This window comes from Pseudoalteromonas piscicida (assembly GCF_000238315.3).
Lineage (GTDB): Bacteria > Pseudomonadota > Gammaproteobacteria > Enterobacterales > Alteromonadaceae > Pseudoalteromonas > Pseudoalteromonas piscicida.
This window is the reverse complement of sequence record NZ_CP011925.1, coordinates 1-57,671: the sequence shown is the minus strand read 5'-3', so window position 1 is coordinate 57,671 and position 57,671 is coordinate 1. Positions and strand designations below refer to the sequence as shown.

The 57,671-nt window shown below is 43.0% G+C and carries 51 protein-coding genes; 17 read left to right on the top strand and 34 right to left on the bottom strand.

All coding sequences use genetic code 11. The features are described 5' to 3' along the window. The first annotated feature begins 327 nt into the window (after positions 1-327). Positions 328-819: a GNAT family N-acetyltransferase gene (locus PPIS_RS19705; protein ID WP_010376116.1), complete on the top strand. Its 492-nt coding sequence runs from the start codon at positions 328-330 to the stop codon at positions 817-819. A gap of 64 nt (positions 820-883) precedes the next feature. Here PPIS_RS19705 and PPIS_RS19700 read toward each other — a convergent pair whose 3' ends face one another. After that, positions 884-1,639 (bottom strand): DeoR/GlpR family DNA-binding transcription regulator, encoded by a 756-nt coding sequence (locus PPIS_RS19700; protein WP_010376118.1) that lies wholly within the window; start codon positions 1,637-1,639, stop codon positions 884-886. 144 nt (positions 1,640-1,783) lie between these two features. Here PPIS_RS19700 and PPIS_RS19695 point away from each other — a divergent pair, with 144 nt between their 5' ends. After that, positions 1,784-2,431 (top strand): HAD-IA family hydrolase, encoded by a 648-nt coding sequence (locus PPIS_RS19695; protein WP_010376120.1) that lies wholly within the window; start codon positions 1,784-1,786, stop codon positions 2,429-2,431. Continuing rightward, positions 2,428-2,715 carry a hypothetical protein gene (locus PPIS_RS19690; RefSeq protein WP_010376123.1) on the top strand — a complete coding sequence of 96 codons (288 nt, stop codon included), beginning with the start codon at positions 2,428-2,430 and terminating at the stop codon, positions 2,713-2,715. Before PPIS_RS19695 ends, PPIS_RS19690 begins: the two co-directional genes overlap by 4 nt. Positions 2,716-2,931: 216 nt before the next feature. On the opposite strand, the gene PPIS_RS19685 is transcribed toward PPIS_RS19690, so the two are convergent. The 6 genes from PPIS_RS19685 to PPIS_RS19660 all read right to left on the bottom strand — a co-directional run bounded on the left by PPIS_RS19685 (position 2,932) and on the right by PPIS_RS19660 (position 9,466). Next, positions 2,932-3,402, bottom strand: coding sequence for an RES family NAD+ phosphorylase (locus PPIS_RS19685; RefSeq protein WP_010376125.1), 471 nt, complete (start codon positions 3,400-3,402; stop codon positions 2,932-2,934). Then, the gene (gene parS / locus PPIS_RS19680) at positions 3,402-3,854 is read right to left on the bottom strand and encodes a type II RES/Xre toxin-antitoxin system antitoxin (protein WP_010376128.1); all 453 of its coding nucleotides are present in this window, start codon (positions 3,852-3,854) and stop codon (positions 3,402-3,404) included. Before parS ends, PPIS_RS19685 begins: the two co-directional genes overlap by 1 nt. A 389-nt stretch (positions 3,855-4,243) precedes the next feature. Then, entirely contained in the window at positions 4,244-7,405 is a 3,162-nt protein-coding gene (locus PPIS_RS19675; RefSeq protein WP_010376130.1) for an EAL domain-containing protein, read from the bottom strand. After that, entirely contained in the window at positions 7,402-8,352 is a 951-nt protein-coding gene (locus tag PPIS_RS19670) for a cytochrome-c peroxidase (RefSeq protein WP_010376133.1), read from the bottom strand. Before PPIS_RS19670 ends, PPIS_RS19675 begins: the two co-directional genes overlap by 4 nt. Before the next feature lie 102 nt (positions 8,353-8,454). Further along, the gene (locus PPIS_RS19665) at positions 8,455-9,027 is read right to left on the bottom strand and encodes an NAD(P)H-dependent oxidoreductase (RefSeq protein ID WP_010376134.1); all 573 of its coding nucleotides are present in this window, start codon (positions 9,025-9,027) and stop codon (positions 8,455-8,457) included. Between the two features lie 79 nt (positions 9,028-9,106). Continuing rightward, complete coding sequence (locus tag PPIS_RS19660) at positions 9,107-9,466, bottom strand: MerR family transcriptional regulator (RefSeq protein WP_010376136.1); 360 nt, start codon at positions 9,464-9,466, stop codon at positions 9,107-9,109. 116 nt (positions 9,467-9,582) lie between these two features. Between PPIS_RS19660 and PPIS_RS19655 the strand changes: the two genes are divergently transcribed. The 3 genes from PPIS_RS19655 (at position 9,583) to PPIS_RS19645 (ending at position 11,331) form a co-directional block, all read left to right on the top strand. Next, on the top strand, positions 9,583-10,218 hold the full coding sequence (locus PPIS_RS19655; protein ID WP_010376138.1) for a glutathione S-transferase family protein: 636 nt from the start codon (positions 9,583-9,585) through the stop codon (positions 10,216-10,218). Positions 10,219-10,242: 24 nt separating this feature from the next. Beyond that, positions 10,243-10,611 (top strand): nuclear transport factor 2 family protein, encoded by a 369-nt coding sequence (locus PPIS_RS19650; RefSeq protein ID WP_010376139.1) that lies wholly within the window; start codon positions 10,243-10,245, stop codon positions 10,609-10,611. Positions 10,612-10,956: 345 nt separating this feature from the next. Then, positions 10,957-11,331, top strand: a complete 375-nt coding sequence (locus PPIS_RS19645; RefSeq protein ID WP_010376140.1) for a PH domain-containing protein — start codon at positions 10,957-10,959, stop codon at positions 11,329-11,331. 93 nt (positions 11,332-11,424) lie between these two features. On the opposite strand, the gene PPIS_RS19640 is transcribed toward PPIS_RS19645, so the two are convergent. The 3 genes from PPIS_RS19640 to PPIS_RS19635 are packed head-to-tail and all read right to left on the bottom strand — an operon-like array spanning position 11,425 to position 12,525. Then, positions 11,425-11,784: a nuclear transport factor 2 family protein gene (locus PPIS_RS19640; RefSeq protein ID WP_010376142.1), complete on the bottom strand. Its 360-nt coding sequence runs from the start codon at positions 11,782-11,784 to the stop codon at positions 11,425-11,427. A 46-nt stretch (positions 11,785-11,830) separates the two neighbouring features. Continuing rightward, a complete protein-coding gene (locus tag PPIS_RS25650) occupies positions 11,831-11,953 on the bottom strand; it encodes a hypothetical protein (RefSeq protein WP_017216907.1) in 123 nt (40 codons plus the stop codon). A gap of 11 nt (positions 11,954-11,964) precedes the next feature. Further along, positions 11,965-12,525 (bottom strand): glycine-rich domain-containing protein, encoded by a 561-nt coding sequence (locus PPIS_RS19635; RefSeq protein ID WP_010376143.1) that lies wholly within the window; start codon positions 12,523-12,525, stop codon positions 11,965-11,967. Positions 12,526-12,818: 293 nt separating this feature from the next. On the opposite strand from PPIS_RS19635, the gene PPIS_RS19630 reads away from it, so the two are divergent. Beyond that, on the top strand, positions 12,819-14,651 hold the full coding sequence (locus tag PPIS_RS19630) for a S41 family peptidase (protein WP_010376145.1): 1,833 nt from the start codon (positions 12,819-12,821) through the stop codon (positions 14,649-14,651). A gap of 117 nt (positions 14,652-14,768) precedes the next feature. On the opposite strand, the gene PPIS_RS19625 is transcribed toward PPIS_RS19630, so the two are convergent. Both PPIS_RS19625 and PPIS_RS19620 read right to left on the bottom strand, forming a co-directional pair. Further along, on the bottom strand, positions 14,769-14,996 hold the full coding sequence (locus PPIS_RS19625) for a hypothetical protein (protein ID WP_010376146.1): 228 nt from the start codon (positions 14,994-14,996) through the stop codon (positions 14,769-14,771). A gap of 13 nt (positions 14,997-15,009) precedes the next feature. Continuing rightward, positions 15,010-17,145 (bottom strand): winged helix-turn-helix domain-containing protein, encoded by a 2,136-nt coding sequence (locus tag PPIS_RS19620; RefSeq protein ID WP_010376147.1) that lies wholly within the window; start codon positions 17,143-17,145, stop codon positions 15,010-15,012. Between the two features lie 246 nt (positions 17,146-17,391). Here PPIS_RS19620 and PPIS_RS19615 point away from each other — a divergent pair, with 246 nt between their 5' ends. From PPIS_RS19615 to PPIS_RS19595, 5 genes are all read left to right on the top strand, one after another. Continuing rightward, positions 17,392-18,228, top strand: coding sequence for an alpha/beta hydrolase (locus PPIS_RS19615; protein ID WP_010376148.1), 837 nt, complete (start codon positions 17,392-17,394; stop codon positions 18,226-18,228). Then, positions 18,225-19,118, top strand: coding sequence for a TolB-like translocation protein (locus tag PPIS_RS19610; RefSeq protein WP_010376149.1), 894 nt, complete (start codon positions 18,225-18,227; stop codon positions 19,116-19,118). The genes PPIS_RS19615 and PPIS_RS19610 overlap by 4 nt, the downstream gene beginning before the upstream one ends. Positions 19,119-19,347: 229 nt before the next feature. Then, positions 19,348-19,956 carry a hypothetical protein gene (locus tag PPIS_RS19605; protein ID WP_010376152.1) on the top strand — a complete coding sequence of 203 codons (609 nt, stop codon included), beginning with the start codon at positions 19,348-19,350 and terminating at the stop codon, positions 19,954-19,956. A 38-nt stretch (positions 19,957-19,994) separates the two neighbouring features. Next, positions 19,995-20,750, top strand: coding sequence for a DUF3307 domain-containing protein (locus PPIS_RS19600; RefSeq protein WP_010376155.1), 756 nt, complete (start codon positions 19,995-19,997; stop codon positions 20,748-20,750). A 301-nt stretch (positions 20,751-21,051) separates the two neighbouring features. Continuing rightward, the gene (locus PPIS_RS19595) at positions 21,052-22,584 is read left to right on the top strand and encodes an ATP-binding cassette domain-containing protein (protein ID WP_010376157.1); all 1,533 of its coding nucleotides are present in this window, start codon (positions 21,052-21,054) and stop codon (positions 22,582-22,584) included. 129 nt (positions 22,585-22,713) lie between these two features. Here the strand turns inward: PPIS_RS19595 and PPIS_RS19590 are convergent, their stop codons facing one another. Genes PPIS_RS19590 through PPIS_RS19580 form a run of 3 tightly spaced genes read right to left on the bottom strand, consistent with a single transcriptional unit; the run spans position 22,714 to position 26,629 of the window. Next, entirely contained in the window at positions 22,714-23,541 is an 828-nt protein-coding gene (locus PPIS_RS19590) for a DUF4198 domain-containing protein (protein ID WP_010376159.1), read from the bottom strand. Positions 23,542-23,543: 2 nt separating this feature from the next. Further along, complete coding sequence (locus tag PPIS_RS19585) at positions 23,544-24,635, bottom strand: PepSY-associated TM helix domain-containing protein (RefSeq protein ID WP_010376160.1); 1,092 nt, start codon at positions 24,633-24,635, stop codon at positions 23,544-23,546. Further along, complete coding sequence (locus PPIS_RS19580) at positions 24,635-26,629, bottom strand: ligand-gated channel protein (RefSeq protein WP_010376162.1); 1,995 nt, start codon at positions 26,627-26,629, stop codon at positions 24,635-24,637. The genes PPIS_RS19585 and PPIS_RS19580 overlap by 1 nt, the downstream gene beginning before the upstream one ends. A 122-nt stretch (positions 26,630-26,751) precedes the next feature. On the opposite strand from PPIS_RS19580, the gene PPIS_RS19575 reads away from it, so the two are divergent. Continuing rightward, positions 26,752-27,687, top strand: a complete 936-nt coding sequence (locus tag PPIS_RS19575; RefSeq protein ID WP_010376165.1) for a LysR family transcriptional regulator — start codon at positions 26,752-26,754, stop codon at positions 27,685-27,687. 61 nt (positions 27,688-27,748) lie between these two features. On the opposite strand, the gene PPIS_RS19570 is transcribed toward PPIS_RS19575, so the two are convergent. The 11 genes from PPIS_RS19570 to PPIS_RS19520 all read right to left on the bottom strand — a co-directional run bounded on the left by PPIS_RS19570 (position 27,749) and on the right by PPIS_RS19520 (position 37,963). After that, entirely contained in the window at positions 27,749-28,057 is a 309-nt protein-coding gene (locus PPIS_RS19570) for a cupin domain-containing protein (protein ID WP_010376168.1), read from the bottom strand. 297 nt (positions 28,058-28,354) lie between these two features. Continuing rightward, on the bottom strand, positions 28,355-28,738 hold the full coding sequence (locus PPIS_RS19565; RefSeq protein WP_010376170.1) for a VOC family protein: 384 nt from the start codon (positions 28,736-28,738) through the stop codon (positions 28,355-28,357). 100 nt (positions 28,739-28,838) lie between these two features. Then, the gene (locus PPIS_RS19560) at positions 28,839-29,540 is read right to left on the bottom strand and encodes a TorF family putative porin (protein ID WP_010376172.1); all 702 of its coding nucleotides are present in this window, start codon (positions 29,538-29,540) and stop codon (positions 28,839-28,841) included. Positions 29,541-29,552: 12 nt separating this feature from the next. Further along, entirely contained in the window at positions 29,553-30,770 is a 1,218-nt protein-coding gene (locus tag PPIS_RS19555) for a choline transporter (RefSeq protein ID WP_010376175.1), read from the bottom strand. A gap of 151 nt (positions 30,771-30,921) precedes the next feature. Continuing rightward, the gene (gene betA, locus PPIS_RS19550; RefSeq protein WP_026345601.1) at positions 30,922-32,589 is read right to left on the bottom strand and encodes a choline dehydrogenase; all 1,668 of its coding nucleotides are present in this window, start codon (positions 32,587-32,589) and stop codon (positions 30,922-30,924) included. Positions 32,590-32,598: 9 nt separating this feature from the next. Further along, a complete protein-coding gene (gene betB, locus PPIS_RS19545; protein WP_010376179.1) occupies positions 32,599-34,062 on the bottom strand; it encodes a betaine-aldehyde dehydrogenase in 1,464 nt (487 codons plus the stop codon). A gap of 1 nt (position 34,063) precedes the next feature. Then, positions 34,064-34,654: a transcriptional regulator BetI gene (gene betI / locus PPIS_RS19540; protein ID WP_017216888.1), complete on the bottom strand. Its 591-nt coding sequence runs from the start codon at positions 34,652-34,654 to the stop codon at positions 34,064-34,066. A gap of 301 nt (positions 34,655-34,955) precedes the next feature. Beyond that, positions 34,956-35,807: a substrate-binding periplasmic protein gene (locus tag PPIS_RS19535; RefSeq protein WP_010376183.1), complete on the bottom strand. Its 852-nt coding sequence runs from the start codon at positions 35,805-35,807 to the stop codon at positions 34,956-34,958. Between the two features lie 234 nt (positions 35,808-36,041). Further along, complete coding sequence (locus PPIS_RS19530) at positions 36,042-36,254, bottom strand: helix-turn-helix transcriptional regulator (protein ID WP_010376185.1); 213 nt, start codon at positions 36,252-36,254, stop codon at positions 36,042-36,044. Further along, positions 36,247-36,747 (bottom strand): hypothetical protein, encoded by a 501-nt coding sequence (locus PPIS_RS19525; RefSeq protein ID WP_010376186.1) that lies wholly within the window; start codon positions 36,745-36,747, stop codon positions 36,247-36,249. Before PPIS_RS19525 ends, PPIS_RS19530 begins: the two co-directional genes overlap by 8 nt. Positions 36,748-37,051: 304 nt before the next feature. Beyond that, a complete protein-coding gene (locus PPIS_RS19520; RefSeq protein WP_010376188.1) occupies positions 37,052-37,963 on the bottom strand; it encodes a GlxA family transcriptional regulator in 912 nt (303 codons plus the stop codon). A 102-nt stretch (positions 37,964-38,065) separates the two neighbouring features. Here PPIS_RS19520 and PPIS_RS19515 point away from each other — a divergent pair, with 102 nt between their 5' ends. Next, positions 38,066-38,581, top strand: a complete 516-nt coding sequence (locus PPIS_RS19515) for a cysteine hydrolase family protein (protein WP_010376190.1) — start codon at positions 38,066-38,068, stop codon at positions 38,579-38,581. A gap of 350 nt (positions 38,582-38,931) precedes the next feature. Here the strand turns inward: PPIS_RS19515 and PPIS_RS19510 are convergent, their stop codons facing one another. Next, positions 38,932-41,109, bottom strand: coding sequence for a malate synthase G (locus tag PPIS_RS19510; RefSeq protein ID WP_010376192.1), 2,178 nt, complete (start codon positions 41,107-41,109; stop codon positions 38,932-38,934). 247 nt (positions 41,110-41,356) lie between these two features. Between PPIS_RS19510 and PPIS_RS19505 the strand changes: the two genes are divergently transcribed. Both PPIS_RS19505 and PPIS_RS19500 read left to right on the top strand, forming a co-directional pair. Further along, positions 41,357-42,961 (top strand): isocitrate lyase, encoded by a 1,605-nt coding sequence (locus PPIS_RS19505; protein WP_010376194.1) that lies wholly within the window; start codon positions 41,357-41,359, stop codon positions 42,959-42,961. A gap of 488 nt (positions 42,962-43,449) precedes the next feature. Beyond that, a complete protein-coding gene (locus tag PPIS_RS19500; RefSeq protein WP_010376196.1) occupies positions 43,450-45,498 on the top strand; it encodes an ATP-binding protein in 2,049 nt (682 codons plus the stop codon). Between the two features lie 84 nt (positions 45,499-45,582). On the opposite strand, the gene PPIS_RS19495 is transcribed toward PPIS_RS19500, so the two are convergent. Further along, positions 45,583-48,126 (bottom strand): TonB-dependent receptor plug domain-containing protein, encoded by a 2,544-nt coding sequence (locus PPIS_RS19495; protein ID WP_010376198.1) that lies wholly within the window; start codon positions 48,124-48,126, stop codon positions 45,583-45,585. 358 nt (positions 48,127-48,484) lie between these two features. Between PPIS_RS19495 and PPIS_RS19490 the strand changes: the two genes are divergently transcribed. After that, positions 48,485-48,970 (top strand): hypothetical protein, encoded by a 486-nt coding sequence (locus PPIS_RS19490; RefSeq protein ID WP_010376200.1) that lies wholly within the window; start codon positions 48,485-48,487, stop codon positions 48,968-48,970. Between the two features lie 75 nt (positions 48,971-49,045). Here the strand turns inward: PPIS_RS19490 and PPIS_RS19485 are convergent, their stop codons facing one another. From PPIS_RS19485 to PPIS_RS19455, 6 genes are all read right to left on the bottom strand, one after another. Further along, on the bottom strand, positions 49,046-50,527 hold the full coding sequence (locus PPIS_RS19485) for a DNA recombination protein RmuC (RefSeq protein ID WP_010376201.1): 1,482 nt from the start codon (positions 50,525-50,527) through the stop codon (positions 49,046-49,048). A gap of 62 nt (positions 50,528-50,589) precedes the next feature. Then, on the bottom strand, positions 50,590-51,276 hold the full coding sequence (locus tag PPIS_RS19480) for a response regulator (RefSeq protein WP_010376202.1): 687 nt from the start codon (positions 51,274-51,276) through the stop codon (positions 50,590-50,592). Positions 51,277-51,281: 5 nt separating this feature from the next. After that, on the bottom strand, positions 51,282-51,485 hold the full coding sequence (locus PPIS_RS19475; protein ID WP_010376203.1) for a hypothetical protein: 204 nt from the start codon (positions 51,483-51,485) through the stop codon (positions 51,282-51,284). 554 nt (positions 51,486-52,039) lie between these two features. Next, a complete protein-coding gene (locus PPIS_RS19465) occupies positions 52,040-55,132 on the bottom strand; it encodes a DEAD/DEAH box helicase (protein ID WP_010376205.1) in 3,093 nt (1,030 codons plus the stop codon). A gap of 170 nt (positions 55,133-55,302) precedes the next feature. Beyond that, positions 55,303-56,265, bottom strand: coding sequence for a ParB N-terminal domain-containing protein (locus tag PPIS_RS19460; protein ID WP_010376206.1), 963 nt, complete (start codon positions 56,263-56,265; stop codon positions 55,303-55,305). Between the two features lie 13 nt (positions 56,266-56,278). After that, positions 56,279-57,511, bottom strand: coding sequence for an AAA family ATPase (locus PPIS_RS19455; RefSeq protein WP_010376208.1), 1,233 nt, complete (start codon positions 57,509-57,511; stop codon positions 56,279-56,281). Between the last annotated feature and the right edge of the window lie 160 nt (positions 57,512-57,671).

Below are 57,671 nucleotides of genomic sequence, written 5' to 3'. Positions count from 1 at the left end.
TCTCTTAATTAGGGCAAAAAAAGTAAAAACAATATAGGTAACCTGAACTTAGATATTTTAGTAACTTAACTAACTTCTTATCCCGAGTTAAGGTTAGGTAATCTCAATGGAAGAATTTGCGGTGCAAGGTTTAAAGTTAGCATTGTAGATTCCTCGTCCATAAAGTAATTAACCTTATTTAATGCAATCAGAATACGCAAAATAAAATCCGATGACGACAATCAACCCCAGCTTGCTTTTCTCTGCACAAAGCACGCATTGTACACCTCGAGAGGGAATGGTAACTTATTGATGAATTTACGTTTAAATTTATTGAAAGGGAGTCTAATGTTCAAGCTAAGACCGTTCCAAGCCAATGATGTTGACAACATGGTCGTGATTTTGAACGATCCCGATGTCGTTCGGTATTTATCAACAAAAATTCCGCAACCTTACACTGAGCAAGATGCTATGTGGTGGGTAAATGAAGGCAGTAAACACGGATATGTCCGAGCGATTTGCGATGGTCAGCAGCTTATCGGCTGTATAGGTATTACCCCTGGCGAGTTTGAATATCAGCGCTCTGGTGAAATAGGCTATTGGCTCGCAAAAAGCCATTGGCGTAAAGGGATTACTCATAAAGCCATTTTACACATTACCTCAGAGGTATTTAACGCGACCAGTATTGAACGGGTCTTTGCCGCCGTATTTGACGACAATCGTGCATCAATGAAGCTACTAGAGAAGTCAGGTTTTGAGCAAGAGGCGGTGTTAAAACGCGCTATATTCAAAAATGAGCGTTTCTACAACAATCACATTTTTGCCTTATTAAAGCCTTAAATGAGCGGTTGCTTAGTACAACCGTAAGTAGGCTACTCAAGCAATCAAGTGGCTCCGTATTAACCTAGACCAAAGTCAGCGCTATCTCTAGCGACTCAATCTGCTTTTTTAAGCTTGGATTAATTTCTTCATCGGTAATAATTGTGTCAATTTCGTTAGCTGTAACAATCTGATAAGTAGCGACTTTATCTAGTTTATGACTCGGTCCCATAATCACAGTGTGATCGCTTTGACGAATAGTCGCAGAGAGGATCTCCGCTTCTTCGACATAGCTTGCACTAAAACCGTGGTGAATATGGAACGAGCAAATCCCCATAAAAACAATATCAAAACGGATCCGTTTCACCATTTCGATCGCCGTCATGCCTACCACCCGCATTGCAGGTTTAAACATAGGGCCGTCTAACACAATCACATCCACTAATGAATGGTAGGCCAGCTCTTTGGCGATCAGTGGACAACCAGTAACTACCGTCAGCGGCATATTTTTAGGTAAGTGCTGAGCCAAATAACGGCACGTCTCGCCAGAATCAATCACTATCGTTTGTCCAGGCACGAGCATCGCCAAAGCAGGTTCAATATAACGAATTTTACTGGTATCGGGCTTATCTAAACGCTCGATATAGTCAGGAGTATTATCCTGCAGCGCTAAAGCGCCACCATGAACACGCCGCAGGAGCTTAAGCTCAGCCAGTTTGTTTAAATCCCGACGGATTGTATCTTCGCTCACATCAAGTGTTTGCGCCAAGGACACTGAGGTGATCCGCCCTTGTAAATTAAGCTGATCGAGAATGAATTGATGACGTTCTGCCAATAGCATTGCATGTTCCTGCATGTTTTTGCGTAATTTTACTTGAAAAAGATCGAGATACAAGCGTATTATTTGCACACACATGCACGATAAAGCCGATTTAATATCAACAAACGCCTGTTTATGCATGAAATATTATCATAAGGAGTAAAAATGGCACTTAATTCACTCAACCTGAACCATTATCAGGGATTGATATTCGATATGGATGGTACACTTGTTGATTCTGAAGTTGCAGTACGACAGGCCGTCGCGCCTTGGTGTGAGAAACATCATGTCGATTTAGAAATGGTATTAACTATGGGCAGAGGTGCACGTTTCAAAGACTTTATAGAACAATTTACTCCGCATTTAGATTGCCAGCATGAAGTCGAGCTGTTGGAACAAGCAGAAGCCGACCTTGCCCATACCGTAACTGCCATTCCTGGAGCTAAATCGTTTTTAAGCGAAATAAAAGCACAGCAACGCAAATGGGCCATTGCAACTTCTGCAAATCGCCACAATGCAATTGCACGACTCACCACAGCAGGTTTACCTATTCCTAAAATATTAATTACCGCAGATGATGTTGGGCAAGGTAAGCCTCACCCTGAGCCATTTTTATTGGTGGCCAAACGATTGGGAGTGGCAGCCTCTAAATGTCTTGCATTTGAAGACTCAGATCAAGGGGTAAGATCCGCACTTAGCGCAGGCTGTGACGTAGTCGTGGTTAACCGTTTTTGCACAATTCACCACGACCATATTGTTGCCCGTATCAATCACTATCAGGATATCTACTTATCAGAGGAAGTAAGCGAATGAAAACATGGCTGACAGGCTTTTATCAAACGAAAGATACCTACTGGGATTTCGCCGGTGTATTCTTCGGCGGTATCGGTTTTATCGCATTATTCGGCCAGCTACTCAGCAAACTTGAGCGCCAAGGCCCAACCAACTTGTCCTTTACGTTTTTAATCGGGTATGTGTTGGTGTTTAGTTTTTGGCTGATGTATGGGCTGAGATTTCAGCGAATGGCAATCATTGTTACCAATGTACTTTGCCTACTTTTACAGATCTTAATTTTACTAACTGCAATTTTGCGTTGAAGTAGTTGGCAAAGGAGAGAACCTTTCAATAAAAAAGGGGGGGTGGGTGAGTGCCTACCCAAGAAATCACCGATAAAATGTTTAAAAATGGTGAATAAGAAATATAGGATACATTTTGATATCAGCGACTGAGGGCTAGATTACCTTATTACCTCACAAAGCTAGCTTATTAATACTTGTATTGACTAAACGATTCTTTTGGCAAGTTTTACGTGACTATTTAAAAATTCGAGGATCAAACCCAAACTCAAGTTTCTCATGGTTTTTAAAACTTGCTTTCATTGCAGGGTGATTCGGGTTAACAACATAGTTTTTATCTCTTGGTGAAATGGTTGATGGAACCTGTAGGGCAGCGTATTGAGGCTTTACTGCATTTAGAAACTCATCACCAATTTCCTGTGTTTCTTCACCTGCAGGAATGCTTCTCCAAGTTTTAGGTAAATCCTCTTCGTCAAGCTTTACAATAAGTTCATCAGGCACCTCTATACAGTAAAGATCGTATTGATCTACTATCTTTGGATCATTATTTACATGCACAAATACTTCTAGAGAGCACAGCGACTCTGATTCAGCGAAATACAAAACTTCTGTTCCCTTAGAGTTCCATCTACCGCCATATAGCTTCGCACCTTCGGGACTAAAAGGCGTGTCCGCAAACTTTTTTTGAGTTAAACGGTAAAGCTTCATTATGAGAAAACCCCGTGTTTAATTCTTCCTATAAGGTCCTTTACAATCTCAAAGTCCACCGTAGTTGACACCATATCGAGCGGTCTCTTGCCACTCAATCCATAGACATTTTCACGAATCCATTCTAATGCTCTTTTCTCATCATTGAATAACTCGGTAGCTAACTTGATTAACATAGCCAACCTATAAATCGCGTCGCTTTCTTGGGTGCTAAAGCGTTCTTCATTTTTTAATCGGCGCTTGATAGTGCTAACAGGTATATGAGTTACGGTGTGAAATTCATTTTGAGAAAGCTTTGTCATTTCTATAATATTGCGATACACCTTTGGCTTGAACCCCTGATGTACCGCTTCTGTCCGCGCTATATTTGCGTCTTCAATTCCAAGACTAATCCAAAAGTTTGTTTTGCTACTACGCTTGGGCTTGAAGCTTTTTAATTGGGCTGTAGCCATCCTACCTCTCTCATTTTTTCGGCTCATATGACCTAATCATATTGGCTCAAATGAGCTGCATATGCAAACGATAAATTACACCGAACTGTATTAAGTAATCCAAAGTGATGTATGAGATATCGTATCTGATAGCTTATATGGTGCGAGCAAAGAGCATAATTGCTATGAGTTAAAAATAGGCATAGGCGACGTTGTTTGCTTCATTCTCTATGTAGGTTCAAAAGAATGGACGAGAAGTGGATAAATAAAACAGAGGTAGATTATTTATTGCTAGACTTCCGATATAAGGAGAAAAGTCCTGAATGATATGTCTGTAATAACTGAGCAAAAGCTAGCATGTAAGATCAGACACCACGAACCCTCACCAAATACAACCCAAGCCACACACTTCAATCCAACCACAGTTTGGGAGGTATTCGCTCCGATGCAATGGCAAATTGCTCAACCCAGTCGATTAATCCTTCAATCGCCATTGGTTTGGCATAAAAGTACCCTTGTACATACTGACAACCAAGGTCTTTTAAGCAATCTAGTTGTCCTTGTTGTTCTACGCCTTCAGCTATCACTTTGAGCGATAAACTCTCCGCCATCGACAAAATCGCGTTGACCAAAACGGCAGCATCTTGGTTTTGATCTATATCTTGAATAAAACCTCGGTCGATCTTTAATATATTGATGGGGAAGCGCTTAAGATAGCTAAGAGAAGAGTAGCCAGTGCCAAAATCGTCGATTGCTAAGTTGACTCCCGTTGCCCGTAGGCTTTGAAGCCAAGCAGTTACGGCTTTATCATCTTCAAGTAAGATGCTTTCTGTGATTTCAAGCGTTAGGTTCTCTGGAAGAAAGCCTGATTGCTGCATGATTTGCTTAATGGTAGTGGCGTTAAAGCCAAGTCGATATTGCTGACTCGAGACATTTACCGTCAAATAACAATTCATGCCAAGTGCTTTATTTAATCTGCGAATATCATTACATGCCTTAGCAAGTAACCACTCACCAAGAGGAGCAATAAGACCGCTTTCTTCAGCGACAGGAATAAATTCAGCAGGAGAAATATACTGGCCGAAATCAGTTGGCCAGCGCATGAGCGCCTCGACACCATATAATTTACCCGACACCGTATCGACAATAGGTTGGTAATGTACGGTTAAGCGCTGATGTTCAAGCGCAGCTCGGAGCAGCTGCTCCAGCTCAACTCGACGATTCACCTGTTGCTGCATTTCTTGCGCAAAAAAGTGATACTGATTGCGCCCCGCCTCTTTTGCTTTATACATGGCTAAATCGGCAAGTCGTAATAACTCTTTTTGATCTTTTGCATCACTTGGTAAAATCGCGATCCCGATGCTTGCCCCCGTAAATACCTCAAAGCCGTTGATCACAAATGGTTCGCTCAGTGCTTTGACAATTTTATCGGCTACTTGAGCAGCATGATCCGGATGCGCAATTTGGCTCAATAACAATACAAATTCATCTCCCCCAAAGCGGCTCAAGGTATCGCTTTTACGCAGCAGGCCGTTTAAGCGCTTAGCTACGGAGATAAGTAAGGCATCTCCGGCCTCGTGACCCATGGTGTCATTGACACGCTTAAACCTATCTAAATCAATAAATAACACTGCACTTTGATGATGAGTACGGCTCATGCGTTTAATATCTTGCTCAATGCGCTCAAGTAATAGCGTTCTATTCGGCAGTCCGGTCAACACATCGTAATAGGCTTGATATTCAATCTGCTCTTCTTGCGCTTTGCGCTCGGTCATATCAGACAATATAGCAACGTATTGCTGCACCAGCCCTTTGTCATCATGCACGACACTGATTGCTAGCCACTCTGGATATAAAGTACCGTCTTTACGCTTGTTCCAGATCTCACTTGCCCACTGTCCGTGCGAGTTGAGGGTGCTCCACATCTGCTCATAAAAATGTTTGTCATGCTTACCTGAACTTAAAATATTAGGTCGTTGACCGAGCACTTCATGTTCTTCGTATCCAGTAATTTTGGTGAAAGCTGGATTGACCGCGGTGATCTCAAGTTTTGCGTTGGTGGTCATGATCCCTTCTTGCGTTGCATTAAATACCGCCGCTGCGGTTTTAAGCTGTGCACTTGCGCTTTTTTGTGCAGTGATATCTTCTTTGATCGCAATAAAGTTAATGATTTCCCCTTGCTGGTTTTTAATCGGGGAAATAGACGCGTACTCCCAATAGTAATCTCCAGACTTACGGCGATTGTAAAACTCACCACGCCAGACTTTGCCTTGTTTGATAGTTTGCCACAGCGTTTTGTAGTCGGTAAATCCTTGTTTGGAGCCTAGTACTTTGGGTGTTTGTCCTTTCACATCCTCAAGTGAATACCCAGTAACTTGTTCAAACTTAGGGTTAACGTATTCAATGCGAGCACGAGGATCGGTGATCACAATAGAAGAGGGGCTTTGCTCAATGGCATGGCCCCACTTGCGAAGCTCTTCTTCCGCTTGTTTAAAAAGGGAAACATTAACACTCACAAACACTTGGCCATTGTTGTGTGTATTCGTTTGTTTTACCTGTAACCAAGCGCCAGATTCGGTTTGATGCAAATTGGCGTCGGAGTTAAAAATTTCTCCAAACTGCTGCTGCCACTCTTCTAACTTGCGTGGCATTTTTTCGCTATCGGCAATTGCAAAATGATTACGCCAAGCACTGTTACAGAGCAGCAAATTGCCACTGCGACTAAAAAGAGCAAAGCCTTCGGTTAAACGCGCAACGGCATCAGACAAAGTTTGGCTGGTGCTCAGAATTTTATTTTTGGCCACATAAAGCCGATTTGCAAACACAATCAAGAGCAAAAATAGCACAATGGTCAGCAGTAAAAGCAATTCACTTTGATGCTTGGTTTTTTCTATGGTTTCACTGTGATGCTGGCTATATGCCGCGTAAAGGGCTGAAAAAGCTTGATCACTCGGCAAAGACAAAAAGCGTTGTTTTGCCTTTTTTAATTCTGCACTGTTAGCAAGCGCGACGTTAAAATGCTGATAGATAAGCTGCTCTAAGCCACTTTCAGAGTTGATGGTCATTAAAGGCTCTGCGACAAATTCATAGAGCTGACCCAACATTAAATTAGCAAGCATTCTATTGGCGTGGGTTGCCAGTTCGGGCTCACTCTGCTCCAGCTCGATTAGCAACTCGGGGAGATAAAGCAGGCTGTTTTTAATATTTGCTGCCGCTGTTTTAATGGATTCGACTTGCAGTACTTTATTGCTGAGTAGCTGACGATAGGCATCAAATTGCTGTCGAATGTCGGGCGTGGCTTCTGCAAATAATGCATCCTGCTCTGGTGTATTCAAAGCGTCGATTGCATGTGCTAATCGCGCTAATTCATCATATTGATTGAGCTGTGCACTAAGCATTTGTAACACCGCGGCATCCAGTTTGGCATCAATACTCTTGGCTTCAAAGAGCAGGGTAACTCGTGCTTGGTGTGTTTGACTGCTGAGCTCTTGTTGCGAGTAAAAATACGCAAACAGCGCAATTGGCGCGCACAGCAGTAACGCTTGCACACCAATGAAGGCCTTATTCTTCATTCGTGGTTTTCCAAATCCATTTCGTGGTGATGTCCTGCTAGGCTGTCAATAAAGGCAACTAGCTTGTTTATATCGGAGTCTGAGATATTGCGACCAAGTTGGTATTTGGCCATGGTCGCAACGGCGGATTCTAGGCTGCTATGACTAGCATCGTGAAAAAAGTATGCTTGTTTGCTAGCAAGTCGCAAGCTCGGTACTTTGAACACAAAGCGATCTTGCTCATTGCCAGTGACGTTCAAACGGCCATAATCTGCTTTTTGAATTGGTGTATTTCTATCGCCAAAATAATCACCAAAGGTGCCCATTTTGGCAAACATATTGCCACCAACATTGCGCCCTTGATGACAGCTAATGCAACCATACCGTTTAAATAACTCATAACCGGCAATAGCCGACTTAGGTAATCCTATGCTGTTATCCTTAAGCCATAAATCAAACGGTGCATTAAGCGTGATTAACGACCCTTCAAAAGTCGCTATTGCGTCTTTTACCGTGTGTTTCGTTACGCCCTGCGAGTACACTTTAGTAAATTGCGCGACCAGCGTTTTATCTTGATTTAACTTAGCAACGACTTCTGGCCACGTCATATCATGCTCTTTTGGGTTTAAGATGGGTGAGTCGATTTGATCATACAGCGATTGCGCCCGGCCATCCCACGCTTGACGAATATTTAAAGCCGCATTGTAAACAGTTGGAGTTTTTAGCTCACCTAGTGCGCCTTTAACACCACTGGAAAGGGGCTTTACATCCGCGCCATGAGTGAGTAATTGGTGACATGACGCACAGCTGACTTGGTTTCCTCGGGAAAGCCGCTTATCAAAAAAAAGTGATCTGCCCAAGCTAACTTTATCGGCATCAAGTCCTATTGCAGGCTCAAGTGGCAGAATTGGCTCATTTGCTGCTCCCAATAATGGAAACGCAAAAAGAAATAAACTCCAAATTCGCATACACTCCGCCCAAGTTGCCATCTTGGTGTAAAAGATAGCAACATTCGGCATTGCAAATTTTGATTTAAAATAAGCTTAGCAATAGAAGTTATGTGTTTTTATTCACTCACCCCGCACGGCTAGGCTTGTCACTTCACTCAGCCAGTTATCAATTACCTCAGGCGTTGCTAAGTGCGCAGGGCCAAATAGCGTATGTTGAGTTGGCTCTATACCACAAAATCCCAATGTCCCATGTTCTAGCTGAGCCATAAGCCCAGCAGCAACTTCTTGCAAATAAGTTTGCGGCGTGTCTGAGGTGAGAATGACTCTCGCGGTTTTATGCGGTAGAAGCTTTTCAATTTCAGTGCCGGCCTCACTGTATTTAAAAGCAAAGCCTGGAAGTAATGCTCTATCTATTAGCCCTTTGAGCTTGGCTGGTAACGCCAACCACCAAATTGGGCTTACTATCACAATGTGCTGCGCCCACAGTAAGTTCTCTTGGAATTGCTTGAGGCATGGCTCTAATGGTTGGCTCGCTTCATAACCATACATCAAATTGATTTCAAAGTGCATTTCACTAAGATCCATTCTGCGTACTTGATGTTGGGTGCTTGCAGCTCGTTCATAACTTGTGGTGATAGCGTGGCACAAGCTTTTGGTTTTGGGGTTACCGTTTAGTAGCAGTATTTTTTTCATCGTCGTTTCCTTATCACATGACAGAGAAACGAGTGTACTGTCTCCCCTTAACGGGAGAGTCAAGTTACTCTACCTGAGACTAGGATAGTTTTATTTGTGGACATTCATCAAGCGATGCGATGCAGTGTTCAATTCGGTGTATTTTTTGCTGAAGCTGCGCAACTTGCTCTATGCAGGATGCTTTGAGTTCAACTAAAAATGTGTTGATTTCGACCCAGTTAACTTGCCGCCCTTTAATTTCAATCACCTGCTGTAATTGCTTAATCGACACGCCGAGCGATTTTGCTTCTTTTATTGATAACAGCAGATCGACATCTACTTGAGAATAGACGCGATACTTACCAACACGCTCCGGGGTAGGAATAAGCCCTTTCTCTTCATAAAAGCGAATGGTCTTGACTGACAGCCCAGTTTGCTTTGACAGCTTGCCAATATACATTTTTGATTCTCCCTACTAAAAGCAAAATAGCGGTTTACAGCCTCCGAAAAAGTTGTAACTATCAACAGTAAACCAGCCACACGCTAACAAAAAGTATCGTCAAGGAATAGCAAAAGATGTATCAGTTATTTTACTACCCCCGAAATGCCAGTTGGGCACCGCATCTCGTACTCGAGCACCTACAACTAGAAAAAGAACTGCTCTTGGTCGATAGAAAAACACAACAACAAAAGTCTGCGACCTATTTAGAACTCAATCCAACAGGACGGATCCCGACATTGGTCGACGGTGACCAAATCATCTTCGAGAGTGCAGCTATTTGTTTGCATTTATGCGAAAAGCACCCTGAAGGACAGCTTATCCCAGCGCCAGCAACCCCACAGAGAGCCACGTTTTATCAGTGGCTTTTTTATTTAACCACGACGGTTCAGCCAGAACTCATGCTGTATTTCTATCCTGAAAAATATCAGCTGTCACCAGTGAACAGCAAGACCATGTCTCAAGCCGCGGAGCAACGAGTCGGCGACATGTTTGCACTCATCGACAAGCAGTTGGCAACACACACCTACTTAGTTGATGAACAGCTCACGCTTTGTGATTATTATTTATTTATGCTGGCTCATTGGGCAAGTGGGTTTAATACTGCGCCAAAAGACTATACGCATTTGGGCCGATTTATGCGAATGATGGCACAGCAAAAAGTGGTAAAAAGAGTGTGTGAAATTGAACAAACCGATCTAAGTTTTTATTAGCATCCATTACACCAAGGAGGAAAAATGGAAACCTTAGTGAAAAACTATATCTCTGCCTACAATCACTTTGATATTCCGGGTATGCTAGCTCAGCTTACTGATGATGTCGTGTTTGAAAATCTCGCCAATGGTGAAATTACAACGCGTACAACCAGTAAAATGGAATTTGCAGAATTAGCAAATCAGTCTGCTAAGTTATTTTCCGAACGCAATCAATCTTTAACCGCCACCACGCAAGACAATGATCTGTTTATTGTTCATGTGACCTACAAAGCGAAATTAGCTCAAGACTTGGCCAATGGCATGAAAGCTGGGCAAAGCATCTCCTTGCAAGGCCGCTCAGAGTTTGCATTTCGCGATGGTAAAATTTGTTTGATAAGAGATATAAGCTAACTCCTTACTCCAAACTCGGGTTATTTAACCTGAGGTTTGGATAAGGAATGGGCTAATTCATTGTTTTAAACTCACCTTAAATAACTTTCTTATCTAGCCAGAGAGTTTTAGGGATAACTAGGCGAATTTACGCACTAATAGCAGGCTATTGGAAGTGAATTCAACACAGTTAGCACTAAAACTGGCTGCTAGAAAGGCATTAATTATCCAAACTCGGGTTATTTATTTGGCAAAATCAGCGCGCTTTTCTATGCTGGTTTTGTCACTTTCATCATTAATTCATTTCGACCTAAGCACTATCTTGCGATCAGCCTAAGACGAATTGAAATAAAACGGAGAATAACAATGGGACTATTGAGTGGTTTACTCGGTAATGCAAGTGAAGTAGACAGTAGCGAAGTAGATAAGTTATTAGCAGATACGCTAATTCCAGGGGAAGAAGTTGCACAAGCTTACAAGGTGATCCGCGACTTGTTTATTTTTACCAATAAACGCCTAATTTTAATCGACAAGCAAGGCATGACGGGCAGCAAAGTAGAAATGCTCAGCATTCCGTATAGCAAAATCACAAAATACAGCAAAGAATCTGCGGGTCACTTCGACCTCGATGCGGAACTAAAAATATGGATTGGCTCAGATCCAACACCAATTAGTAAAGAATTTAAAGCGGGCGACAATATCAACCAAGTGTATCAGATCATTTCACAATATTGTTTATAGCCGCACGCAGTTAACTTTGAATACGCACGCAGGACGCGTGCTTCTTCCACACATATTCGTCCACTCTTTTATCAATAGAGTGCAGGCTTGGCGCTATAACAAATTTGCAGAGTGACCTATCAAGCGCCATTTATCATCGCTACATAAATACCAAATAGACTGCCTTAGTGCGTCATATGACCTCTCACCCAAGGTATTTTCCAGTGCGGAGACGTACTCAATCACAACCTTATTGGGAAACTGCTCAACTAACTTATAATCCTCGCTAATTATTTTATGCTCACTGAGATCTTCACTCTTCAAGCCTTCAATAATGTCATCCTTTGTCATACCATCACAAAATAGTCCACTTTCTGAAAACTCATCATGGATGTAGTCCGAGATCAGATTAATATTTTTTCGTAGCTCTGGCGAATGTAACGCTCGCTCTAAAGCTTCAATTTTATCCAGCATACTCTTTCCAAAAAGCCAGCATAAACCGGCTTTGCTTCTGGGCTACTTATTTTCGAGGCCAAACACCTGCTAGGCATACATCTACAAACTTTTTAGGTTTCGTCAGCTCAATCTCAACTTGTGAATGGGCAGCTTCATTACGCTTAGCACGATTTTTTAAATATGACATGACTATCTCCTTTACTCTTGAATTATAAAGTTATGTACACCTAACTTAGGTAATACAGATTGAAAAAACTTGATGTCGAATAAGACGGCGTGTTTTTCAGGCAATATTGAATCGACTTTAAATAGGTAGGGAACTTGATTCGTGGTTAGCGGATCGAGATCTGATGTCTGACAAGCTAGACAGTATGTTCTTATTATGGATTGGTAATGATCATTATATTCAATCTTTTCTAGTGGAGTTTCATTCCCGAGAACCACTTTTTTTCTAATTGGATAATGATGTATAAACTGCCCAACACCTTTGCAAAATACTTGGTATAGTTCTGTATGCAAAATAAATGCATGGAATAACTCATCAACTAATTTGCTTGCTGCAGCAACTGCTTTTGGTGAAATAACCACAAATATTAGATAGTCTTTTAGACCCTCAACGACCACCTGGATCTCATCATCAGATAATTTATATTCAAAGTGCGTTTCTATATACCAGTCAAACCACTCCAGCACAGCTTCGTCAAACTTATAGTTTTCAATGAAATCGACCGCATTTTCCTTACCCTCAATTGCTTTCATTAAATCCCGTCTCCATCTCAGCAACAGCCTTAAGGTATACGTCTCACTTTAATTAGTCAAAGTGATTCTGCCCCTAATTGATTACTCGCATGAAACAATAAACATGCTCCTGCTACCAAATTTCAACTGGCTTTAATGAATTTAAACACTGAAAATGAATTGTATTAATAAAAGTAAAATAGGCAATGTAGTTACACGTTTGCCAATTCAAACTTACCCATTTGCTCCTTAAAAGTTTACAGCTGCTCAAATAACAGCTAACTTGTACCTAAAAAATTCATAAGGATATAAAAATGATAAAGCAACTTACTAGCATAATTTTATGTTTTGTACTGACGGCATGTGGCAGTGACACAAATAATACAACTCCAACAGATGTGACCTCTAACAAGCCTCCAACAAATACGCCTTTACCATCATCACCTAAACCCCTTCCTGATGTGAGCTTCGACCAAAGCTTTATCGATGATGTCTCTGAGTTTGTTAAATTAGCGCATGCTGTTCAGTATTTTTATCCATCGGCCGAGGTAAGAGGCTCGGATTGGTCACTTTTCATTGCGGAAAGCATTGTCGAATTAAACCAAACACCAAGTAAAGAGCGTAAAGAAAAGGGGATTGAACTCATAAGGCAAATTGCACCTTACTTGGTTACACAACAAAACCATATCCCAAAATTGCTCCCTGATACGCAAACATATACTTGGATACAAAATGCGTCTGCGCATTTCAGCGTCTATACACGGTTGCTAGTATCAGCTACGTTAGCTGAAATTCAAGAGGAGAAATACGCCCCCAGCAAGCAATTTGTAACTCTTAACTTTTATCAAAGTCCCCTCTACTTACCACTCTACCTGCCCGTTAAAACTGAACTCTCTGGTGGTACATTCACTCAATTAGGCCGTTGGCAGGTTGAGTCTAACTTCGCGCGTACCGAAGCTTGTATGGCTACCGTGTCGGGAATGTGGGCCAATATTCAACATTTCTGGCCTTACTTTGAGCAGATTGATATTGACTGGTCAGCAAGTCTTATCCCGTTACTAACCGCTTGCAAAACTGAAGAGCCAGAGCGAAGGTTACAGCTAATTAAAACCGAGCTCACTAAATTGAATGACAACCACATTATAGTTAAGACTCCTGATATGTTTACGGTTAGCGACGCGTACTATGGTACTTTTTTTTACGAGATCGTAGAGGGAAAAGCCATTGTAACGAGAGTTCAACAAGATGAGCAAACTGGTATCGAAATTGGAGATGAAGTACTTACTATTAATGGTGAAGATATAATAGAACACCTATCAAAGAAAGCGCTTTACTCGCTTAAAAATACACTACATAGGTTGAGCCACACTGCAAGACAAGGAGTTTATTTTAAAGATAAGACCCCTGTTAACTTTACCGTTAAAAAACCGGCGGGGGAGATTTTTCAGGTAAATATAACACCGCTAGAGCAGAGTGAAGTAAAACCTTTGATCGGATTACCTTACACCCCCCATTCAACGTCAAAAATTGAAGATTTAGGCGACAATATATATAAAATCAATATTTATAACGTTATACCAGATGACTTGAATGCGATAAAAGAAGCGTTAAAAAATGCTCATGGCGTTGTAATCGACTTTCGCCATTACCCACAAAGCTGGGACGGATGGCGAAGCGTATTAAGCTGGTTTATCAAACAAGATGCGACCAATGATACTTTGGCACTATTATGGCAAGGAGCACCAAATCAAACAGATAAAAAGCTCTACCCCGTTCAGCAAATAATTCATCGAGATGCCAACCCACTTTCAATTCCATCCATAGTACTTTCTTCTAGAAGAAGTATCAGTCAGAATGAACATGCTTTGGTATTTGCACGTAGTGGTGGCCTAGCAATCTTAGGAGAGCACACTTCAGGGATTAATGGTAACGTTTTTTGGGTTCCGTTTTTTGGCGGTTTAAAAGAGGGCAATCTAGGTGCTGAGTTCCAATACACAGGTATGCTCGCGAACCGACATAATGGTGACCCTTTGATAAACGCAGGTATTGCGCCAGATTATTTAGTGCCAAGAACCAGAGAAAGCATTATCAATGGTACTGACAATCAAGTAGAGCGTGCCATTGATATTCTAAAATCAGAATTTTAGTCTTATAACAGCTCACTTAATTGAATGGTCCGCTTAAAAGCTATGACAACAGGTAATTAGCTTTTAAGTGGACCCAAACTTTATGAACTAACTTCAGAACGAGGAGTTAGCGCCACATCAACTTACCGTACGCTCTGAGCGCAGATAAAAAACCGCAGAAAAGAGCAAGGAAACAAACACTTGATTCCAAAAGTTAGAGACAAAGGGATCAGCAACAAACTGAGATGCAATATGCCAAATACTCAGATTTAGCAAAAAACCGAGTACAAACCCATAGCCTTTGTATTGTGCGAGCAATTGCCCCAGTTCTTGCCTAAAACGCTGATATTGAGCTAATTGGCTCATGTTTATACTCCAGTTATTGATTAGCAACCGTAAGCTCTACCACTTCCTTCTTGGCCGATATTCGATTTATCAACAGTACATCGTTGTCGTTAATATCGGTGAGATAGTCGACACTGGTAGGCACTTCGCCGAGTATGGTAAACGACATCTTGTCCAGATCATAGGACCAAAGTTGATTATCTTCATTGACGCCATATATCCCATTGCCGCGCATTACAAAAGATTTTCCTCTGCCGCCTTGATTGTCTAGTGCATTGATCCGCTGAGGCTCAACAGCGCCTATTTGCCAAAACTGATCAAGTCTATCCTTATACACAACTTTACCGTGTTCACTTTCAAGCGCCCACAGCACAGGTTGCTGCGTCAATATTTGAAACGATTGTTGAGCAAAATCATAAGCAGCTAACTTCATTTCTCCTTGTACCCTAATCTGTGTTAGTGCACGTTGTGTTGCACTTTTCCATTGATATAAGCGTAAAACAGGGTAGGCATGCGGGTAAGATGTCAAGCTGCCATCTAAAGCAATTTGTGTCAGTACACCACTGGCACTGACCAATATGCTTTGGCCATCCTCAGCCCAGTGGATCCCGCGAATAAAAGTATCTAACGGGAAGTTAGTCAGTTGTCGCGTGTTATTGCCATCGCTTAGCCACACCTGTTCAGTACCTGAACGCTCCGACCAAAATGCCACTAAGTTTCCACCTGGCTGAAAAACAGCCTGATCTTCACCAAGGTTGGTTCGCGCAAAGCTGGTATATGTTTGAGCGCCTTGTGCTAACTGTGTCAGTGGTAATTTGACGATGTCACCGTCGTAAGGCCCTTTGATCATCAGTACACTTTTGCCATCAGGACGAAATTCAGGTTGCCTCATTCGATCTGAAAACGGCAATTGAATTTTACTCACAAGCCCTTCATAAGTCAGACTAAATAGCTGACGTCCGGTACTGAAAATCAATTGCTGGTTGAGTGGGTCAAAACTTGGGTAGATATCGTGAAACTTAGTAATTTCCGGCGGTCGCTGGATCTGATGGCTAGAGATCAACTCACCGTCGGGTTTTAACATATCAATATAATGTAAGCCATCGGCATGAATACTACTGACCGCGATTAAATCATCTTGAGGAGAATAGGCGTAATCAATCAACGTCCCGTCTTCTACGGTATAAAGATCGACACCGCTGTCGTCATCAATGGAGTAATTAATCAGCTTCCAGCGCTCGCCTTGTTTTTGCTTCAATACCACATTGCCATCGTTCAGCCAGATAGGCTTATCAACCACTGAATTTTTACACTGGAGAATAACTTTTGGCAGCTGGGGGCTTTTCAATGCTTTAGTAAAATCGAGTGTTACAAGGTCGTAGCAGCGCTTTTGTGTAACGGGCTCGCTACAAGCGTCGGTGGCCAAAAACAGTAACTGCTCACCATCTTTTGAGAAACTATGCCTGCCGTATGCTCCAAAGCGCTCGGTGAGCAGGATCTCTTGCTGGGTATCCGCCTTTTTTGCCCATATCTTATTATCGCAAAACTTATCTAAATAGCGGTGAAAAACAATGTACTGACCATCTGGGGAATAGCTTGCATCAAATTCTTTGTCGTCAGTTGCGGTCAATGAGCGCAAAGTATCAAAGAACAGTGGTGAAGGTTTTTTGATGGAAAAATATTGATAACCGATAACCCCAAGCAAAATAGTAAAGGCAAGTAAAACAAACACATAAAGACCAAGCTTGTTTTTATTCTGACCTTGATTGAGGTGTTTATCTTGTTGTATTTCAGGTTCAGGGGCTGGCATCACCTCGAGTTGCGGCTCGGCATTCGTCAGCTCGCTAGTTTGCCCTCCCCAACGTACTTCACACTCTAAGCTATACCCTTTTTTAGCATGCGTTTGGATATAACCTTGCACCTTACCATCATCCCCAAGCGCCTTTCTCAATTGCGCAATACTACGCTGCAAAGTATTAGGAGAGACCACCGAATCTGGCCATACTGTATCGAGCAAGGTATCAAGGCTCATCACTTTGCCTTGGTTCTGAGCCAAGCAAGTGAGTACCGCCAGGGCCTTTGGTGCAAGTGTTTGACATTCACCTTGGTGTGAAATCTGGTTACGTGATAAATCTACAAAAAAATCACCAACCCAATATTGTTCTACCATAAATCCCCAATGTGCCTAGCGCACGCGCTAACCACGCCAATTATTATAATTATCAGTATAAGGATAAACTTGAAGCAATCGAAACTCAACAGCATAACCACTTGATAGAAATAGTTTTTTATTTAAAAGTCACAATTCAGCATAACATCATGTAAACGTCATGTATTTTTATTCTCAGCTGCTAAGTTGCCAGTACGAGATACTTATTCACTAGTCTAAAAATAACATGAAAGAAGGAAATGTGTGATGAAACGTTTGCTGTTTATGCTGATATTACTCCTATTCTGTAGCTTGCTACATGCCAGTGAAGTACCGCAATATGCGATGCCCGGAACGCGAGTTGTGCCACTCAAAGATATCACAACCGGCCATCAATATGAGCTTTATATCAAGCTGCCCGAAGAATACTCAAAAGATAAAAGCTACCCTGTACTCTACTTTACCGATGCGGTATGGCATATCGAAGCATTGTCTTCTGCAACCTTCTTTTTGTTCGATGAAGTGATCCTCGTTGGTATCTCGTGGCGGAAAAATATCAACACCACACTGCTTCAAGAAGAAGGCCCTTTTGTTAGCCGTTACGCTGATTATTCTTTTACAAAGTCAAAAAACAGTGAACATCAGCACAAGTACCAATTTGGCCAAGCCAATGCCCACGCGGCCTTTATTCGCAATCAAGTTATTAATTATATTGAAAGCAATTACTCGGTAAAGTCCAATAGTCGCAGTTATTTTGGCTATTCTCTCGGTGGACTATTTGGCGCCTATATACTGCTCACCCAGCCAAATACCTTTGACAACTATATGCTAGGCAGTCCATCTGTTAGACAACTGGATGCGCTAAAAACACTCTCTAGCTCCGAACAACCACTCAAAGGGAAAGTGTTTATCTCTGTTGGTACAGACGAACATAAGTTAGCACCGCAAATCGACGCATTTATCGACTATCTAAAAAGCAAGCAAAGTGACAGCTTATCACTTCACAAGACAATGCCCGATGGCACACATCAAACCGCTTTCCCTGAAACCGTAATCCGTAGTATCAATTGGTTAAAGTCTATTTATGGGAGTAGTCAACAATGAAGTTAGCACCGATGTTTCTTTTACTAACGATTGTTGCTTCTCTCAGTCATCGGACTTCAGCACAAGACGAATTCCCTATACTGAAAGGTCCTTTAATGGGACAAAAACCTCCTGGATTAAAAGCAGAACCTTTCGCACCTGGAATTATCTCTAAGTCGGGATGGGAGCTAGAAGGCGTATTTGCTCCAAACATGAAAGAGTTCTATTTCACCTTAGACCGTGGTGTATACACCACTGAAAATAAAACTGGATTTCGTCCAACTGTCATTGGTTTTCGGCTAATCAATAATAAGTGGGTGAAATACACTGAGTTTCCTCGTGCCGGAGAGGTAAGCTTTTCACCAGATGGTAAACGCATGCACATGGCAAAAAAATACAAAGACAGAGCAGGTAATAATTGGTCTGAACTTACCAGCTTGGGAGTCATGTTTGACCGCCCTGAATGGGGGATAATGCGATTGTCCGCTTCCGCAACTGGAACCTATGTATTTGATAATTTTAAGCAAATGAATACGGTTAGAATTTCAACAGTAAAAGATGGTATGCGCCAAGAGCCAGTACTCTTGAGCAGTGAAATTAACTCAGGGAAAAAATCAGCACACCCTTTCATAGCGCCAGACGAAAGCTATTTAATTTGGGATAGTGAACGTGAGGATGGTTTTGGTGACTCCGATCTGTATATCAGCTTTAAGCAACCTGATGGAATATGGGGACCTGCAATAAATATGGGGGAAAACGTTAATTCAGATAAGTGGGATGCTTATGCAACGGTCACCTCAGATGGCAAATACCTGCTGTTCAACCGTGCTGTTGATAAAGCAAATAACAACGTCGACATCTATTGGGTGGACGCTAAAATCATTGATGAGATTAGAAACAAAAATCAATAAAAACAAAACCTTAAACATTTCAGCAATGTAATCCTTAGCGTATGTGATAAACGCCTATTTCTCACATATACGGAAGCTTTGTCTGCCTCCATACCTGCGTTCGTTTTGGTAAAATACTGCCAAAGCGAACAAACCTTACCGACAGCTTGCTTTTTATCCAGCTTCAGACCAAAATAAATGTAACCAATATTAGTTACTTACTTAAATGTAACCAAATTAAGTTACCTTTATGACATCAATACCTCAAGGTGCGGTGATCACAGCAGACATTGTCGGCTCACAGTCGCTGTCACAACTACAACTTACAAGGCTGCAAAGCGAGTTAAAGGATTACTTAGCTGAAATAGCGACTGCGGAGCAGGGCTATTATAGTTTTTACCGCGGCGACGGCTTTCAGCTTGTGTTGCCAGATGCTACGAAACTGTTCAATGTGGCATTACAGCTACGGTTGTTTTTAATTAGCCGACATAGCGATGCCAGACTCAGCCTTGCGGTCGGTGAAGTTAATATCACAACAGCAGATTTATCAACCGCGACAGGTGCTGCGCTGGTACTTGCGGGCCGAGGATTGGACGCAATTGGACAAGCAAGACTCAGGTATAACAATGACAGTAATGCCCACTTTGCACTAAATCTGGCATTTGTGGATTTATTACTTTCGAACTTAACCCAAAAACAAGCAGAGGCCGCTTTTATTCATATTTCACACCCTAAGTTGAGCCATGCCGATATTGCAAAACAACTCAACACCAGTCGGGTGAACGTAACTAAATTACTCAATAGCGCACACTACGCTTTATTAGATCAATTTTTAGCAATTGCACGCTCACACCAATAGTCGAATGCTCAACGCTTAAATATCACGAGGTGGACTTAATGAACGAATGGCAAGTATTGTTATTGTGGTTAGTAATAGGCCACACAATCACTGACTTTTACCTCCAACCTATGAGCTGGGTGCATGACAGAAATACCCGTCACTATAAGTCCATCAAGTTGTTGTGGCATAGTGTCGCGCATGGCGGGGCAGCACTTGCAATCATCCTACTTTGGCAGTCGACTTTGTTTTGGGGAGCACAATGGAATGCGCTGCTCTTTGCGCTAGCGGTAGGTATTAGCCACTATTGTATCGACTTAGCTAAATCCTATTCTAGCAAAGGCGTTATTCCTTTTGTGCTAGACCAATGTGCACATATTGCCATATTAGTGGCCGTCACTTGGCACATTGCTGAGCCTGAGATTGCCCTCAGTGCCTTTGCAAAGCCTTTTGCTAATGTCCAGCTGCTAATATTGGTTGTGGGCTATTTAATGGTATTGCATCCTGCATCGATATTCACCAGCATGCTGCTTGAGCGTTGGCAACTCAATAATTCAGCTCTTGATAGCCTGCCGCAAGCAGGAAGTTTAATTGGTCAACTTGAACGTGTATTACTACTGAGCTGCGTGTTACTAGATAGCTGGGCTGCTATCGGCTTTATTCTCGCCGCTAAATCGGTATTTCGCTTTGGCGATCTAACCCAAAGCCAAGATAGAAAGCTCACCGAATACGTGATGTTGGGCACGCTTGTCAGTGTGTTGCTGGCCCTTGTGGTCGGTGTCTTAATCAAACCATTTATGCCCATTCAATTGTAATTTAATCAATTCCGCGCCTTGACATTTAATCTAGTGCCTGCAAAATAAACGTAGGCACGATCTATCGCTAATTATTTGCCTCTATTCGTTTTATTTACTCATTAGGAGTTGCCATCACAATGAATAACTAAGCCCTTTGTAACTGACGAACTTATTATTAATTTCCAGTGCAAAGCTTATGGTTATCGTTGAGGCTTCTCAGACCAATCTATAAACTCTCATTTTCTATTTTACTGTTTATGGCTTTTACGAGTCTTTGTGCCTTTAGCCTTTTGCACTGCTGCGACTAGGAGCAGTTATTATGCCTTGGATACAGGTAAAGCAAGCAAGCTTGACGCTTGCAAATGGTCAATGTTTATTTTGCGATGTCGACCTAACAATAGAGCGACAATTTATTGCGATAACAGGCCCAAATGGGGCAGGAAAATCACACTTACTCAAAGCCCTATCCGGTGAACAGCCTCTAACTTCGGGCGAGCGCCAAAGTCATGGGAAATGCCTTTATCTCCCACAAGATGCGACTAACCGCTTTACCACCGTTTCTGAACTACTCGGGCTTGAAGAGAAGCTAGCGGCACTGCATCGAGCCCATCAGGGGGTCGCCTCTGAGCACGATTTTGACTTAATCTCAGATGACTGGCAGTTAGAATCAACTTGGCAAGCAACACTTGCACCGCTAGCACTCACTTTGGAAACCCCCTTTACAAGGCTTAGTCCAGGAGAGCGAATGCGTGTTTATATTGAGATACTACAATCTCAGCCTGCAATCCTATTAATGGATGAGCCGAGTAATCACATGGACAGCGTCAATAAGCACTGGCTAGCTGAGCAGCTAAAGCACCACAAACATGGTGTGGTTGCCGTCACACACGATCCTATTTTATTGGATGCAGCCGACCATATACTGCACATAAAACAGGGGGAGCTAACTCATCACTCGCTTGGATTTGACGCCTTCAGAGAGACACACCTTCAAACTCAAGCTCGACAAAAACAACAACATTTGGCAAATCGCGCAGCACAAAAAGCACTTAAACAAGCCATGATTGCAGCGGATCTGCAACATCAACGGCAGGCCAATAAAGGAAAAGCACAAGTGCGCGCTGGTAGCCAAAGTAAACTGGTTACTGACTTTAAGTCAGACAGAGGGAGTAAGCGTCATGCCGGACAAACCCATAAAATTCAGCAAGCTCAAGATAGGGTTAAGAAAAATGCAGTTTACTATCGAGAAGACAAACAGCAGTTTCATTTTAATTCAGCTTTTCGAGCAAAAGAAAAGCTCCGCTTATGCGAAGCCGAATTGTGCTTTGGACCAGAAAAGACAGTGAACCTTTTTGCGGATACAACACAAAAGCTCAGGATAATTGGAGAAAATGGCATCGGAAAATCGACCTTGCTTAAAACCCTTGCAGGTAAGCTAGAGTTAAAGCGCGGAGAAATCCAGCGCCCTACAACATCTGTTTACTTAGATCAGCACTGCGCTTGGCTTGAACAGGGCCCTTGCGTTTTAGACATTGCCGAGCGCTTACTTGACACGCCACATCAAAATATAATCACCAGTTTTGCAAGCGTTGGTCTGAGTCTAGATAAGATTTCAGGACCTATCACGAGTCTCAGTGGTGGCGAGAGAATGAAAGCGGCCATCGTGCTGGCCGTGCAACTGCAAGGCTTTTTACTGCTTGACGAGCCGGATAATCACCTCGACCTCGAAGCACAAGAAGAGCTTGCTGCCATGCTTAATCAGCTTCCTTGTGGATTTATACTGGTCTCTCACAATGAGTATTTTTGCACTCAGCTTACCAACATAAAAGTTCTACCGCTGCGTGATCAATAGTCATAGAAGGAAGAAAAGGGGGAGGAAGGAACGCCTCCCCCTTTGGGCACTTAGTGGCGTCTCTGTTATGACCACTAAATTAAATGGGCTGAGACGACTGCACGTCTCAAACCACATGGGGACGATGGATTAAAGCGGTAATACCTCGAGGGTGGTGACATAGCTGCCGGCACGCTTTGTGGCGGGTGCTTGTGCTTTGTCGTCGTCATATTCCACTTCAAACCAATACATGCCTGGCTCAGATAGCGTTAGCGTCACTTCACCTTTGGCATTCGTTGTATATTTGCTTGGTTGACTGTTATCACGGTACTTTTCATCTTGGCGTACCACTATCACTTCTGCACCCTTTGCAGGTTCACCATCCATCGTATACTGCAAGGTAATTGGTTCACCGGTGTACAAATCATTAGGGTGAGTAACTGGGTTTAGTTCTAGCCCTTTGCCGGTTGGCTTAAGCGCGGTGTTATTTGGTGCGCCCAAAGTTACAAATACTTCTAATCGTCTTGCAACGTCGGTCACACTTAAATCTTTTGCCGTTTTTGGTACTTCTTTGTTAAAGGCCTCTACTGAGCCAATTTTTCCGCGTCCTGGCCAATAATGCTTTTCACCGTTTTCATCAGTCCAGCGCGCCACCAGCGAGCGACTTTGATTAAACACTTTGTAAGTGCCTTGCTGATTGAGCTCAATGTCAAACACACTACGACACTTAAGTTTTGCGGCGTTCTTAAGCTCAACCTTGCTACCAGAAGGAGACAGTGCAGATAGACGCTCTAGTGGATAAGCATAATGATCTGGGTTAAAGATCCCATTGGCGATGGCAGCATCAAACGTGATCCATTCGCTGTCACCAGACACCACGGTGGTACTTGGCTTTATCCATACTCGGTGTGCTTCACTTAACAGGCTATATGCAGCTAAGGCAACTAAGACACCAGAAACTAACGTTGAAATTTTCACGATTAAGGCTCCATTGTTAAAATTGTTGTAGCGAGTTCAGATTTACCTTCTGCAATCACAGTGACAGGCGCAGCGATAGGTAAGGTCACTGGCAGTTTCAATACTTCACGACCTCCAAGCTCACGAGCAGCCTCTACAAACAGCGTGTATTCACCCGCAGGTAAAGCTTTAAACTCGTCGCGCCAAGGGGTTAAATCAATCTTTGCTGTACCTGGACGTCTTGTCGCACCAGTCACGCCATCTACAGGCATGGATAGGCTACGGCCGCTTCTACGCCACCAAAGGCGTAAGTCTTTTAGCCACTTTTCACCTTCTTTATCCGTCATATTAACGTCATACCAAACGGCAATATCGGCAACTCGCTGTTGTTTGCTGTCCGCCAGCCATACTGCTACATAAGGTGGGTGATATTCCGCAACGTTTAAGCGCGGGATCGTGATTTCAACTTCATCAGCCTTAGCGTGCGCGGGTACCATCAGCACTAAAACAGGCAATACAAAGCCTGCTGCGACGAGCGGCCAAGTCGACTTTCTTCCTCGAGAATGCTTGTATAAAAGCCATAACCCTGTGAGTGAAAACACTACACAAGCTACTGAAAACACGTCAATAAACATACGCCATGCAAATCCTGTATTACGTCCTTTGTGAAGATCGTTAAGGTATGATACCCAACCGCGATCCGTGATCTCTTGATAAAACTCACCGCTATCAAGGGCAATGCTAAACCAGCCATCGCCACCAGCTCTTGGCAGCGCAACATACAATTCGTACTCGCTCCACTGCACTTGCTGTAGTGCAGGTAACGCCGCACCTGTGTGTGACTGATACCAAGATTGAAAGCTGTGTGGCAGCGCAGTTTGCTCTGCCGCTGCGTTAAGCTGGGTCAACAGAGCACTTGGCAGCACCGCTTCTTTAGCATATGTAGTAGGCGTAGATTCTATCTGGCTTGCGTGATTTAAGGTGATCCCAGTCACGGCAAACAGCAGCATTCCCACCAAACACACGGCAGAACTCATCCAATGCCAAGTGCGCCAATCAAACAGCTTTTTAAGTCGCCGATTCGACGACTTAGCCGCTGAGCGAGCTCGTGTCATTAAAAGCTCCACGCCAATGAAGCCCAATAGCGACGACCATCTTCAAAGTAGCCGTATTCTGCTTCAGTAATTTCTTCATCGAAGAGGTTGTAAATCCCAAATCCAAGCTTGATCGCTTCGTTCAGCTGATAATTTGCACCTAAATCAGTTAGGTTATACGAAGGTGCGACTAAGCTACTTTGCGAAGGTCCTGTTACAGGCTGGCTTTCTTCACCACGATAATGGAAGCGTAACCATGTGCTCAGCTCATCAGAATACTGATAATTAAGCGACGTTTGGAACAGATGTTTAGGTAACTGGTTTAACGGGCTACCAGCATACACTCCGGTTTTTTGCTCCGAATCTGTGTAGGTATAGTTTGCGCTAAGCTTTAGTTTTTCCGTCAATTGACCCGAGAAGCTAATTTCACCACCTTGGGTTACGGCTTCATCAACGTTGACATAGGTTGTCGGTAACGAGCCAAATTCATTAGGGCCGTCCGTGCATTGAGTTAGTGGGCACGAAACCCGTGAAATTTTATCGTCGAATTCGTTATAGAATACCGTTGCAGAGGTACTGATCCCTTTAGCCAGTTCAACGTAAACGCCTACCTCGTAATTAATTGAGGTTTCAGGGCTTAACTCTGGATTTCCATAAATATTGCCACCACGACTCACTTGGCCCCACGCCGCAGTACTTTGACGCAAGTTCGGCGCTCTAAAGCCGGTTGAGATCCCACCTTTAACCGTCACCGCCTCTGATGCAGTATAAACACCGTATAAGCGCGGGCTAACGTGGCCGCCAAAGTTACCGTCTTTGTCGTAGCGTAGGCCCATAGTCAGGGCAAATGGCTCAACGATGCGCCACTCATCCTCAGCAAATACCGACCACTGATCGTTGTCGACTTGCTGCAAATCACTAATGCGGTTACTGGTTTTGTCGGTCAAATCTTCATTAAGATAGGCAACACCGATTGAGCTAGTATGAGACTCGCCAAGCGGTAACGTCCAAAGAGACTGGAAGTCTACGTTTTTGACCGTCATCTCGCGGGATTTATTATCAAACTCTTCATGTTTTAGGTAACTACGAGAGCTACCAAATGACCAATAACCGTTATGCGTCAAAGAGATTGACTCACTATCGTATTCGGTTGTAGTGGACTCAGGACAACCACGGCGGCCACACGGCTCACCTGGCGCAAGCGGTGCTACCGTTTTACCGAGCGTTGCATCAAGCGTCTGTGAAGCAATACCATAATCCAATAACCATTCGTGTTCATCTGATGGTGTATAGGCCAGTTTTACCTTCAGCGTATCTGCATCGCGACCTCTAAAGCCAGACACGATTTCGTCTTCATCTCTGTGCGTAGTTTGGCCGTAAATTTGTACCCCTAAGGTATCTTTGATCAGCGAGCCTGCAGCAAAGAAATTTGTCTGATAAATATCACCTGAGCGACTGTTTTCTTGGCTGGTTGCGTCAACTCTAACTTCTCCATGCCACTCGTCAGGCGTTTTTTTAGTGATAATGTTAATTACGCCGCCAATTGCATCAGAGCCATACAACGAGGACATAGGCCCGCGCACAACTTCGATACGTTCGATGGCAGCAACAGGAGGCGTCCATGCACCTTCAACACCAGGACCGTCACTATTTGGCCGAGTCTCACGCGAACTTTGTCTTTGCCCGTCGACTAAGATAAGCGTGTACTGACTGCCCATGCCGCGAAGGCTAATATCTTCCCTGTCTCCGCCTCCAGTTACTACAACTCCGGGAACATCTGTCATGGCATCGGTAAGATCTCGATAAAAGCGCTGCTGTAGCGCTTCTTGATTGATAACGCTAACAGACGCCGGGGCATTTTTTAGCAGTTGCTCAAATCCAGAAGCGGATACGACGATCACTTCCATCTCTTCTTTTATTTCTGATTTTGCATCACTTTGTGCAAGTGAGGAAAAAGGCAGGGCAGCTGCAACAGCTAAAGAGAGTGGCGCCAAACTACGACAGGCCATCAACATCGAGAAACCTCCATGATAGAATACAAGATAAATAACAATTATTTTCATTTGTAATGGTATGATGATTGCGTATTTTGGAGCAATGCGGTTTTTCTTAAAGGTATTTTAAGCAGGTCTTAACAATGAATCAGAAATTGACTCGCGGACTTAAAGTGTTCGCAAAAACAGTAGAAGCTGGCAGTATGAGTAAAGCCGCTGACTTATTGCATATGACCACCTCGGCCGTCAGCCAGCAGATCAGCAAATTAGAGCAAGACATAGGCCTAAGTTTATTTAATCGAAATACTCGTAACCTCACGCTCACCGAAGCGGGCTCTATCTATTACAAATCCGCGATACAAATACTGCAAACCGCAGAGCAAGCGGAGCATGAACTTGAGTTATTACAACATACGCCTTCTGGCATATTGAAGATCTCTGCCCCCATCGGGTTTGGAGGCGGGCTACTCAGCAAGCCTCTGCGCTACTTGAGTGAGCAGTTTCCACAAATAAAAGTCGATTTAATCCTAACCGATGAGCCCATTGACATCATTACTGAAGGTGTCGACTTGGCTATCTGTATAGGCCCTTTACAGGACTCAAACCTTATTGCCCGTCACCTTGCTGACTGGCAACTGATCCCCTGTGTCAGTTGCCATCATCCACTAGCACAACTCAATTTATCGCATCCTGACAGCTTAGCGCCTCACGCCTTGATTGGTCATTCGAGTAGTAAACAAAACCCTTACCATTTGAGCCACCAACAAACTCATCAACAAGTGGCGCTGCCAACAGCGCGTTTTATGGTGAATAATATGCAGGCTTGTATTCAGCTCACTCTAGATGGCATTGGCTATGGGGTATTACCTGAACCCGAAATTAGACATCATCTCTCATCAGGGAGGCTAAAACGACTATGTTCAGAGTGGTCATTACAAAAATATAGCGTTTACGCCGTGACGCCGCATCGCGATACCGTTGCGGCAAAAACAACCGCTGCAATTGAAAGCCTAAAAGAGTGGTTTACCCAAGTTTCCAACGACAACCAAGTGTTTGTTGGCGACTTTAGTTTTATCTAAGCTTCGCTCAGTTGAACTTTGGTAGTTAATTGAACTTTGGTAGTTAATTGAACTTTGGTAGTTAATAAAAGATGGCGAGCCATATAGTTGGCTCAGAAGTGTCTGTATAACTTACTTTATGCTTTTGATGTGCGGGAATATTAAGACTATCGCCCGCCTTTAAGGTTACTATTTTACCGTCATCAAAAGTCAACTCACCACAGCCCTTTAATACCAGCACCCATTCATTTTCATCTTGGTCGTAGTATCCAGAGCTTGGCGAGGTATGACCATTTGATACTATCCGTTCAATACGAATATTTGGATGAGACAGCACCGTTTCAGAAATTTCTTCGGTTACATCAGCTGGAATATCTTTTAGAAAGTTCATAAGCTTGAAACTAGGGCCTAGCAATTAGTCAAGGATAGAGAAATAATTTGCCGCAACAGCACATCCGTTTATCTGGTAACGGCAAATTGGGAGAATGGTACAACTTGATCTGTAGAAATGTTCAATACGTCGTTCTCAATCTTTCAAAACAATCCATCAGGCGATTGGTGAAAAATCCCCTAACTTAAGCGACTCCACTCGGACTTCTTACCCAGTTGTACAGTCACCATTAAAGTTACACAATTTAACAATGTTTGTAAAACAAAATTTAACATTAAATAAACAAGAATGAACTTACTAAAATCCTTTAAGTTCTACACGCCAAGGAGGATCTAGTCGATTCTCACCAGCCCAGTATAATTTGATCTTGTTCCCTGCAGGGTCAAACAGTATGGCTTCTCGCCACAGATAGCGCTGCTCTGTCGGTAGTTGCTCAAATACGATACCCCGGGCCTCAAGCTCAGTGACCCACTCATCTAACTGTTCATGTTCAAAGTAAATAACTGCACCATTATTGATGGGAGGCATTTCTAACGATAACGAGAAGGTTGCATTACCTTCAGGGCATTCAAATCGAGCATAGTGAGGTGTATCAACAATTTGAGTGAAACCTAGCGTTCGATAGAATTGACAAGCTGCATCCATATCATCAACGGGCAGGGTAACTTGGTTAAGATCCATAATCATCATCCTTATAACAATACTGAATCATTGTGCCTTGTAGGCAAAAAAATACCAGCCTAGGTTAGGCTGGTATTACAGTCATCACATCTAATGTGAGTTACAAATCAAATGTTCTCGACACAGAAAGTACGATACGTTCATCAGCCGTATCCCAATCTAAGCTCGTATTTTCAGCCGCCACTTCAATATCAAAGCCTTTAAATGCCGTTTGATAAGCAAGGCGATAGTGATTGTAAGACTTATCGTTACCATCCCATGTATATTTATCGCCATCCAATGAATTGGAGATATCAAAGCTTGCTCGTAATGCATGACCTTCTGCAATTTCAAAAGTATGTGCTACCATCGCAATAGTGTGACCCGCTTCGGTTCCGAAATAATCCCAACTGTACCAAAAATTAAACTCAGTTTGGCCAAACTCACTCGCGTAACCAAACTTAGTATATATCTCTGGATAGTTACCATCGCTTGAGTTGTCACCACCATGATAAGAGTAGTAAGCAATACCATAGTCAAGGCTCCAACTTTGGTCTAGCTCGATAAAGCGACCAACGTAAAAGTCCCACTCTAGGTCAGTGTCATCACCAAAATCGACGTTAGACGCCCAGCTTCCAGCATACACGCCATTAGCAAAGGCTTTATCGATGCTGCCTTGTAGGGCTGGGTCATTTTGCGTTTGACTCACACCGTTAAAGGTATAGTCAGATGCACCTGTAAGCGTTGCAGACCAGTCTGCCGCCGCATAGTTAGAGGCGAGTATAAGTGGGAGTGCACAAAGTGTTTTCTTTAAAGTTGTCATGTAGTTGTATCCCTAGTTTACTGATTCAATTTTTCTAAAGTCGATAAGGTTGTCTTTTGGCGAGCTATCAATCTTGCTCACAGTTTTGTATTTGCTATATGCAATGTAACCAAAACATGAGAAGAACAAGCCTATAACTAACGCACCAACCCATTGGATCTGTAAAAAGTTTAGTTTAAATAACAGCGTAAGCAGTGATAACGCCACGATATTAAATAAAATATAGTTTCTTTTTCCTAAACGGCTAACCGTGAGGTTAAGGTTGTCTGTATATAGGCGGATCAAAGAGTCGAGTGAGTTAATTACAAACACCACGCCAACAAAGACCATTGCAAAGTTTTTAATACCCGCAGTTGGGATCCCAGCCTCATGGTAGTGATAAAGCACACTAAACCACGCTGCGATTGGAATAGAAGGGAAAATCAACATCGCCGCTAGCACTTGATAGGTTTTCAAACCACCGACAAAACGCGATGTAAATTGCCCAATCATGATACTCCACGCAAACCACCAGAATAGATAGAACTCGTGATAGTCATTCAGTGGCAGCACAAACTGATCTAAATTAGTAAAATAGCCACCGATCAGCGCCAAGTTGTTGGTATAACTCGACATTGCACTGTCACCAAAGACAAATGCTGACGCCCACATAAAGGCAATTAAACCGATAAAGACCCAAGTTGTCGTAATGCTTAAAAAGCGCACGTACTTCAGGCTGGTGCTTGAATAAACCGCAAAAGCAATCGCCGCAAACACTATCAAATAGAAACTAGGAATAACCGACTCACCGTCGCCTAAACTGGGTAAATACCAAGGCAAATTAGACAACAATAAGAATGCGGTAAACGCACAAGTACCGATAATAACTAGGTTATTAATGAATTTAACCCAAGGAATTTCAAAGAATTTCACCTTGGGCTCTATTACGCAGAAATAAAAGCACGTAAGAAAGTAGAACCCCCATATTAAAAATCCCCAAAAACCAAATTCTATGGCCAGCGGATTAGTAAATGCATACTCTGGGCTTGCTTTTATGTCTGCGTAACCCGCAAACTCCGTAAGCGGAAACATGATCAGGCCAACATCTAGGCCAGAAGTAAATAAGATTGCAATAAAAGTGAACGTTTTAACCGGTGTAACACCAACGCACTGTAAATTCCCCCACTTCAATAAAATAAAGGCAATTGCCAATAGGGTGAAAATGATGCCTGCACTAAGCCATACTGTCATTGTCACCCTCCCAAAATTGATAGAAGTAACTCATTTTTTCTCCGTTGTTTTTATTTACATTATTCCCGCATTAATGCAGTGCAAACGATTTGCACTGCATGCCACTGCAGGTCTCATATGGGGCACGAACTTTCCCATACGAGTGGCGAAACTAGATCTCCGAACTACGTTGAACCTGTTGCCAGTTTTGTGTCATAGCAACGTTTGCTCCCTCAGCGGCAAGTGGCGAATTACCTAAAATCATATCCGCTGCTTTTTCCGCGACCATAATAGTCGGCGCATTGAGGTTACCGTTTGGAATGGTCGGGAAAATAGATGAATCCACAACGCGTAGCCCCTTTACACCGTGCACACGGGTTTGCGAGTCTACAACCGCCATTTCATCCTCACCCATTTTGCATGAACAAGAAGGGTGATAAGCACTTTCTACCGCTTGACGCACGAAAGCATCAATTTCTTCATCGGTTTGGATATGCTCACCTGGTTGGATCTCGCTCTGTCTAAAGTCATCAAACGCACTTTGCTCAATGATTTCACGAGTCAACCTGACACAAGCTCTAAAGCCTTCAATGTCTTCTTGTTCTGCCAGATAATTAAACTGTATTTTAGGCGCAACCGTTGGATCTGCTGATTTAATCGTTACTTCACCACGGTTCTTTGGTTTATTGTGGCCGACATGAACTTGGAACCCATGACCATCAAAGGCACTTTTACCATCGTAGCGAATGGCCGCAGGTAAAAAGTGGTACTGAAGATCTGGCCACTCAACGCCCGCTTTCGAACGAATAAAGGCACAAGATTCAAAGTGATTGGTCGCGCCAAGACCTGACTTATCAAGCAACCATCTTGCACCGATCAAACCTTTAGAAATTAACCCCAACTTGCCATTCAAGGTGATGGGCTGCTTACACTTGTATTGGAAATAAAACTCCAAGTGATCTTGAAGGTTTTTGCCAACCCCAGGTAAATGGTGTTTTACTTCAACGCCTGCGGCAGTCAACGCTTCTTTATCACCAATGCCAGATAATTGTAATAAGTGCGGTGAACCGATTGAACCTGCACTTAGGATCACTTCCTTCGCTGCATTCGCTTTTTTCAGGTTTCCTTTCACACTGTATTCAACGCCTGTAGCGGTTTTGCCATCTAACAGTACTTGTTGTACCAAAGCCCCCGTGACTATGGTGAGGTTACTGCGATGTTTAATTGGGTCTAAATAGGCTCGGCTAGACGAGCAACGTTTACCACCTTTTACGGTCATATACATTGGCCCAAAACCTTCTTGCTGCTCACCGTTATAGTCTTTGGTAAACGCATAACCCGCTTGCTCACCAGCGCTAATAAACGCACGATAGAGCGGGTTTGCCATTTCATTACCATTATTAGTGCCAAGCGGACCTTGCTCACCACGGTACTCATCGCCACCTAAATACCAAGATTCAGCGCGCTTGAAGTAAGGTAAACAAGACTGATAATCCCAACCTTGTGCACCACTGTCTTGCCACTCATCAAAGTCTTTAGCATGACCTCGAACGTACACCATGCCATTGATTGACGATGAACCACCAAGTACCTTGCCGCGAGGACAATGCATAACGCGATTGTCTAAGTGCGGCTCGGGCTCGGTATGGAACTGCCAAGCATATTTATCGGTATTCATTGGAATAGATAGCGCGGTTGGCATCTGAATAAAAATACTCTTATCACTACCGCCAGTTTCGAGTAATAGTACTTTGTGCGCTGGATTTTCCGATAGGCGGTTTGCAAGCACACAGCCTGCAGAACCTGCACCTACAATAATATAATCAAAATCAGTCATCATACTCCTCGATTAAAATGGACTTTCAATATCGCTCATACCAACATACACGGACTTAGTCTGAGTATATTGATCTAGCGTCTCGATACCATTTTCGCGGCCAATGCCCGACTGCTTATAGCCTCCAACGGGCATTTCGGCTGGTGAGTTGCCATAACTATTGATCCAACAAATGCCAGCCTCTAGCTGGTGGATGACACGGTGTGCACGTTGAATATCCTTACTAAACACACCCGCAGCCAAACCTAAGTGGGTGTTGTTTGCACGTTGAATGACTTCTTCCTCATCATCAAATACCAATATCGACATCACTGGACCAAAGATCTCTTCTTTGACTATGGTCATATCATCATGACAGTCGATAAACACGGTCGGTGCGACAAAGTAGCCGTTTGGTGCCGTTTCAGGACTAAGTGCCTCACCACCGGTCAGTACGGTTGCGCCTTCAGCTTTGCCTTTTGCAATGTAATCCATCACCAGTGTGTGATGCTGCTTTGAGATTAGAGCGCCAAGATTTACGTTTGGATCGAGCGGATCGCCCGCGATGATATTTTGTTCGGTACGCTGCTTTAACTCAGCTAAAAAGGCGTCGTAAACCTTACGCTGAACAAATACGCGTGTGCAGTTGGTACACACTTCACCTTGGGTGTAGAAGTTGCCCAACATCGCAGCACTTATCGCTTGAGAGATATCAGCGTCTTCAAAGACGATAAGCGGTGATTTGCCACCGAGCTCCATCGTCACTTCTTTTAAATTGCTTGCCGCACTTTGCATTACTTTTTTGCCAGTACCCACTTCACCGGTGAACGATACTTTTTCAATATCAGGGCTGGTAGTAAGCCATTGGCCCACCTCAGCGGCACCTTGTACCACATTAAATACACCCGCAGGGACACCGGCTTCAATAAAGATTTCGGCCAGCTTAATCGCGCCTAGTGGTGTTTCTTCCGATGGCTTAAAAATGAGGGCGTTACCAGCGGCAAGTGCAGGGCCTGACTTCCAACACGCAATTTGCAGTGGATAATTCCACGCGCCAATGCCTGCACAAATCCCCAAGGGCTCTTTACGAGTATAGAAAAAGTCCCCTCCCACAGGCTGCTGAGTGCCAACTTGAGCGGGAGCCACCCCTGCAAAGTATTCAATCACATCAGCGCCTGTTTGAATGTCTACACATTCCGCCTCTTGCCAAGGTTTTCCGGTATCTAACACTTCAATCTTGGCTAGCTCATCGTTACGCTCGCGCAACAGAGATACCGCTTTATGTAAAACACGACTACGCTCAATTGGCGCCATCGCTGACCATAATGCAAAGCCCGCTTTGGCACTTTCAATCGCAGCTTGCTGAACATGACTGTCAGCAACCTCTACCTCATAGATCACTTCATCAGTTGCTGGATTTTTTACTGCAAACTTTTCACCTGAGTGATTTGCCAAGAACTGGCCATGAATAAAATTTTGATATACAGGGACTGTCACATTATCCTCCAAACTGCTTAATAAGTGATTGAATGTAGCGTTTTGCGAGCGTTTCACTGTGATGAAACGCATGATGGTCAGCTTTGCTTAGCACAGCTCTTAACCAGAGTCCGTCAATCATACCGGCGGCAAGCTCAGCCGCTTCTTTTGCCTGTGCTCGCGACATAAAAGCAGCAAACGAAGTCGCTAAGTTACTCTGCAGGCGGCGACTGTTAACACGCTGTAGTCGGTGAAGCTCGTCATCGTGCATAGACTGCGCCCAGAAACTCAACCAGGTGCGCGTCGTATTTGACTGCTGCTGCACCATGGCAAAGTTAGCTTCTACGATATACATGAGTCGCTGCTCGGCACTACAACCACCAAAGGTTTTGTCCAACAAACTGTATTTCAAGTTGTTTAATAGATAGCGCACGGTTGCTTCAATCAAGCCTTGTTTCCCACCAAAATAGTGACTGATAATCCCCGACGAGAGACCGGCTCTTTTACTGATACTATTAATAGTGGTTGCTTGTAATCCTAACTCGGCAACTGACTCTAAAGTGGCGTCAATTAGCTGCTGACGACGAACAGGTTCCATTCCGACTTTTGGCATAGCTTTTTATTAATTGACCGTTCAATTAAAATAAATCTTAGGGTGATAAAGATGAGACTTCAAGGTTGACTTTTTGTAAAAAGCCAAATTTTTGACGTTTGTACCTAGGTTAATCCCATGATAGCTAAGGGGTTTTAAAGGATTACAAAAAATCTTAAAAAATTTTAAAAAATCTGAGATTTTGCAGGTATTTGCGATAATTTACCGTTTTGATGTGACAATTTGATTAAGTTTGGTTTGGCTAGAAAACAATCATAATTTAAGCAAATGAGGGGGCTTAAGTTAGCACAAAACATCCTTGCTAGTTAGGATTTGAAAGCGGTAACGGTTGGTAACTAGGAAATCTATTTGAGACAGTTGAAATCCCAAAAGAAGCGTTTGACTGATAACTCGCTACTAACAACTCAATCTTAGGTTTAAGCGCTATGATCGCTTCATCAATTTTACCTTTCAGCCTCGTACTAAAAACATTTTTACGCAGCAAAAAATGTACTTGGTTATCATGTACCACATAAGGCCAAGCCTGTGCAGCGTCAAGTCCTCGCTCTTTGATAAAATAGTTCCCCGTGATCATATCATCCACAATAAAATCAACGCGCGCTTTCATTAACATTTCAACCCTCCGCTGCGCACTGGCAATACTCACAAACTGATCTTTATAGCGGGGATCTTGTTTAAGCTTACCAAGCTCCTCTCCATAGTAAGATCCGATGCTCAACCCTATGGTTTTCGATTGTTTTAGTAATGAAGCGAGATCGGCAAGCGCTGTGGGAGGTGATAACGAGAATAATCGCATACGTTCAAAACGGTAGGGCAGAGAAAAATCTCCGTATGCTTCTCTATCTTTAGTGTAGCTAACCATTACCGCAACATCTATCACCCCTTTTGACATTTCTTCGAAAGTGCGAGCGCTGGAAGGGAGGCGAATATAGGTGGTACACACGGCAACATGCTGGAACACCATCTCAGCAATGTCTACGTCTAGGCCCCAAGGTCCAAGCTCATCAAATACAGTTAATGGCGGCCAATCGGCAACAACGCCGATATTCACCGTTTTACTGCATTCGCTTGCACTGGCAGGAGAAAATACCAAACCCCACACCAATATAGCCATGCCAATCAAGTTATTCACTGATATGTACTGCTTAACCATGACACCTCGTGAGCAAGTCTATGACAATCGGCCTTATAACATGACGACTCATTTCATCGTATAGGCACTATCTTTAGTAGTAACAATATACTTTAGTAGTAACAATATATTTACCTAAAGCCTAGATCACAATGCCTAATTATAAAACTATTTAAATCAAAAAGCGCATCTGTGCTCACAGGAACAAAAGAGCGTGACGTAAACCCCCTTTACATCACGCTTGTTTTGGGCACTTTATGGCTGATATTCGAATACTTCTTCAATAGAGACATTAAATACATGCGCTATCTTAAATGCTACTTCGAGCGAAGGTGAGTATTTTGCAGCCTCGATCGCCATAATCGTTTGCCTCGTAACACCCACTCGCTCTGCAAGCTCTTTTTGTGTCATTTCACTGCTCATAAAACGTAGCATTCTGATTTTGTTTTTTATTGGTAAATCAGCCATACACAGCTCCCAAACGAGCTTTGACGAGCTGGGTTCCATAACCGACCAATTCAGCCAGCAAAAATGCAATCACCAAAATATGAAGTGGTGCAAATGGTAGTTCAAAAGGAAGCGCTTGCGACCAATTTTGCGCTTCGGCAGAATACTGGAAAATAGAGATACATACACCAACCTGAAGCACCCAATAGGCAGGTTTACACCCAGATAGCGCAATCAACTTTTCACGCTCATCTAACGGCTTATCCATATCTTTATCGCTAACAAAGCTTAGTAGCAGCTGACCTGCAATAGATGTCACGATAGAAATAACAATCACCTTGAACAACAGTCCTGATACCCAACTCGGATCTTGACGTAACTGCTCTGTAGCCGCTGTTATTTCGCCTAAATAAAAAAACAAGATATAACCTGTTACCAAAAACTCTATCGCAATCGTTAAGTCACGGAAACTCAACGAGTCTAAAAACGCTTTAATCTTATTGTTGCTTTCCATGTTACCCTCACTTTACTCAAGGTTAAATATTCTTTACATTGAAAGCGTAAACTTTGACCAACTTCAAGTCAAATATTTTTTACTTTAAGTCAAGTTTTAATAACTAACCTGAATTCGGGATAAGAAGTTAGTTAAGGTACTAAAATACCTAAGTTCAAAAGCGTAATATCACTCTAGCCAGAAGTTATTTCTTAATACAAGGCAAATTTGTGCGTCAATAGCTGGCCTATTGCAAGCAAATTTAACGCAGTAGTAAGGGATAACAGCTGCTAGAGAACAAGTTGTTATCCCGGGTTCAGGTTAACTAGAAACGTTTTCGAAACTCGTTTGGCGTTAAGCCCATACACTTATTAAACACCTTACGGCAGGCTGTCGTATCCTCGTATCCTACCTGGTGCGCAATCCAATCAAATGGCTTGCTCGTGCTTTCTAATAAATCACACATTTTCTGCACCCGAAACCGTTGCAGATATTGATTTGGATTGAGTTCGAGCACCTTAGCAAACCGTCGCTGTAAGGTTCTTTGCGTAAGTAGAGCGATATCAGCTAGTTCTGTAATTGAAATATTACGACTATAATGGGTGTTAATGTATTGCTGAGCACGCAGCACAGCATCATCGCCATGTTGAAAGTTTGGCTGAAATTGATGATAGTAGCTCTGCTCCCGCTGAGCCGTATCTACGACTAGCGTTTTGCCTAACTTGCGCATGACTAAGTGACCGCTATATTTTTTGACTAGCTCTAATCCAAGATCAAGCCATGACATTACGCCACCAGCCGACATAATATCATTGTGATCGATTAAAATTTTCCGCGTATCGATAGGCTGGTTAGGAAAATGCCGTTTAAATGCCTCAGTTAACCCCCAATGCGTGGTAAGTAAGCGCTGATGACTTAGCCCCGAGGCCGCAAGTATAAAAGCCCCCGCACAGGCAGAGGCGATAACTGCACCTTGTCGGTGTTGCTGAGTTAACCAAGCAAGTAATTGAGGCTCAGGTTTAAGGTAGTAATCAGAATTAACACTCGGCGGCAATAACACAATATTGTAATCCCCCTTTACAGCACAACTGAAGGTAACAACATGTGTTGTAAAGCGGGTATCCTGTGACTCTTCGATACAAATTCTATCTGCTAGAAAAAACAGCTCTTCTAGACCATACACAGCCGACTTCATCGCGTGAGGATAGTGACAAATCGCCACTTTGATTGGTTTCATCTACATTGTCGAATTTGAACTCAAAAATGTCATTTTAGACACTCCAGTCAAAGTTACAACTCCAGCACAATACCTCTGCAAATTAACTAACGAGGTAAAAAAATGAACAACAGCGCACTATTGGTGATCGACATTCAAAATGACTACTTTCCTGGAGGGCTTTTCCCGTTATGGAATACCGAAAATACACTAGCAAACATCAATACAGCTATCAAAAAGGCAGCAGAGCAAAATATGGAAGTCATTTATGTCCAGCACATAGCTAATCCAGAGCAAGGAAAAGCACCATTTTTCAATGCCGACACTTGCGGTGTTGAGCTTCATAATGGCCTACGCCAAGCGCAAAAAAATGGCCACCATATCGTAAAGTCCTACGCCGACAGCTTTGAGCAAACCTCTTTAAACGATTTGCTCCAATCTAAAAGTATCGACACTTTATATATCTGCGGCATGATGACACAAAACTGTGTAACCCATACCGCGCTATCGAAATCGGCGGAGCAATACAATGTCTACATTCTCAGTGATTGCTGCACTACCCTAGATGAAATGATCCACAAAATTGCACTCAACGGTGTTTCAACACGAATTCCGTTAGTCACCTCATCGCAAATGTAGCCTATGCTCGTCGTGATAAATCACGACCTACGAACCCAACATGTAGGTCGAGGTTTACCTCGACACATACCTCAACAAATATTTCGACAAGCATCTTAACGACCCATGATGAAAAAGATCGTCGTGATAAATCACGACCTACAAACCCAACGTAGGTCGAGGTTTACCTCTACACATACCTCAACAAATATTTCGACAAGCATCTTAACGACCCATGATGAAAAAGCTCGTCGTGATAAATCACGACCTACAAATCCAACGTAGGTCGAGGTTTACTTCGACACAAGCATAAAAACCAAAAAGGCTGGATTGACCAGCCTTGATTTGAGTGACATCGAAATGAAAAGGGACTAATTAGCCTGCTGCTTATAGGCTTGTCGATAGGCGTGAAGTAGCGGCTCGGTATAACCATTGGGTTGAACTCGGCCTTCAAATACCAAAGATAACGCCGCTTTATAGGCAAGGTTTTCACTAAGCGGTTTATGGTCATTGAGCATTGGTTGGTAGAGGCTGTCACCTTCGTTTTGACCATCTACCACAGCAGCCATACGTCTAAAGGTTTTTTCTACTTGCTCTTCGCTACAAATACCATGATATAACCAGTTAGCGATATGCTGACTTGAAATCCTAAGCGTTGCTCTGTCTTCCATTAATCCAACGTGATTGATATCAGGCACTTTTGAGCAGCCAACGCCTTGGTCTATCCAGCGCACCACGTAGCCCAAAATACCCTGCGCATTATTGTCTAATTCGGCTTGAATATCCTCCGCAGACAAATCGTTTTCTAACATCAACGGGGGCGTAAGTAAGTTATCGAGCGATGCTTGCTGACGTGTTTTTATCTCAAGTTGGCGTGCAAACACATCCACATAGTGATAGTGCATCGCATGGAGCGTTGCTGCAGTAGGAGAGGGCACCCATGCAGTATTAGCACCAGACTCCGGATGGCCTTGTTTTTGCTCCATCATCAGCGCCATTTTATCTGGCATTGGCCACATTCCTTTGCCTATTTGTGCCTTTTTCCTAAAACCGGTTTTAAGGCCAATATCCACGTTTTGATCTTCATAGGCCGCTATCCAAGACTGTCCTTTAATTGCCACTTTAGGCAATACAGGGCCCGCCAGCATTGAGGTATGAATTTCATCGCCTGTTCTATCCAAAAAGCCGGTATTAATAAATACTACACGCTGCTTAGCGGCAGCAATACACGCTTTTAAATTTACCGAAGTACGACGCTCTTCATCCATAATCCCCATTTTAATGGTATTTTTGGGTAACGAGAGCAGCGCTTCAACTCGACTAAATAGGGTATCAGTGAAAGCGACTTCTTCAGGGCCGTGCATCTTCGGCTTCACGATATTGATACTTGCTGCCGTCGAGTTTTTAAACGGACTATTGCCTTGTAAGTCATGCAGCGCAGCCGTGCTTGTCATGATAGCATCTAAGATCCCTTCGAACTGCTCGTTTCCTTCTGCATCCAGTACCGCAGGTGTTGTCATTAGGTGACCAACATTACGCACAAACATCATAGAGCGACCTTTAAGTGTCATACGCTGGCCTTGTGTATCTACGTAACTTCGGTCGGCATTTAGCGTCCGAGTCAGCGATTGACCTGACTTTGCGAAGGTTTCGCTCAAGCTCCCTTTCATCAAGCCTAACCAATTTTGATATACCAATACTTTGTCTTGTGCATCCACCGCAGCAACCGAGTCTTCACAATCCATGATTGTCGTCAGTGCAGCCTCAAGGACGACATCTTTGATCCCGGCTTTGTCTGCCTGTCCTATCGGATGGTGTGGATCAATTTGGATCTCAATATGCAGATCATGGTGGCGCAGCAATACCACGCTTGGATTTTGTGCCTCCCCCTGATAACCCACTAGCTGATCAGGCTTTTGCAGTGCAACTTGGGTGCTGTCGTTGAGTGTAATCACCAAGTTGCCGTCTAGAATCGCGTAGTTCGTACTTTCTATGTGAGAACCTTCAGCCAACGGCAGTGCTTTATCGAGGAATTGCCTAGCATAAGCCATGACTTTAAACCCACGGTTCGGATTATAGGCTTGAGTACGCTCAGCACCATCCTCTTCGCCAAGGACGTCCGTTCCATAGAGCGCATCATACAAGGAGCCCCAACGCGCATTCGCCGCATTGAGCGCAAATCTTGCGTTACTGACAGGCACCACTAACTGAGGACCGGCTGCGCTCGCAATTTCAGGCTCCACATGCTCGGTTTCGATGGCAAAATCTTCAGGCTCAGGCTGCAAATAACCGATAGATTCAAGAAATGTCCGATATTCTGCAGATTGCCAATCAGGATGAGAGAGGTGGTAATCGTCAATTTGCTGTTGCAGGGTATCGCGTTTGTTTAGTAACGCTTGGTTTTGCTTCCCAAGTTCCGAAAAAATATCCGCTACGCCTTGCCAAAATTGATTGACCGCGATCCCCGTACCGGGAAGTAAAGATTGCTCAACAAACTGCGCCAGTGGAGTCGCAATTTGGAAGCCTGAATGAGTGACATACTTGCTCATGGAGAGTCCTTGATTAACATTTTTTGAACGGGATAGGTCAAACATAAAACAATTTTTGGAAAAACGAACCCCTTTTCCCATTCACAAAAAATATACTCGTAATAATAACTATAAATTTAAAAAATCTAATTTATCGGCCTAGTGTTTAATTAAGCCCGCAGCCAATCACTCTCACACCGGTTGGTTTCGTGTAACAAACAACCAGAATTTAATTTGATTTATAGTACCCGTTCAAAGGAAGCTAATTATGTCTCAGTATCAAACTCAGTTAGATCATTTCTCTAGTCTATGCCAAAGCCAAGGACAAACTTGGCAGTCTATCAGTCCTGAGTATGCCAGCCGTATGCACCTACAAAACCGTTTTAAAACCGGTTTGGACATTGCAAAATACACGGCAAAAGTGATGCGTGAAGATATGGCAGCGTACGACGCAGATAGCAGCCAATACACGCAATCGCTTGGTTGTTGGCACGGTTTTACCGCGCAACAAATGATGATGGCAGTAAAGCGTCACAATAAAACCACAAAACGCTCTTACGTATACCTAAGTGGCTGGATGGTTGCTGCACTGCGCTCAGAGTTTGGCCCACTACCTGACCAAAGTATGCATGAAAAAACAGCGGTTCCAGCTTTGATTGAAGAGATCTACACCTTCCTCAAGCAAGCCGATGCGCGAGAGCTAGATCATCTCTACAAAGATCTTGATGCAGTGAGAGCAAAAGGCCAAGATACGACAGAGATCCTTAGCAAAATCGATAACTTCGAAACCCATGTAGTGCCTATCATTGCTGATATTGATGCCGGTTTTGGTAACGAAGAAGCAACCTACCTATTAGCTAAACAAATGATTGAAGCGGGTGCTTGTGCAATTCAAATCGAAAACCAAGTATCGGACGCAAAACAGTGTGGCCACCAAGCAGGTAAAGTAACGGTTCCTCATGAAGACTTTTTAGCCAAGATTAACGCTGTACGATATGCTTTCCTTGAGCTTGGTGTTGAAGATGGCGTTATCGTCGCCCGCACTGACTCATTGGGTGCAAGTTTGACGCAAAAAGTGCCAGTATCAAAAGCGCCAGGCGACCTTGCGAGCCAATACACTAGCTATTTAGACACCACGCCAGTTACCTCGGCCGCTGACTTACAAGAAGGTGAGATGGCAATTAAATTGAGTGGCGAACTGCAAAAGCCAGTTCGCTTAGACAACGGTTTATACCAGTTCAGAGCAGGCACAGAAAAAGATCGTGTGGTACTAGACTGTGTAACCAGTCTTCAATCAGGCGCAGATCTATTGTGGATTGAAACCGAAAAGCCAAATATCGAGCAAATTGCCGAGCTAGTTAACCGAGTTCGCGAACAAGTGCCTAACGCTAAGCTTGTATACAACAACTCGCCATCGTTCAACTGGACATTAAAATTCCGTGAACAGGTATACCAACAATGGCAGGAGCAAGGTAAAGACTTATCGGCATACCCAAACCCAAGCGCGGATGCAAAAGTATTGATGGCGCCAGAGTTAGACGCAACCGAATTGGCAACCGAAGCCGATCTACTGGTGCAAAACTTCCAGCGTGACTCGGCAAGAGAAGCGGGGATTTTCCACCACCTTATTATACTGCCAACTTACCATACAGCAGCGCTCAGCACGGATATTCTGGCTGAAGGCTATTTTGGTGACGCGGGTATGCTTGCCTATGTACGCGATGTGCAACGACAAGAAATCCGTCGCGAGCAAGCATCAGTTAAACACCAAGACTTGGCGGGCTCTAATATCGGTGACACGCACAAAGAGTATTTCTCTGGTGAGAACGCACTCAAAGCAGGTGGTGAAGCTAACACCATGAACCAGTTCTAAACTCTCGATTTAGATAACGACTTATATAGTTCCTTAATCAGCAAGGGCCGTCAGGCCCTTTTATCTATTGTGGATCAGATTTTTACTAGCCACTGATAACTTAGATCACGTATTTACCAACGTCAGTTGTTCAGATCATATTTTTACTAACCTATACCTATTTGAGATCAGAATTTTATTAACTCAACACCTAACGATCCCAATCTTTACAGTAAAGATCTAAGATCCAGACAAAAAAGAGCGCATTTGTGACTTTTTTCACTTTCACAAACCAAAATTTTACTAACTAAACCAGCGACAGGTCACATTTTTACTAACTTACTTAGTAAAATTTTGTTCTGAGTTTATTTTGACTAAAAATAAGAATATAACTAACCTCAGATTTATAAGCACTTCATTCTGCTGTAAACCCCCTTTACACTTTCCATATTTACCCCACTTTTCCATGTAAAACTATAAAACTGATTACAGTACATCGAAGTTGATACATGACCCCCATTAAGAACTTAATAAAAGCAGTAGCACTGCTTACAGCGATGCATTGCCAGGCCGGGAATACAGTTATCAAGGAAATAGAAGATTTAGAAAAGGCAGGCAAATACACCGAAGCCTTAGTTAAAATTGAAACGGCCAGCGTCAGTGAAGAAGAAGAAACGCGATATCAAGCGATTTATTTGCAGGCCATGATTTATCGAAAGCAAGATTTATATGAGAAATCAATATCTACCCTTAGCTATATCGAAAAGCAGTTTTTCCTTACCGAAGCGCGCAAGTATGAAGTATACAGAGAGATAGGTATTAACTATCGTAACCTAAGCCAGCTTGAGCAGGCCGAGTCTTTTTATTTAAAAGCGCTCACATCAGCCGAAGCAATGAATAAATCAAATTTAGTTGCGCAAACCTATAATAATCTAGGCGTTGTTGCCGACCATAGAAATCTGCTTGCGCAATCTATGCAATACCACTTAAAAGCCTATGAATTACTAAAAGGAACTGATCAGTACGAAAAGCAAGGGGCTAATTTTTATAATCTCGGTGATATTTCTGTGCGTATGGGGGATGAGGAAAATGCTGAGTATTTCTTTCAACAAGCTCTCGTTGCAGATAAAGCTTCAAAAGAATTACGCAACGTCGCAGGCACAGCCCTTCGCTTGGGCGAGCTGAAGTTTAAGAACGGCAAGACGGACGAAGCGTTAGCGCAAACAAAAGAGGCCATTGAATTTCTAAAAGAGCTTAATGCAAGGGTTTCTCTAGCCAGAGCATATCGTACTTCCGCACTGATCCATATAGCTAAGGCTGACTTAGACAGTGCCCTGTCGGATGCACAAGCAGGCATTGAATATGCCACTCAAACCAGTTCAACACTGCAACAATTTTACGCCTACCTGACGGAGTTAGAAGTAAGGCTAAAACGCAAAGAATTAGTCAAAGCAAAAACACTCCTCACTAAACTGGACGCCCTAACCGAAATTGAAACGGCAGAGCTACTGCTCGAAAAATATCATCGCCTTAAAGCAATAACGCTTGCTGCACATCATGAATACGCCCAAGCCTATCAGTTTATGAAGTCGACTTCAGAGCTGCAGACTCGACTTCATGAAGCATTACTAGAAAAACAAGTAAGTACCTATAAAGCCAGTATTGATGCGCTTATTCAATCTCAACAACTGGAGCAGGCCCGCTCAGCACAAGCCATAACCGAGGTTAACTTACAAAATGCTAAGCTATCCACACAAATGTGGGTAACCGCAGCAATCTCGACCTTTTTAGCTGGATTATTTCTAGTCGGATTTTTTGTCGTCAAACATAGAAATGCGGCACTAAAAGCAAAAATGTATCAATTGAACATTGAGCATAAAGATAAAATGCTGGCCGATATTTCCCACGAGTTACGCACGCCACTTAGTGTCTTAAAACTCCATATAGAAGCGATGGAACACAATCTTATTGATGACAGCACAATTGCATATGCCAAGATCAACAACAAGATAAATCAGCTAAATGAATTGATCTCGAACGTATATCAATTGTCTCAAGCAGATCATGACGCACTTGTGATCCATCCTCAGCAGCATGGCGCGAAAACGGTTATCCAAAGCTATGTGTACGATATTGAAAGATTAGTAACAAGCAATAAGTTGCAATTTATCGCCGACATTCACGTCGATGATATGAGTATTTATATTGATAAACCTAAGCTGGATAGGGTTATCGATAATCTAGCTAAGAATGCATGTTTATATACAGATAAACCCGGCAAGGTAAGGTTTAAAGCTGTGGTCAATAAACAAGGACTATTTCTACAAGTCGATGATAGCTCACCAGGCGTATCTGAGACCGAGCAGAACAAACTGTTTGAACGCTTGTACCGTGTCGAGGCATCGAGAAGTCGTGCGACAGGAGGCTCAGGTCTTGGTTTATCTATTTGTAAGAGTTTAATTGAAGCGATGAATGGAAAAATCACAGTGAAGTCAGGGAAGTATGGTGGTTTGTGTATTCAGATAAACTTACCTCACGCGGTAGATGTACCAGCATAAAGTACCCGCATAAAATGCGAGTTGATATTAAGTAAAGTACAAAAGGCCGAGCAGATGCTTGGCCTTTCCTCTTTCTAAGCTTGCTTAGAAACGGTAGCTGATATTGCCATACACAAAACGACCATCGGTGTTATATGCCGAGAACGCAGAGTAAGGAAAGATCTGGTTAAACGTTGTATAACCAATATTACTAACAGTATCTTGTGGATATTGATCAAATAGATTGTTAGCGCCTACAGCAAACTTCCAGTTGTCACCTAGGTTATAAGCCACTTCTAAATCAGTGATCCATTTAGCGTCTAATACTTCATCGCCTTCTACTGCACTCGAAGAGTCCACCGTTTCACCATAGCGTGTGGCACGTAATGTCGTCTGCCAATCGCCAAATTGCCAAATTGCAGCTAGGTTCCATTTGTCTTTTGGTGTCCCATCTTCAAATCGTGCAATTTCACGACGAGCAAAGTACTCATAGCTGTCACCAAGGGCTTCAAGCTCAGCAGGATTTGCTTTTACATGCGTCACTTCAGTGTCATTGATGTTTACCGCAGCACTTAAACGCAGATCACCGTAGTCAGCAAGATCAAAACTGTACGTTGCTACGATATCCACACCTTGGGTACGCGAGTCGATAGCATTAGTGAAGTACCTTACACTTTGCGTATTGAGCTCACCCGCTTGCTGCAAAATATTAATGACTTCAGGACCACCTAAATTCTCAGAAAGTACGATGCGATCGTCGATGTCAATTCGATAGGCATCCACAGTAAATGAGAACGCGTCTAGTGTATAGACAAACCCCGCCGTCATATTGACCGACTCTTCAGGCTCAAGCTCTCGAGCACCTAGCGCTTTTGCAGCTGGCGTATCAACAGGGAAGTGACCTACTTCACTAGGTACGCCATTTTCAAATACCGTAGCAATGGATTTATAGGACGTTTGAGCCAATGAAGGCGCTCTAAAACCTGTACTTACAGCACCACGTAGTGAAAAGTTATCCGACACCACATAGCGCGATGCCAGTTTACTGGTGAAGGTGCTGCCAAAATCACTATAATCTTCAAAACGACCCGCCAAAACGACATTCCAGTCCTGCGTTAAGTAGGTATCAAACTCTGCGAATAAAGCGATATTGTGACGAGATTCATCAACAGCACTTGCTGGTGAGAAACCAGCAAGCACCTGCGCACCACCTGCTGCAACGGGATTGCCTTCTGCATCGAGTACAGTGAGGTAAGACGCTTCTTCACCGACTTCAATTTCATAGGTTTCGCGGCGATATTCTGCACCAATCGTGAAAAATACGTCATCCGGTAAGCCCAAATCTAATGCCGTTTTAGCATCAGCATTCACAAGCCACTGTGAATAGACTAAAGCGCCGTTATTAAACTCAGTCGGACTTGTTACCCCCATCGAAGTATTCAAACTATTTACGACACCCAGAGCGAAGTCATTCACACCATAGTTTGTACTGATATCGTAATCCCACTCACCTTGAGTGCCTTTTACACCAACCGCAAAAGAGTAATCATCTACATCGCTGACGATTTGAGGCAAGAAGCCATCTGGGTATACCGCAGTTAAGTTGCGGCTGTCATTTGCGCGACGATAGAAACCACCGGAGTTACCTTCACGTGTTGAGTAGCTACCAAATGAATAAAGTTCGGTTTCCGCATCTAGGTTGTAACCCGCATTATAAAATAGTGCAAAGTCTTCCACTTCAGCTTTACCAAAACGGTGGTTGTAGCGATCGAATGAAAACTCTCTTGAGTCAAGTTGACCATTTTCATCACGAGCATATTGCTCTCTTGGATCAAAGCCTGAACGATTAGTCGGTTTTTTATCTCTATATTCGGCAGACAGATTAATAAAACCTTCATTACCTAAAGCAAAACCAACGTTGGCACCAATTGTTGTAGTACCGCCATCATTACGCTTGCGGTCATCTCCAAGCACAAAGTCTAAATCGCCCGCAGCGTTTGCACGGGTTTGTAATAAGTCAGGGACACCTGCCATCTGCGTATCGTGCTCACCATAGGTCACACTAATACTGCCGCCTTCTTCGGCATCTTTAAGCACAATATTAATAACGCCAGCAATGGCATCTGAGCCGTATTGAGCAGCAGCGCCATCACGCAGTACTTCTATACGCTTAATCGCGGCAGCTGGGATAGTATTTAAATCAACCGCCGTTGAACCACGACCAACGGTACCATTTAAATTCAATAATGCGCCAGCATGACGACGCTTACCATTAACCAGCACTAAGGTGTGATCCGGTGCTAAACCTCTAAGCACTGCCGGACGGGCGTGATCCGTACCATCCGCCAGCGTTGAATTTGGGAAGTTAAAACTTGGCACGAGCGTAGTTAGTACTTGGCTCAGCTCCAGCTGACCGGTACTTTGCATATCTTCTAAAGAAATCACATCTACCGGCACCGTGCTCTCGGCAATACTACGAAGACTTCTTCGCGTACCAGTGATTTCGATGACTTCAACACTTTCTTTGGCTTCAGTGTTGTTACTTTCTGCTTGCGCATGGATTGAAAAAGTTGAAAGAAGCGCAGCACCGACAGCCAACGAGATTGGCTTGCGAACAGCGTTTTCCAGCTTGTTATTAATAAATTGCATAGTTTGTCCCGTGAATATGTTGAACGCAGAGTCTGTAAAAGACCGATTACTACTTAATTTAGTCAATATGAAGATAAATCAAGACTGAATAAGGTACCCAAGTAAATAACACAAAATGCGGTACGATACCCATTCGACTTATGACCAAAATGTTGGTACTTACTAATTCAATACCAGCCTAAAATTAGGTCACTATCATAAGAAAAGACGCGGATTTTAGAATTATTCTTTCACCGATAATAAAGAATTTTTTGATCTACCTTATACCTCATAAGGGCACTGCTCTGATGTTTTCCCACTCCATCTTTACTCCACATTGAAGCGCTTAAATACCAGCATGCAGAAACGGAGAGTACCAATGACACAACGGACGCTAAAACATGCTGAATGGTTGAAAATTGTTGAATCTAGAGCGAACCAGCAGCAGCTTCAAATAAAGCCAAAAAATAAACTATCACCTGCTGTGATTTGGACTTTTGTACTAGCCACTATTATTTCGCTGGTCAGTGCATGGTCATTTGTTACCGAAACGCCTGAGGCACCCACTCAGCAGCTTAGTAAAGAATCCCAAATGCGTATCAATCGCTACTTTACCAAACAGTATATGGTTGGAAGCTGGCAGTTCTCACACTTAAAAACCAGTAAAGATGACATCAATGTGTTTATCCGTATCCCGACTAAACTTGCATTAACGGGACAGGCACTTAAAGGTTATATCGAGCAGTCACTATGCCCACCGGCCAGTAGTAATGTTTGGCGTGATGTCAGCCAGTTTGCGCTTTATATGCATTTGTACTCGGACACGCCACGCCACAGCGATTATGCCAAGTGCAAGGCACCTTAATCATTTCAGGTTAAATTCTTTTATCTTTCGTTCAAAGGCCCAATGGGCCTTTTTTGTTTTTTTGGATTTCAAGGGTTATTTCGAGCTATCGTGGTTGCCAAGCTGACTTACCGGCTCGAGCTCAAGTTTGGCTTTTTCTTCAAGTTCTTCGGGTAGCTCCTTGACTACGGCAACGCCTAGTTCTTTAAATTCAGAAGCTTGCTTAATTAAGTTGCCTTTACCCATATATAACTGAGAAAACGCTCGCTCGTAGCTCTCTTTTGCTTTATCAAGCTGTTTACCCACCCCTTCCATACTATGTAGGAAGCTATTGAGCTTGTTATAAAACTTCTCAGCTCGAAGCGCCAGCTCTCTGGTATGCTTGCTTTGCTCCTCAAAACGCCATAACTGTTTAACGATATTAAGACTGGTTAAAAGTGTTGTTGGCGTTGCCACCAATACATTGTTTTGTAAAGCCTCCTGATAAAGCGTGGGCTTATGCTTAACCGCCTCAACAAATGCAGATTCCACAGGGATAAACATGATGACCACCTCTGGGGAGTTAAGACCTGGTAAGCGCTCATAAGATTTACTACCCAACTCTTTGATCCGTGCAGTGATGGCTTCAGTGTGTGCCACTATGGCTTGATTCGCTTCACTATCGGTTGTGGCATTAATATACCTTGTATAGGCATTCAATGAGGTTTTAGCGTCAATAACCAGATGACGAGATTGCGGTAAGTAAACCACGACGTCAGGGCGAAACTTGCCTTCGTCGGTATTAAAGTTTACTTCTCGCTGATAGTCGTAACCGGGACGTAGCCCAGCGCTATCAAGCACATTTTCGAGCATGAGTTCGCCCCAGTTACCTTGTGCTTTCTTTTGACCTTGTAACGCAGTGGTCAAACGATCTGCTTGCTCAGTCATGGCTTTATTGTTGGCTTGTAAGTGCAGCAATTCAGTTTTTAATGACGCCCGTTGCTTAAGCTCTTCACTATGAATGGCTTCCATTTTATCTCTAAAGCCCTTTAATTCACCTTGTACAGGCTGCAACAACTGCTGGATTTTTTCTTTACTTTGGTGACTAAAACGCTCGCTTTTCTCATCAAATATTTGATTCGCGAGATTGTGAAACTCTTCTTTCAACTGGACTTTTGCTTGCTCAAGCTGCGCGAGCTGCTGCTCAAAACTTAGTTGCTTTTGCTCCAGCAAGGTTTGCAGATTGGCCATTTCAACTTCTAACTCATGAGCATGCACTTGAATTTCTTCCTTGGCATCGAGCTCTCGCTGCCACAGCTGCTGATATTCAGCGGCTTGCCGTTGACGCTCAGCTAATCTTGCTTGCAATTGCTGCTGTTGGCCATGACTTTGCAGTTGCTGTGCTCTTAATTGCTCAGCGAGTTGCTCGGCTTGGCTTAGTTGCGACCTAAGTGCTTGCTCGGAGGCGAGTTGAGTATTGAGTTGATTTTTGAAAGTGCTGCGTATGACCCAAACAACGGGGAGTAGGGTAGCCGCACCGCCTGCAAATAGCGCAAGACTAAACCATGCAGGCGTATTGGAGAGCATTGACCAAAGCATATTGAGATCTCATCGGTTCTTCTACTTTGATAATACCTTAGATATAAATTTCAATCACTTAGTCATTCAGTGATCTGTTGACCATTGTAGCGATACCCGGCGCCATATACCGACTCTACAATTTTCGGAGATAAATCTAATCCTTTGATTTTCTTTCTGATATTTTTAATGTGGCTGTCGATTACGCGATCCGAAATATCAAAGTTATCCGGTTGAATATAATCAAGAATTTGCTGTCTTGAAAATACACGGTTTGGTGCATCATATAAAAGCGCAAAGACGTCAAACTCAACTTTGGTTAAGCCTAATGTACTGCCATTCAGTTTAACCGTTAATTCTTCGCGATTTACTTCGATAGGCTTTTGATACGCATTGGTGTTCACACAACGACGTAAGATCGCCTTCATGCGCATCACTAATTCAGCGGCGCTAAAAGGTTTACATACATAATCATCTGCGCCGACTTCTAAGCCCTTTAAACGGTCTGCTTCTGCCACTTTGGCAGTCAGCATCACAATAGGTACTTCAGAAAACTCTCGAATTTGACGCATACACTCTACGCCATCTTGGTTCGGCAACATGATATCCATCAAGATTGCATCTGGTTGGTTTGCCTTTACCCAAGGTACAACTTCAGCACCGTCTGTAATATGAAACATTTCAAAACCGGATGCTCTAAAAAACAACAGCACCTGCTCTGCAATATCTTGGTCGTCTTCGACGAGCAAAATTCTTGATGGGGTAGACATAGGATTTATTTACTCTTTGCTTTTAACTTTTTCAATTGTTGTCTAACTTGACGCTTTAACTTGTCTGAAAGCGTGTCATCGAACAGTAACATGGTCAGTATACTAGACAAATCTTCTGAACTCGCAACTTCATTAAGTAGATCATAGTCTGATTCTGATTGTGTCTCAATAAAGTTTAAGTGTGAAATTGTCGCATCGTAGCAAAGCATAACGTTATCCTAATTGGTCTATGGCGTTTCTCCGTTGTAGCTATTAAAGCGCGAGATTATGGAATAAAAATGGAGTGAAAGATGTTTTAGGGTCTGTTGACCTTTGCTGTTTGATTTTTGTTCTTCTGAGTGTGTTTTGGTAGCGACGCTCGACTTGCCGCCTAGTAATCTAGGCAAAAGTTGAGCAACAATGAACAAAGCGCACTCAGGTGAACCCAAAGGGCAGCGCTTGATTGGCATTTTCTCAGTGTTGCCCCACAAGGATGTGGGGTAAGGTGACTTTGCAGGAGCACAAAGTCTTTATCGCCAGACTTACATAGAATGACCATGCTACGCAGGCTCTGCCTTGTATAAATACCTGTCAAACTGCTGCAAAAACAAACTTGAAAGATAAACAGGCCCTAGAGCCAGAAAAAAGAAAAGCCAACTTAATTAAGCTGGCTTATTACAATCAGTAACAAAGGGGGAAAATCAACATATGCCTACTGTTTCAACAATGTCACAACAAGCACTATCATAGACCTTCACCTTTGTTGATTAGTTCCAAATTATTTTTAATTTTTTATCAGCGCTAGCATTTGCGACTCATCAAACTGACCAAGATTGACACCAGACTCAGCAAATAGGGCGTCAACAAGGGCTTGTTTATCGCGCTGCATCTTAAACACTTTCTCTTCGATAGAATTCGCCATAATCAATTTGTACACGAATACCGGCTTATCTTGGCCGATACGATAAGCGCGATCTGTTGCTTGATTTTCTACCGCAGGATTCCACCAAGGATCGAAATGGATAACCGTATCTGCTTGAGTCAAATTCAAACCAGTTCCCCCAGCTTTTAGGCTTATCAAAAAGACATTGCACTTGCCTTGAGTAAACGCCTCAATGGCTTTATCCCGTTGCCTTGTCTGCCCCGTCAGCATAGTGTATTTCAACTGTTGCTGTTGGCACTGCTCAGCAATGAGATCTAACACGCTGGTGAACTGGCTGAAGATAATTATCTTACGGCCCTCGCTGAGTAGCACAGGCAGGTGTTGTGCAAGCCACTCAAATTTAGCGCCATGTTGATCGGTCAGTGATTTATCAACCAATTGTGGGTGACAGCAGATCTGACGTAACTTTAACAAGGCATCGAGGAATGCCAGCTTGCTTCTTTCAACGCCTTGCTCCTGAAATAGATTGAGCAATTTGCTTTCTACTTGGTGCTGAACACCTTGATATAATTTATGTTGCTCATCAGAGAACTCTAACTCTTTGATGAGTTCTGTCTTATTGGGTAGCTCTTTCACTACCTCAGCTTTTGTACGACGAAGAATAAATGGCGCGATCAGCGATCTAAGCTCTCGGGCTCTTGGGCGATCTTGTTCTTTTTCAATTGGGATCTGGAAGTGTTGCTTAAACTGCTGCTTAGTGCCCAGCACATCAGGCATGACAAAATCGAGCAGCGATTTAAGCTCGAGTAAATTGTTCTCTACCGGAGTGCCACTTAAACAAAGTTTGAAACGCGCGGATAGGCTCTTTACGCATTTAGATATTTGTGCGCTTTCGTTTTTAATATATTGTGCTTCATCCAACACAATTGAATCAAAATCAAGCCCTTTATAATACGCCACATCGCGCTTAAGTAGCGGATACGTCGTTAGAATAAATCGTGCACCTGACAAGTTAGTAAGTGCATCCTCTCTATTAGATCCATGAATAATAGTGAGAGGTAGATGCGGTGCGAAACGTTTAAATTCGTCACGCCAGTTTCCCACTAAACTCGTCGGACAGACAATTAAACTTGGTTGTGTCACTAGCGTATTGTGCTGAGAAATAAAGTAAGCAATAACCTGAAGCGTTTTTCCAAGGCCCATATCATCTGCCAGAATGCCACCTAACTGATGACGATTAAGGAACTTAAGCCAGTTAACACCTTGTACTTGATAATCTCGTAGGGTGAAGCTTTGTCCTTCGCTGGCTGGGATCACGTCAAGATTTTCTATCGGTTTATCTAGCTCAGCGAGATACTCAAGTAGCTTTTGATCGTCTGAGTCGGCATGAATATGAGTCAGTTCAAACAGCTTTTTGGCATACGACAACGGAAATTTAAATTGTGAGCTCGAAAGGTAATAACTAAAACGAGACTTCAGCTCCAGCAATTCATCAAATATGGATTTGCTAATGGCATAGAACTGCTCGCCGATTTCGACGTAGCGATATTCATGGGCGAGGTTGTTAAGCTCATGAACCGGATGCTTATCCCAGTTGAGCGTAACGGGCTTGTCATCTAACATCACCTTTCCGAGCACATGATGTTGTTTATCTCGTTTAAGGCTTAACAGCACTTTTGGTGTAACAACAAGGCCATTGCTTGGCAGCTCGTCAACAATCCAACGTTTACCCTGTAAAAGCGGCCTGATCTCCCTGTTAAACCAATGGACTTCAACGCCATCCTCAGTTGGTAATAAAAACTCGTCGCCCTCGTGGACAAAGCCCAGACCTGTGAGTACCTGCTCCAGCCTTGCTAACTGCTTTTTCGTCGCGCCTTTTCCAAGCGGCTCAATTGCAAAACGAATTTTATTAGGCCTATCTAGTTTTATAAGCTTAGCAACATTAGATTGCTTACTCGCTAACTGCGAAAACCCAGCAGGAGGCGCAATGACATCATCCGTAAAGATATCTTGGAAACGTGCCATTACCTGCTCTAGCTTTTCAGCCGTGATGGTAGGCATAGTATGAAGGTGAGCGATTTCCTGCGCGGTAAGCTCTGACTCAATTCGGCCGACGACCAAGTTTTCAGTATCTAGATACACCGGAGGTTCGGTTTTAATCAAGCGCCAGTGTTCAACATTCGCCAGACGGCTTTTAAGTTGGTATTCATTGCCTTCTTGATGCCAGTAAAAATCTAGCGTTTGCTTGTGCCCAAGCTCCAAAGGTTGGCGCTGGTTACGATAAAAACAGCGATGGGTATGTATAAGTTGTGTGAGTGCATTAAAGCCCCAGGCGCCAAATAGCTCAAAATGACCCGGTGTATTTTGCGAGCGGATCCAGCTAAATAAGCGAAAATCGTTTTCTAATAAACCAGCAGGAGCGACCTGACTATTGAGCTGCTGCTCGGTTAACACTCGACCTAAGGGGTAAACACCATCGGGCCGATTTGGCGATACCTTAGGGCTTACAAGGACTTCGTTTGCTCGAGGCTCTAACACGAAGAGTAAGACGTTTTCCGCGTCTGCTTTATCGACTTGCTGCAACTGCCCGAGCTCATTAAACCAGTCATTAACCAAATAAGCCTCACCAAAGCCGCCAGAATGTTCGATTTTAAGTTTGAGCAATACCGCGGCAATGTGCCGACATTTAGGGTTATTTGAACAAGAGCAGTTTGCTTCGACCGAAACGGTACCCTGTGATTGGTTTATTTTGATGTGCTGAGTGAAGGTATTGCCGTAATTTCCCAATACCTGCGCGTCGATTTGCGCAAAGTTTTCGCTATGTTGAAGATAGCAGACTTGTTCGTCTTTCAAATACTCCTTAGCTTTCGCAAGTAAAGCTGAATTGAAGTACTGACGAAGAAAACGTTCAGACAAAGGAAATTGATTAGCCTGCTCCTGTTTGATTTCTTCAAATAAGGCGAAAAGTTGCTCTTTAGATAACTGCGAAGACATTAAGTGCACGTCAAAATTAAAATAAAAAGCCAGTATATGAAATTAGTGATTTGAGCTAAAGAGAGAAATGCGAGAAATTCGCTAAAAAAGGACTGGTTGGAGGTCAACTGACTAGAAAAAGCGCCGAGTTGCCTGATAATTCAACCAACGCGGCAATTTTTGAACGAACCTTAGTTATAACTGCTAAGTAATTTTTGCAATTGTTCCAAACGCTTATCAGTCAATACTCGATTATCTATTTTCACGGTGACATCACCGCTTTTAAGATTTCTTTGTACTCGAATGTAGTCGTTCTCTAGCATGGACTCCACGCGTGAATCGCTACTTCCTAAAGTAGTCAAGAATTTAGTGATCTGAACAGCACGTTTCTCATCTGACATCTCTTCAGTCATAAAATCTTGCGCTTTAAGTGCAGCAATTTGCTCTGAAAACTGCTCTGGTTGTTCTTGTTTCGCAGTGATGAGCTTTTTAGCCGCTTCACGGCCTAAATGATTCGCCGTTGGATATAACTGTAATACTTCGACCGGAATGCTTTCATAAGCTTTCAATGCGTCTGCGATAGCTGTGTGAGAAACACCTTCCACGGCAGCGATTTCTCGATACGATCCTTTTTGGCCTTGTTCGATCAAATTATGCTTAGTATCAAAATAGGCTTTACCCAATTCCCAAAGGCTCGGGGCGATGTATTGATCGGAAGATACCGCTAATGTTTTTGCATCTTCGTCACTAAAGTCTTTCGAGCTCAACACTACATAATCAGCTTCGGCCAGCAAACAGGCTTTACGGCGTCTTGAGCCCGATAAAACGTGAAGTTTGCCATTATGTTGCCAACATAGGGCGGGGTGGAGATTACGTTTATCTTTTTTAATGGCAGGTAATATATCTGCGACCGCTTTTTCGCTTAATAAGGATTGCTCACGGCGATTCTGCCCATAAACTGTGGTTTTACTCTCAATTTCGCTAAACGGCACTACTTCACAGGTCAGTACTATGGTTTTTGTCGGATCGCTTGGCGCAGGCATAGTAACCACATCGCCTACTTTAGCCTGATCTAAAAGATCGTCGAGGCTACTGCCTTCAACCGCAGTAGCAAAAGGATCAATTCGTGTATCATTTTTACGTTTTCTAGCCATTATTAATACCTTTTTATTCTGCTAGCGAGGATTGTGTTGAAGGCCAATTTGAACGGATCAGCATCTCTAATTCATCAACCACGTCTTTGATATTTTCTTGCGCTTTTAGCAATGCTTCACGACTTGCTAAACTATCTGAAGTCTTTTGGTCAAAAATAGTGTTAAACGATGAAGAGCTCGCAGTAATTGCTGAGCTGTGATTGATTGGATAGCTCATTACTTGACGACCAAAAGCACTACGTACATCTTTAACGATATCGCGCTGAGAATGGTTGCCTTTAACATAGTTAGTGACCAAGAATTGCATAAAGTCCCAGCCTTCGTGACCAAGAGCTGCAACGGTATGGTATATCTCACCAAGACGCTTCAGGTATTTATTATTAGCGTCGAAGTCTACGGCTTCTGGGTGTACAGGTATTAACATAGCCGTAGACGCCATCAATGCGTTATAGAACATAAAATTAAGTGAAGGTGCGGTATCTACTAGGATAATATCAAACTCGTCTTGTACGGGCTCTATAACCTTTTCTTTAAGCTTATGATAATGACGTGTCTTTTCGTAGCTTGAACTTTCTTTTAACTCTGTTGCTGTTTCGTGTTCAAAGTAAAAGTCATCCATACCAGAAGGTAATACGCGAATATTTGGAATGTGGGTTTCTTGGAATGAATTAGAGACCAGATCCATCCACGTTTCACCTTCATCTAATTCAATGCAATCTCTCATTAAATCGCCAACTGTGATCGGCTCATGATCATTAGATGGAAAAAAGCTTGATGATGATCCCTGTGGATCAAGATCAATGATCCCGATGCGATAGCGCTTAATATTGGTTGTAGCTAGTGCAGCTGCAATATTCACCAAACTTGTTGTTTTACCACAACCGCCTTTCAAACTATTAATCACGATGACTTGTAATTTATCGCTAGACTTTCGTTGATCCGCATTTACACCAAGAACATCTGCCATCGCAAAAATATTTGCTAATGTGTATGCATAATGACCGTTTGCGCCTTTCTTTATATTGATGGTATCAAAGTCACCTTGGTCATGACGTCTTTTGAGTGTTCTATTATTTACACCAAGTAGATCTGCGGCAGCTTTTTGCGTGTAAGTTCTAAGCTCTTTTTCTTCAGTTTTAAGATGAGCTCTATAATGTTGAATACGACCAGCAAGTGATTGTTCTGCTACTTCTGCTGTAGCTTTTAAGAGCCGGTACGTTGATAGCGCATTGTTATTTATAGACATACACATTATCCTTTATTTGATAACGATTATTATAATGTCCATATATTTTGCTGTAAACACAAAAAAACAAAGACATTTGTAATTTTGATTTACATCTAAGTATAAATAAGAAAGTTTAGATATGGTTAAATATATAGGTATTAAAGGCTAAGGCTCCGAA

Bases quoted from the DNA above. Each gene is read 5' to 3' on its own strand.
- PPIS_RS19705 (WP_010376116.1), top strand. From the start codon at position 328: ATGTTCAAGCTAAGACCGTTCCAAGCCAATGATGTTGACAACATGGTC.
- PPIS_RS19700 (WP_010376118.1), bottom strand. From the start codon at position 1,639: ATGCTATTGGCAGAACGTCATCAATTCATTCTCGATCAGCTTAATTTA.
- PPIS_RS19695 (WP_010376120.1), top strand. From the start codon at position 1,784: ATGGCACTTAATTCACTCAACCTGAACCATTATCAGGGATTGATATTC.
- PPIS_RS19690 (WP_010376123.1), top strand. From the start codon at position 2,428: ATGAAAACATGGCTGACAGGCTTTTATCAAACGAAAGATACCTACTGG.
- PPIS_RS19685 (WP_010376125.1), bottom strand. From the start codon at position 3,402: ATGAAGCTTTACCGTTTAACTCAAAAAAAGTTTGCGGACACGCCTTTT.
- parS (WP_010376128.1), bottom strand. From the start codon at position 3,854: ATGGCTACAGCCCAATTAAAAAGCTTCAAGCCCAAGCGTAGTAGCAAA.
- PPIS_RS19675 (WP_010376130.1), bottom strand. From the start codon at position 7,405: ATGAAGAATAAGGCCTTCATTGGTGTGCAAGCGTTACTGCTGTGCGCG.
- PPIS_RS19670 (WP_010376133.1), bottom strand. From the start codon at position 8,352: ATGCGAATTTGGAGTTTATTTCTTTTTGCGTTTCCATTATTGGGAGCA.
- PPIS_RS19665 (WP_010376134.1), bottom strand. From the start codon at position 9,027: ATGAAAAAAATACTGCTACTAAACGGTAACCCCAAAACCAAAAGCTTG.
- PPIS_RS19660 (WP_010376136.1), bottom strand. From the start codon at position 9,466: ATGTATATTGGCAAGCTGTCAAAGCAAACTGGGCTGTCAGTCAAGACC.
- PPIS_RS19655 (WP_010376138.1), top strand. From the start codon at position 9,583: ATGTATCAGTTATTTTACTACCCCCGAAATGCCAGTTGGGCACCGCAT.
- PPIS_RS19650 (WP_010376139.1), top strand. From the start codon at position 10,243: ATGGAAACCTTAGTGAAAAACTATATCTCTGCCTACAATCACTTTGAT.
- PPIS_RS19645 (WP_010376140.1), top strand. From the start codon at position 10,957: ATGGGACTATTGAGTGGTTTACTCGGTAATGCAAGTGAAGTAGACAGT.
- PPIS_RS19640 (WP_010376142.1), bottom strand. From the start codon at position 11,784: ATGCTGGATAAAATTGAAGCTTTAGAGCGAGCGTTACATTCGCCAGAG.
- PPIS_RS25650 (WP_017216907.1), bottom strand. From the start codon at position 11,953: ATGTCATATTTAAAAAATCGTGCTAAGCGTAATGAAGCTGCCCATTCA.
- PPIS_RS19635 (WP_010376143.1), bottom strand. From the start codon at position 12,525: ATGAAAGCAATTGAGGGTAAGGAAAATGCGGTCGATTTCATTGAAAAC.
- PPIS_RS19630 (WP_010376145.1), top strand. From the start codon at position 12,819: ATGATAAAGCAACTTACTAGCATAATTTTATGTTTTGTACTGACGGCA.
- PPIS_RS19625 (WP_010376146.1), bottom strand. From the start codon at position 14,996: ATGAGCCAATTAGCTCAATATCAGCGTTTTAGGCAAGAACTGGGGCAA.
- PPIS_RS19620 (WP_010376147.1), bottom strand. From the start codon at position 17,145: ATGGTAGAACAATATTGGGTTGGTGATTTTTTTGTAGATTTATCACGT.
- PPIS_RS19615 (WP_010376148.1), top strand. From the start codon at position 17,392: ATGAAACGTTTGCTGTTTATGCTGATATTACTCCTATTCTGTAGCTTG.
- PPIS_RS19610 (WP_010376149.1), top strand. From the start codon at position 18,225: ATGAAGTTAGCACCGATGTTTCTTTTACTAACGATTGTTGCTTCTCTC.
- PPIS_RS19605 (WP_010376152.1), top strand. From the start codon at position 19,348: ATGACATCAATACCTCAAGGTGCGGTGATCACAGCAGACATTGTCGGC.
- PPIS_RS19600 (WP_010376155.1), top strand. From the start codon at position 19,995: ATGAACGAATGGCAAGTATTGTTATTGTGGTTAGTAATAGGCCACACA.
- PPIS_RS19595 (WP_010376157.1), top strand. From the start codon at position 21,052: ATGCCTTGGATACAGGTAAAGCAAGCAAGCTTGACGCTTGCAAATGGT.
- PPIS_RS19585 (WP_010376160.1), bottom strand. From the start codon at position 24,635: ATGACACGAGCTCGCTCAGCGGCTAAGTCGTCGAATCGGCGACTTAAA.
- PPIS_RS19580 (WP_010376162.1), bottom strand. From the start codon at position 26,629: ATGTTGATGGCCTGTCGTAGTTTGGCGCCACTCTCTTTAGCTGTTGCA.
- PPIS_RS19575 (WP_010376165.1), top strand. From the start codon at position 26,752: ATGAATCAGAAATTGACTCGCGGACTTAAAGTGTTCGCAAAAACAGTA.
- PPIS_RS19570 (WP_010376168.1), bottom strand. From the start codon at position 28,057: ATGAACTTTCTAAAAGATATTCCAGCTGATGTAACCGAAGAAATTTCT.
- PPIS_RS19565 (WP_010376170.1), bottom strand. From the start codon at position 28,738: ATGGATCTTAACCAAGTTACCCTGCCCGTTGATGATATGGATGCAGCT.
- PPIS_RS19560 (WP_010376172.1), bottom strand. From the start codon at position 29,540: ATGACAACTTTAAAGAAAACACTTTGTGCACTCCCACTTATACTCGCC.
- PPIS_RS19555 (WP_010376175.1), bottom strand. From the start codon at position 30,770: ATGACAGTATGGCTTAGTGCAGGCATCATTTTCACCCTATTGGCAATT.
- betA (WP_026345601.1), bottom strand. From the start codon at position 32,589: ATGATGACTGATTTTGATTATATTATTGTAGGTGCAGGTTCTGCAGGC.
- betI (WP_017216888.1), bottom strand. From the start codon at position 34,654: ATGCCAAAAGTCGGAATGGAACCTGTTCGTCGTCAGCAGCTAATTGAC.
- PPIS_RS19535 (WP_010376183.1), bottom strand. From the start codon at position 35,807: ATGGTTAAGCAGTACATATCAGTGAATAACTTGATTGGCATGGCTATA.
- PPIS_RS19530 (WP_010376185.1), bottom strand. From the start codon at position 36,254: ATGGCTGATTTACCAATAAAAAACAAAATCAGAATGCTACGTTTTATG.
- PPIS_RS19525 (WP_010376186.1), bottom strand. From the start codon at position 36,747: ATGGAAAGCAACAATAAGATTAAAGCGTTTTTAGACTCGTTGAGTTTC.
- PPIS_RS19520 (WP_010376188.1), bottom strand. From the start codon at position 37,963: ATGAAACCAATCAAAGTGGCGATTTGTCACTATCCTCACGCGATGAAG.
- PPIS_RS19515 (WP_010376190.1), top strand. From the start codon at position 38,066: ATGAACAACAGCGCACTATTGGTGATCGACATTCAAAATGACTACTTT.
- PPIS_RS19510 (WP_010376192.1), bottom strand. From the start codon at position 41,109: ATGAGCAAGTATGTCACTCATTCAGGCTTCCAAATTGCGACTCCACTG.
- PPIS_RS19505 (WP_010376194.1), top strand. From the start codon at position 41,357: ATGTCTCAGTATCAAACTCAGTTAGATCATTTCTCTAGTCTATGCCAA.
- PPIS_RS19500 (WP_010376196.1), top strand. From the start codon at position 43,450: ATGACCCCCATTAAGAACTTAATAAAAGCAGTAGCACTGCTTACAGCG.
- PPIS_RS19495 (WP_010376198.1), bottom strand. From the start codon at position 48,126: ATGCAATTTATTAATAACAAGCTGGAAAACGCTGTTCGCAAGCCAATC.
- PPIS_RS19490 (WP_010376200.1), top strand. From the start codon at position 48,485: ATGACACAACGGACGCTAAAACATGCTGAATGGTTGAAAATTGTTGAA.
- PPIS_RS19485 (WP_010376201.1), bottom strand. From the start codon at position 50,527: ATGCTTTGGTCAATGCTCTCCAATACGCCTGCATGGTTTAGTCTTGCG.
- PPIS_RS19480 (WP_010376202.1), bottom strand. From the start codon at position 51,276: ATGTCTACCCCATCAAGAATTTTGCTCGTCGAAGACGACCAAGATATT.
- PPIS_RS19475 (WP_010376203.1), bottom strand. From the start codon at position 51,485: ATGCTTTGCTACGATGCGACAATTTCACACTTAAACTTTATTGAGACA.
- PPIS_RS19465 (WP_010376205.1), bottom strand. From the start codon at position 55,132: ATGTCTTCGCAGTTATCTAAAGAGCAACTTTTCGCCTTATTTGAAGAA.
- PPIS_RS19460 (WP_010376206.1), bottom strand. From the start codon at position 56,265: ATGGCTAGAAAACGTAAAAATGATACACGAATTGATCCTTTTGCTACT.
- PPIS_RS19455 (WP_010376208.1), bottom strand. From the start codon at position 57,511: ATGTCTATAAATAACAATGCGCTATCAACGTACCGGCTCTTAAAAGCT.